The organism is Bradyrhizobium sp. CSA207, assembly GCF_029051685.1.
Taxonomy (GTDB): Bacteria; Pseudomonadota; Alphaproteobacteria; order Rhizobiales; family Xanthobacteraceae; genus Bradyrhizobium.
The window spans coordinates 1-57,671 of record NZ_JAACFT010000017.1; the positions used below are offsets into that span (position 1 = coordinate 1).

At 61.8% G+C, this 57,671-nt stretch carries 50 protein-coding genes (1 of these 50 running past the window's edge); 23 read left to right on the top strand and 27 right to left on the bottom strand.

The annotated features are described in order from the left end of the window. A partial coding sequence (gene gmd, locus GWG65_RS19995) for a GDP-mannose 4,6-dehydratase (RefSeq protein ID WP_275197249.1) occupies window positions 1–773 on the bottom strand: 773 nt, incomplete at its 3' end. A gap of 274 nt (window positions 774–1,047) precedes the next feature. Here gmd and GWG65_RS20000 point away from each other — a divergent pair. Together GWG65_RS20000 and GWG65_RS20005 are read left to right on the top strand one after the other, a co-directional pair. Beyond that, entirely contained in the window at window positions 1,048–1,593 is a 546-nt protein-coding gene (locus GWG65_RS20000) for an HAD family hydrolase (protein WP_275197250.1), read from the top strand. A gap of 5 nt (window positions 1,594–1,598) precedes the next feature. Next, window positions 1,599–2,816, top strand: coding sequence for a glycosyltransferase family 4 protein (locus GWG65_RS20005; RefSeq protein WP_275197251.1), 1,218 nt, complete (start codon window positions 1,599–1,601; stop codon window positions 2,814–2,816). Here GWG65_RS20005 and GWG65_RS20010 read toward each other — a convergent pair. The 3 genes from GWG65_RS20010 to GWG65_RS20020 are packed head-to-tail and all read right to left on the bottom strand — an operon-like array spanning window position 2,813 to window position 5,450. Next, window positions 2,813–3,910: a DegT/DnrJ/EryC1/StrS family aminotransferase gene (locus GWG65_RS20010; RefSeq protein ID WP_275197252.1), complete on the bottom strand. Its 1,098-nt coding sequence runs from the start codon at window positions 3,908–3,910 to the stop codon at window positions 2,813–2,815. The genes GWG65_RS20005 and GWG65_RS20010 overlap by 4 nt on opposite strands. A gap of 11 nt (window positions 3,911–3,921) precedes the next feature. After that, complete coding sequence (locus GWG65_RS20015) at window positions 3,922–4,392, bottom strand: acyltransferase (protein ID WP_275197253.1); 471 nt, start codon at window positions 4,390–4,392, stop codon at window positions 3,922–3,924. Continuing rightward, window positions 4,389–5,450 carry a Gfo/Idh/MocA family oxidoreductase gene (locus tag GWG65_RS20020; protein WP_275197254.1) on the bottom strand — a complete coding sequence of 354 codons (1,062 nt, stop codon included), beginning with the start codon at window positions 5,448–5,450 and terminating at the stop codon, window positions 4,389–4,391. The genes GWG65_RS20015 and GWG65_RS20020 overlap by 4 nt, the downstream gene beginning before the upstream one ends. 218 nt (window positions 5,451–5,668) lie before the next feature. On the opposite strand from GWG65_RS20020, the gene GWG65_RS20025 reads away from it, so the two are divergent. From GWG65_RS20025 to GWG65_RS20050, 6 genes are all read left to right on the top strand, one after another. Continuing rightward, window positions 5,669–6,997 carry a hypothetical protein gene (locus GWG65_RS20025; RefSeq protein WP_275197255.1) on the top strand — a complete coding sequence of 443 codons (1,329 nt, stop codon included), beginning with the start codon at window positions 5,669–5,671 and terminating at the stop codon, window positions 6,995–6,997. A 219-nt stretch (window positions 6,998–7,216) separates the two neighbouring features. Beyond that, window positions 7,217–8,428 carry a glycosyltransferase gene (locus GWG65_RS20030; protein WP_275197256.1) on the top strand — a complete coding sequence of 404 codons (1,212 nt, stop codon included), beginning with the start codon at window positions 7,217–7,219 and terminating at the stop codon, window positions 8,426–8,428. A gap of 108 nt (window positions 8,429–8,536) precedes the next feature. Further along, window positions 8,537–8,983, top strand: coding sequence for a hypothetical protein (locus GWG65_RS20035; protein WP_275197257.1), 447 nt, complete (start codon window positions 8,537–8,539; stop codon window positions 8,981–8,983). Then, complete coding sequence (locus GWG65_RS20040) at window positions 8,980–10,101, top strand: DegT/DnrJ/EryC1/StrS family aminotransferase (RefSeq protein WP_275197258.1); 1,122 nt, start codon at window positions 8,980–8,982, stop codon at window positions 10,099–10,101. The genes GWG65_RS20035 and GWG65_RS20040 overlap by 4 nt, the downstream gene beginning before the upstream one ends. Then, window positions 10,098–10,865, top strand: coding sequence for a class I SAM-dependent methyltransferase (locus tag GWG65_RS20045; RefSeq protein ID WP_275197259.1), 768 nt, complete (start codon window positions 10,098–10,100; stop codon window positions 10,863–10,865). The genes GWG65_RS20040 and GWG65_RS20045 overlap by 4 nt, the downstream gene beginning before the upstream one ends. Beyond that, window positions 10,862–12,070: a glycosyltransferase gene (locus GWG65_RS20050; protein ID WP_275197260.1), complete on the top strand. Its 1,209-nt coding sequence runs from the start codon at window positions 10,862–10,864 to the stop codon at window positions 12,068–12,070. The genes GWG65_RS20045 and GWG65_RS20050 overlap by 4 nt, the downstream gene beginning before the upstream one ends. A gap of 17 nt (window positions 12,071–12,087) precedes the next feature. On the opposite strand, the gene GWG65_RS20055 is transcribed toward GWG65_RS20050, so the two are convergent. Then, entirely contained in the window at window positions 12,088–13,587 is a 1,500-nt protein-coding gene (locus tag GWG65_RS20055) for a hypothetical protein (RefSeq protein WP_275197261.1), read from the bottom strand. A 598-nt stretch (window positions 13,588–14,185) separates the two neighbouring features. Between GWG65_RS20055 and GWG65_RS20060 the strand changes: the two genes are divergently transcribed. Continuing rightward, window positions 14,186–16,006, top strand: a complete 1,821-nt coding sequence (locus GWG65_RS20060; RefSeq protein ID WP_275197262.1) for a hypothetical protein — start codon at window positions 14,186–14,188, stop codon at window positions 16,004–16,006. A gap of 49 nt (window positions 16,007–16,055) precedes the next feature. Continuing rightward, on the top strand, window positions 16,056–18,029 hold the full coding sequence (locus GWG65_RS20065) for a hypothetical protein (protein ID WP_275197263.1): 1,974 nt from the start codon (window positions 16,056–16,058) through the stop codon (window positions 18,027–18,029). 59 nt (window positions 18,030–18,088) lie between these two features. Here GWG65_RS20065 and GWG65_RS20070 read toward each other — a convergent pair whose 3' ends face one another. Further along, window positions 18,089–18,796 carry a class I SAM-dependent methyltransferase gene (locus tag GWG65_RS20070; RefSeq protein WP_275197264.1) on the bottom strand — a complete coding sequence of 236 codons (708 nt, stop codon included), beginning with the start codon at window positions 18,794–18,796 and terminating at the stop codon, window positions 18,089–18,091. 231 nt (window positions 18,797–19,027) lie between these two features. On the opposite strand from GWG65_RS20070, the gene GWG65_RS20075 reads away from it, so the two are divergent. The 3 genes from GWG65_RS20075 to GWG65_RS20085 are packed head-to-tail and all read left to right on the top strand — an operon-like array spanning window position 19,028 to window position 22,139. After that, a complete protein-coding gene (locus GWG65_RS20075) occupies window positions 19,028–20,041 on the top strand; it encodes a glycosyltransferase family 2 protein (protein ID WP_275197265.1) in 1,014 nt (337 codons plus the stop codon). A 29-nt stretch (window positions 20,042–20,070) separates the two neighbouring features. Continuing rightward, complete coding sequence (locus tag GWG65_RS20080; RefSeq protein ID WP_275197266.1) at window positions 20,071–21,180, top strand: glycosyltransferase family 1 protein; 1,110 nt, start codon at window positions 20,071–20,073, stop codon at window positions 21,178–21,180. Then, on the top strand, window positions 21,177–22,139 hold the full coding sequence (locus tag GWG65_RS20085) for a lysylphosphatidylglycerol synthase transmembrane domain-containing protein (protein ID WP_275197267.1): 963 nt from the start codon (window positions 21,177–21,179) through the stop codon (window positions 22,137–22,139). The genes GWG65_RS20080 and GWG65_RS20085 overlap by 4 nt, the downstream gene beginning before the upstream one ends. Before the next feature lie 111 nt (window positions 22,140–22,250). Here the strand turns inward: GWG65_RS20085 and GWG65_RS20090 are convergent, their stop codons facing one another. Then, on the bottom strand, window positions 22,251–24,707 hold the full coding sequence (locus GWG65_RS20090) for a CARDB domain-containing protein (protein ID WP_275197268.1): 2,457 nt from the start codon (window positions 24,705–24,707) through the stop codon (window positions 22,251–22,253). 202 nt (window positions 24,708–24,909) lie between these two features. On the opposite strand from GWG65_RS20090, the gene GWG65_RS20095 reads away from it, so the two are divergent. From GWG65_RS20095 to GWG65_RS20110, 4 genes are all read left to right on the top strand, one after another. After that, complete coding sequence (locus GWG65_RS20095; protein WP_275197269.1) at window positions 24,910–25,212, top strand: hypothetical protein; 303 nt, start codon at window positions 24,910–24,912, stop codon at window positions 25,210–25,212. 253 nt (window positions 25,213–25,465) lie between these two features. Further along, window positions 25,466–26,074 carry a hypothetical protein gene (locus GWG65_RS20100; RefSeq protein ID WP_275197270.1) on the top strand — a complete coding sequence of 203 codons (609 nt, stop codon included), beginning with the start codon at window positions 25,466–25,468 and terminating at the stop codon, window positions 26,072–26,074. 50 nt (window positions 26,075–26,124) lie between these two features. Continuing rightward, window positions 26,125–27,723 (top strand): hypothetical protein, encoded by a 1,599-nt coding sequence (locus GWG65_RS20105; protein ID WP_275197271.1) that lies wholly within the window; start codon window positions 26,125–26,127, stop codon window positions 27,721–27,723. A gap of 126 nt (window positions 27,724–27,849) precedes the next feature. Next, complete coding sequence (locus tag GWG65_RS20110) at window positions 27,850–28,806, top strand: glycosyltransferase family 2 protein (RefSeq protein WP_275197272.1); 957 nt, start codon at window positions 27,850–27,852, stop codon at window positions 28,804–28,806. Between the two features lie 3 nt (window positions 28,807–28,809). On the opposite strand, the gene GWG65_RS20115 is transcribed toward GWG65_RS20110, so the two are convergent. From GWG65_RS20115 to GWG65_RS20140, 6 genes are all read right to left on the bottom strand, one after another. Continuing rightward, window positions 28,810–29,730 carry an NAD(P)-dependent oxidoreductase gene (locus GWG65_RS20115; protein WP_275197273.1) on the bottom strand — a complete coding sequence of 307 codons (921 nt, stop codon included), beginning with the start codon at window positions 29,728–29,730 and terminating at the stop codon, window positions 28,810–28,812. A 45-nt stretch (window positions 29,731–29,775) separates the two neighbouring features. Next, window positions 29,776–31,533: a thiamine pyrophosphate-binding protein gene (locus GWG65_RS20120; RefSeq protein ID WP_275197274.1), complete on the bottom strand. Its 1,758-nt coding sequence runs from the start codon at window positions 31,531–31,533 to the stop codon at window positions 29,776–29,778. 15 nt (window positions 31,534–31,548) lie between these two features. Further along, a complete protein-coding gene (gene rfbH / locus GWG65_RS20125) occupies window positions 31,549–32,841 on the bottom strand; it encodes a lipopolysaccharide biosynthesis protein RfbH (RefSeq protein ID WP_275197275.1) in 1,293 nt (430 codons plus the stop codon). 71 nt (window positions 32,842–32,912) lie between these two features. Then, window positions 32,913–34,040, bottom strand: coding sequence for a CDP-glucose 4,6-dehydratase (gene rfbG, locus GWG65_RS20130; protein ID WP_275197276.1), 1,128 nt, complete (start codon window positions 34,038–34,040; stop codon window positions 32,913–32,915). Further along, window positions 34,037–34,807, bottom strand: coding sequence for a glucose-1-phosphate cytidylyltransferase (gene rfbF, locus GWG65_RS20135; protein WP_275197277.1), 771 nt, complete (start codon window positions 34,805–34,807; stop codon window positions 34,037–34,039). Before rfbF ends, rfbG begins: the two co-directional genes overlap by 4 nt. Window positions 34,808–34,948: 141 nt before the next feature. Further along, window positions 34,949–35,563 (bottom strand): class I SAM-dependent methyltransferase, encoded by a 615-nt coding sequence (locus GWG65_RS20140; RefSeq protein ID WP_275197278.1) that lies wholly within the window; start codon window positions 35,561–35,563, stop codon window positions 34,949–34,951. Window positions 35,564–35,869: 306 nt separating this feature from the next. Between GWG65_RS20140 and GWG65_RS20145 the strand changes: the two genes are divergently transcribed. Continuing rightward, complete coding sequence (locus GWG65_RS20145) at window positions 35,870–37,063, top strand: CoA transferase (RefSeq protein ID WP_275197279.1); 1,194 nt, start codon at window positions 35,870–35,872, stop codon at window positions 37,061–37,063. A gap of 141 nt (window positions 37,064–37,204) precedes the next feature. On the opposite strand, the gene GWG65_RS20150 is transcribed toward GWG65_RS20145, so the two are convergent. From GWG65_RS20150 to GWG65_RS20180, 7 genes are all read right to left on the bottom strand, one after another. After that, window positions 37,205–38,722: a tripartite tricarboxylate transporter permease gene (locus GWG65_RS20150; protein ID WP_275197280.1), complete on the bottom strand. Its 1,518-nt coding sequence runs from the start codon at window positions 38,720–38,722 to the stop codon at window positions 37,205–37,207. 10 nt (window positions 38,723–38,732) lie between these two features. Next, a complete protein-coding gene (locus tag GWG65_RS20155) occupies window positions 38,733–39,275 on the bottom strand; it encodes a tripartite tricarboxylate transporter TctB family protein (protein ID WP_275197281.1) in 543 nt (180 codons plus the stop codon). A 163-nt stretch (window positions 39,276–39,438) separates the two neighbouring features. Next, window positions 39,439–40,413: a tripartite tricarboxylate transporter substrate-binding protein gene (locus GWG65_RS20160; RefSeq protein WP_275197417.1), complete on the bottom strand. Its 975-nt coding sequence runs from the start codon at window positions 40,411–40,413 to the stop codon at window positions 39,439–39,441. Between the two features lie 154 nt (window positions 40,414–40,567). Continuing rightward, entirely contained in the window at window positions 40,568–41,365 is a 798-nt protein-coding gene (locus GWG65_RS20165; protein ID WP_275197282.1) for an enoyl-CoA hydratase/isomerase family protein, read from the bottom strand. Window positions 41,366–41,414: 49 nt separating this feature from the next. Beyond that, window positions 41,415–42,614, bottom strand: a complete 1,200-nt coding sequence (locus GWG65_RS20170; protein WP_275197283.1) for an aminotransferase class V-fold PLP-dependent enzyme — start codon at window positions 42,612–42,614, stop codon at window positions 41,415–41,417. A gap of 116 nt (window positions 42,615–42,730) precedes the next feature. Continuing rightward, window positions 42,731–44,014, bottom strand: coding sequence for an MFS transporter (locus GWG65_RS20175; RefSeq protein WP_275197284.1), 1,284 nt, complete (start codon window positions 44,012–44,014; stop codon window positions 42,731–42,733). Window positions 44,015–44,066: 52 nt separating this feature from the next. Then, window positions 44,067–45,320, bottom strand: coding sequence for an alanine--glyoxylate aminotransferase family protein (locus GWG65_RS20180; protein WP_275197286.1), 1,254 nt, complete (start codon window positions 45,318–45,320; stop codon window positions 44,067–44,069). Window positions 45,321–45,402: 82 nt separating this feature from the next. Here GWG65_RS20180 and GWG65_RS20185 point away from each other — a divergent pair, with 82 nt between their 5' ends. From GWG65_RS20185 to GWG65_RS20195, 3 genes are all read left to right on the top strand, one after another. Continuing rightward, complete coding sequence (locus tag GWG65_RS20185; protein ID WP_275197287.1) at window positions 45,403–46,140, top strand: GntR family transcriptional regulator; 738 nt, start codon at window positions 45,403–45,405, stop codon at window positions 46,138–46,140. A 106-nt stretch (window positions 46,141–46,246) separates the two neighbouring features. Beyond that, window positions 46,247–49,225, top strand: coding sequence for an FAD-binding and (Fe-S)-binding domain-containing protein (locus tag GWG65_RS20190; RefSeq protein ID WP_275197289.1), 2,979 nt, complete (start codon window positions 46,247–46,249; stop codon window positions 49,223–49,225). Continuing rightward, window positions 49,218–49,646, top strand: a complete 429-nt coding sequence (locus GWG65_RS20195; RefSeq protein ID WP_275197291.1) for a heme-binding protein — start codon at window positions 49,218–49,220, stop codon at window positions 49,644–49,646. Before GWG65_RS20190 ends, GWG65_RS20195 begins: the two co-directional genes overlap by 8 nt. A 129-nt stretch (window positions 49,647–49,775) precedes the next feature. Here GWG65_RS20195 and GWG65_RS20200 read toward each other — a convergent pair whose 3' ends face one another. Together GWG65_RS20200 and GWG65_RS20205 are read right to left on the bottom strand one after the other, a co-directional pair. Further along, window positions 49,776–50,558, bottom strand: a complete 783-nt coding sequence (locus GWG65_RS20200; protein ID WP_275197292.1) for an enoyl-CoA hydratase/isomerase family protein — start codon at window positions 50,556–50,558, stop codon at window positions 49,776–49,778. Between the two features lie 129 nt (window positions 50,559–50,687). Further along, complete coding sequence (locus tag GWG65_RS20205; RefSeq protein ID WP_275197294.1) at window positions 50,688–52,778, bottom strand: molybdopterin oxidoreductase family protein; 2,091 nt, start codon at window positions 52,776–52,778, stop codon at window positions 50,688–50,690. Window positions 52,779–52,885: 107 nt separating this feature from the next. Here GWG65_RS20205 and GWG65_RS20210 point away from each other — a divergent pair, with 107 nt between their 5' ends. Further along, entirely contained in the window at window positions 52,886–53,035 is a 150-nt protein-coding gene (locus GWG65_RS20210; protein WP_275197295.1) for a hypothetical protein, read from the top strand. Between the two features lie 15 nt (window positions 53,036–53,050). On the opposite strand, the gene GWG65_RS20215 is transcribed toward GWG65_RS20210, so the two are convergent. The 5 genes from GWG65_RS20215 to GWG65_RS20235 all read right to left on the bottom strand — a co-directional run bounded on the left by GWG65_RS20215 (window position 53,051) and on the right by GWG65_RS20235 (window position 57,142). Next, window positions 53,051–53,857, bottom strand: a complete 807-nt coding sequence (locus GWG65_RS20215) for an SDR family oxidoreductase (RefSeq protein WP_275197296.1) — start codon at window positions 53,855–53,857, stop codon at window positions 53,051–53,053. A 94-nt stretch (window positions 53,858–53,951) separates the two neighbouring features. Then, window positions 53,952–55,244 carry a TRAP transporter large permease gene (locus GWG65_RS20220; protein WP_148741462.1) on the bottom strand — a complete coding sequence of 431 codons (1,293 nt, stop codon included), beginning with the start codon at window positions 55,242–55,244 and terminating at the stop codon, window positions 53,952–53,954. Further along, on the bottom strand, window positions 55,235–55,783 hold the full coding sequence (locus GWG65_RS20225) for a TRAP transporter small permease (protein ID WP_275197297.1): 549 nt from the start codon (window positions 55,781–55,783) through the stop codon (window positions 55,235–55,237). Before GWG65_RS20225 ends, GWG65_RS20220 begins: the two co-directional genes overlap by 10 nt. A 77-nt stretch (window positions 55,784–55,860) precedes the next feature. Further along, on the bottom strand, window positions 55,861–56,832 hold the full coding sequence (locus GWG65_RS20230) for a TRAP transporter substrate-binding protein (protein ID WP_275197298.1): 972 nt from the start codon (window positions 56,830–56,832) through the stop codon (window positions 55,861–55,863). A 22-nt stretch (window positions 56,833–56,854) separates the two neighbouring features. Then, window positions 56,855–57,142, bottom strand: a complete 288-nt coding sequence (locus GWG65_RS20235) for a hypothetical protein (RefSeq protein WP_275197299.1) — start codon at window positions 57,140–57,142, stop codon at window positions 56,855–56,857. Window positions 57,143–57,542: 400 nt separating this feature from the next. Between GWG65_RS20235 and GWG65_RS20240 the strand changes: the two genes are divergently transcribed. Continuing rightward, window positions 57,543–57,671, top strand: the beginning of a protein-coding gene (locus GWG65_RS20240) for a cyclase family protein (RefSeq protein ID WP_275197300.1). It continues 648 nt past the right edge of the window; only the first 129 of its 777 coding nucleotides appear in the window; the start codon lies at window positions 57,543–57,545; its stop codon lies beyond the right edge, outside the window.

The window sequence follows — 57,671 nt, forward strand, 5'->3', positions numbered from 1 at the left end:
CGCATCTCGCCGGTGGCGAGCACGAAGTCGTCCGCCTTGTCGGCCTGCAGGATCTTGTGCATGCCTTCGACATAATCCTTGGCATGACCCCAGTCGCGCTTGGCGTCGAGATTGCCGAGATAGAGCACCTTCTCCAGACCGACCGCGATACGGGCGACGCCGCGCGTGATCTTGCGGGTCACAAAAGTCTCGCCGCGGATCGGGCTCTCATGGTTGAACAGGATGCCGTTGCTGGCGAACATGCCGTAGGCTTCGCGGTAGTTCACCGTGATCCAGTAGCCGTAGAGTTTTGCCACGCCATAAGGCGAGCGCGGATAGAACGGCGTGGTCTCCTTCTGCGGGACCTCCTGGACGAGACCGTAGAGCTCGGAGGTCGAGGCCTGGTAGAACCGCGTCTCCTTCTCCATGCCGAGGATGCGGATCGCCTCGAGCAGCCGCAGCACGCCGATGGCGTCGGCATTGGCGGTGTATTCGGGGCTTTCGAAACTGACGGCGACGTGACTTTGGGCGGCGAGATTGTAGATTTCGGTCGGCCGGATCTGCTGCACCAGGCGGATCAGATTGGTCGAGTCCGTCATGTCGCCGTAATGCATCAGGAACGGCACGTCGCCGACATGCGGGTCCTGGTAGAGGTGATCGACACGCGCGGTGTTGAACGACGACGAGCGCCGCTTGATGCCGTGCACGACATAGCCCAGCGACAACAGATATTCGGCGAGATAGGCGCCGTCCTGTCCGGTGACGCCGGTGATCAGAGCGACCTGTTTACTCATTCTCTGTCTCGTTCCCACAATGTGTGAAAATCGACCGCAACGCCGACGAAGCGCCACGTAAACGCCGCCTTGCGAACCTTCTTGGACATATCGAGAGTCTCTGGTCAACCCCTGGCGCAGGATGGACGCCCGGGGGCAGGAAACACGTCGCCACAGGGTCGGCCCGAGGCACCGACCGCGATACGGTCCAATCGAGATAGCTGGCCGTTCTGGAACATGTTAGTGGTGAACTCGGAACTCGCAACCTTCAAAAGACCACGACGAACCGGCCGGAATGACCAGAGACCAGGAAAGTTCAGCGATCGGCCAGGTGCTACGCCCAGCAGTCTTTTTCGACCGTGACGGCGTTCTGAATGTTGACAGCGAATATGCGTACGAGATCGACAAATTCGCCTGGATCGACGGCGCGATCGAAGCCGTGAAGGCGGTCAACGATGCCGGATATTTCGCCTTTGTCATAACCAACCAGTCAGGCGTCGCCAGGGGCTTCTTCGAGGAGACCGACCTGCATATTCTGCACGATTGGATGGCCGGCCAGTTGGCCGGCCACGGCGCACGGATTGATGCCTTCGAATACTGCCCGTTTCATCCGGACGGAGTGGTCGAACGCTATCGGCGCACAAGCGACCGCCGGAAGCCACAGCCCGGTATGATCGTCGATCTTCTGAGCAGATTTCCCGTCGACGTCGCCAAGAGCTTCGTCGTAGGCGACAAGCCGTCCGATATCGACGCAGCGCGCGCCGCGGGACTGCCCGGCTATCTTTTTCAGGGTGGAAATCTTCTGCAGTTCATCACGCCGCTGCTCGGGCGGAATGGGTAAGCGCCGTGCAGAAGGCTCCTACGTTCATCCTTGCCACCGAGTTCTATCCGCCGGACGAAAGCACGACGGCAACCTATCTTAGTGCGATTGCGCAGGCGATCGCCTCGGATATGAAGGTGGTCGTTCTGTCCGGAACGGCGGGCTCGGCCGGGCAGCGAGCGGCTGAAGAAACCGCGCCCGATGTCGTCGAGATCGCGAACTGGAAGCCGCCCAAGCGCGCGCTTGGCAGGCGCCTCATCGCGAGTTCGGCACTGGCGATCCGGATGTTCTGGGCAGTCTACCGGCGTGCACGCGCGGGCGATGTCGTCATGTCGGTCACGAGCCCTTTCACCCTGCCCTATACGATCACGCTTGCCGCGAGGCTGCGACGTGCCAAAACCGCGCTCTTGATCTACGACCTCTACCCGGAGGCGCTGGTGGCAGCTGGCGTTGTGCGGCGAACATCGCTCGTCGCAGGCGCCTTGCGTTTCGCCAATGCATGGCTCTTCAGAACCCTGAGCGCGATTTTCGTCATCGGCCGCGATGTGCCCCCTCTTCTGCTGCGCTACCGGGGCGTGAGCGCGAACAACATCCATTTCGTGCCGAACTGGACATTGCTGCCGATCGGCTTCCGCGAGCCGGGTCAGGCGAATCGCTTCAGAGAAGCCGATTCCTCGCAATTCGTTGTCGGGCTCTGCGGCAATCTCGGCTTCACACACGCGCCTCGTGCCGTGTTCGAAGCCGCACGGCTGTTGCGGCACGAGAAGAATATCCGTTTCGTTCTCTCCGGATGGGGAATCGGGTGGGCGGAGTTGAAGGATCTTCAGGCCTCCGAGCAGCTCGAGAACGTCACCCTGCGGGAGCCGGTGCCGGAGGACCAGCTCGCCGAATTCCTGTCAGGAGCCGATGCCTGGATCATTCCCTACCGGCGCAACGTCGCCGGCGTTTCGATTCCAAGCCGGCTCTACAATTTTCTCGCTGTCGGGCGGGCCGTCATCGTCGGCACGGAAGCGAATTCCGAGGCCGCTCTTGCGGTCACAGAGGAAGCCGTCGGCTGGATCGTGCCCCCGGAGGACCCTGCCGCTCTTGCGCAGGCAGTATCTGAAGCGGCGTCAGAGCGCAGCGCAACTCTCCAACGAGGCCGTCTGGCGGCGATCGCTGCCCTGAAGTACAGTGAACAAGCCTCGACCCTTCGCTACCGGGACATCGTGCGCCGCCTGCGCGAAGGGAACGGCGGAAGCTAGAAGTTCCCGATCAGCCGAATGACCTCATCCTGCTGCTCGCGGGTGATCTCCGCGAACATCGGCAGCGACAGGATCTTGTTCTGATCGTCGGACGCCCTCGGGAATTGCTCCGGGCGATGCGCAAGTCGCGCATAGGCGGGCAGCAGCGGCAACGCCGTCGGGTAATTGATCGCCGTCTGCACCCCATTGGCACCCAGATACGATGCGAGCGCATCGCGCTTCTTATGCTTGATCGTGTAGAGATGGTAGACGTGAGTGCGGTCAGGCGCGACGTAGGGCACCTCCACGCCATCGAGCTGATTGAGACCCGCATCATAGACCGCCGCCGCATCCTGACGCGCCTTGGTCCAGGCCTGCAGATGCCTCAACTTGGCCGACAGGATCGCCGCCTGCATTCCGTCGAGGCGGCTGTTGATGCCCTCGATCAGGTGCTTGTGCTTCACAAGGCCGCCGTGACGGGCCAGCATGGTCATGTGCTCGGCAAGCGCCGCGTCCCCGGTCACAACCGCGCCGGCATCACCGAACGCACCCAGATTTTTGCCCGGATAGAATGAATAGGTCGCGGCCGCCCCAAAGGTGCCGACCGGCTGATCCTTGTACCGCGCCAGATGAGCCTGGGCGCAGTCCTCGATGACCCAGAGGCCGTGCTTGCGCGCGATCGCCATGATCGCGTCCATATTCGCCGGCTGACCGTAGAGGTGCACCGGGATGATCCCGACGGTCCGCGACGTGATCGCCGCTTCGACCGCCGCCGGGTCGATTGTGAAGGTCTCGCCGTCGGTGTCGCAGAATACGACCTGCGCGCCCGCATGCGTGATCATCGCGGACGTCGATATCCAGGAATGTGCGGTCGTGATGACCTCGTCTCCCGGCTTGACCTTGAGCGCCGCCATCGCGAGGTAGAGCGCGTCCGTGCCGTTCGCACAGGACACGCAGCGCTTGACGCCTGCCGCGGCCGCGAACTCCTGCTCGAAGGCATCGACATACGGCCCACGGATGAACGCGCTGTCGCGAATGACTGCAGCGATCGCACCGTCGATCTCATCCTTGATCGACTGATATTGCAGCCCGAGATCCGCGTAAGGTACCGGCATAAGGCTATTCCCTAAGTCTTGCCCTTGAGGCGGCGGGCGGGATTTCCGGCATAGCTGCCGGGCTCGGTAATATCTTTCGTGACCACCGAGCCGGCGCCAATCACGACGTCGTCGGCGATGGATACCGGCATGATGGTCGCGTTTGAACCGATCGAAACCCGATTGCCGATCCTGGTCGCACGCCACAATTCCCGGCGGCCGCGTGCCGGCCCGCCGGTGGAAAACGTATCGTTGATGAACATCACACCGTGCCCGACGAAGCAATCCTCGCCGATCGACACCAATTCGCAGATGAAGGCATGCGACTGCACGCGGGTCCGCGCGCCGACGACCGCGCCTGTCTGTATCTCGGTGAACGGGCCGACAAAGCAGTCATCCGCGATCTCGCAGCCGTAAAGATTGCAAGGCTCGACCAATTTGACGCGCTGACCGAATTTGACGTCGCGCACGCCGACCTGATGCACCTGCGGCTTGCCGCTCACGAGATCACACCGAGCTTGCTTCGCCGGGGCTCGAAGCGAAGCGCAACTTCCTGCCCCGTCTCGATCGACTCGTAGAGGGCCGAGATCAGTTCGAGGCTCTTGCGCCCCTGCAAGCCGTCGACCAGCGCGGCGCGCTGATGCAACAGGCAGTCGACGACGTGCTGATAATAGGCCTGATGACCGAAGCCGTAGACGTTGGGCGGATTGACCGAGAACTTCTCGACGACGACCTTGTCGCTCGGCAGCGGGTCGACGAAATTCCAGTGCCTGATCTGATTGACTGCGAAACCCGCGATCTCCACGGTTCCCTTCTCGCCGAGGATCGAAAGGGAGCCTTCGAGATCCTTTGGCCGAACTGCCGTGGTCGCTTCGATGATCCCCAACGCTCCGTTGCGGAATTTCACCGTCGCCACGGCAGTGTCTTCGGTCTCGACCTTCACGAGGGCTGTCGTGGCCCGGGCGTGAACGCTCACCACGTCCCCGAAGAACCACTCCAGCATATCGATGTGGTGGCTGGCCTGGTTCGTCAGCACGCCGCCGTCATAGGCCCAGGTGCCGCGCCAGGCGTCCTGATCGTAGTAGGCTTGGTCCCGGCACCAGCGGACCCGCACGGTGCCGAGGATGAGCCGGCCAAACCTGCCGGCGTCCAGCGCCTCGCGTGCCTTGACGACCGGGACGTTGAAGCGGTTCTGCTTGACGACGAACAGCTTCACGCCGGCTTCGTCGCAGGCACGGATCATGTCGTCTGCGTCCTGCAGCCGGAGCGCCATCGGCTTCTCAACGACAACGTGCTTTCCTGCGCGCGCACACGCGATGACGTGCTGCGGATGCATGCCGCTGGGCGTCAGAACGGCAACGGCGTCGATATCCTTGCGCGCCAGCAGATCGTCCAGATCATCGTAGGCGGGAATCCCGAACTTCGCGGCCAGCGCGTCGGCGCGAGGTTTGACGTTGTCACAAACAGCGACGAGGCTCGCCCTCTCGATGTGATTGCCACCCAGGAGTTCCGCATGGCGTTTCGCAATGCGCCCGCAGCCCAGCAAGCCGAATCTGATCATTCAACCTTCCCCTCGGCAGGCCTTGCCAAACCGATAGATTGCGCTCCCCATCACGCCAATATCTCAGCGTATATTCGAAATATTCATTGCCGATCAAGACAATATTGCCGTTTGGCTCGCTTGCAGGATGCCGCAAGAGGCAGGCTAAGTTTTTGGTCTCCAATCCGTTTTTCATGATACTAGAGGCCAAACGCAAACCTTCCCGACCCAGCCAGCCGATGAATGCCGCCTTCGATGCCGCCGCCGTGAACCTGTCGGCGCGCGACCGATATAGATTGGGTCTCGCAACCCTTTGTCACGTCGTGACAAGTTGCGTATCCCTGATATTCATCACCGAGTATTACCGGCATCTACTGCCCCTGGCGGAGAACAGCCGCGATCGCATCCTGGCCGCCGCTATCGGCGTCGTGCCGTTTGCCCTGTGCTCGATTGTCTTCACGATGAGACGATTCAGCTTTGGCTATGCCCTCGGATTCTATTTCTTCACTCTCATTCTCGGTTACATCTGGCTCGTCGAGTTCTCGACGTTTCCCTACGATCACCGCGCGGCGGCAATTTCCGCATTCGCCTCGGGGATCGCCTTCCTGATTCCGACGCTGCTCGTCGGCTCGCCCTTCCCGCGGCGGTTCACGCTGACAGCCGGGCAGCTTCGCGGCCTTCTGGCCGTCATCGTTCCGCTTTCCATCGTCGTTCTCGCGATCGGTACCATGTTCGAGTTTCAGCTCGCCAGTCCCGAGGACATGTACAAGTTCCGCAGCGAGATCTCACTTCCGAGATGGCTTCAATATGCGATCGGCATTGTCTCCGGTGCGCTGCTACCCTTCGCCTATGCCTGCTTCGTCCAGTTCAAGCGATACGCCCTGGCGGCACTCTGCCTGCTGCTCCTGGTGCTGTTTTACCCGGTCACCCTGACGAAGGTCTCCCTCCTGGCTCCGGGCTGGATGCTATTCCTCACGGTTCTTTGCGCCTATTTCGAAACCCGGATGGCGGTCGTTCTCTCTCTCCTCCTGCCGATCCTGGCAGGCGTGCTGATGGTCGTGCTCTACCGATACGGCCTGCGAGGGCACAACGCCTTCCTCTATTTTGGAACGGTCAATTTCCGGATGATCGCGATGCCGTCGAGCGCGCTGGATTTCTACAATGACTTCTTTACAACCCATCAGTTGACGCATTTCTGCCAGATAACACCCCTCAAGCTGATCATGGCGTGCCCGTACGACAAGCCGCTCTCGCTCTACATGGCCGACAGCTATCATCTCGGCTATTTCAATGCTTCGCTCTTTGCCACCGAAGGCATTGCTTCGGTGGGCATGGCGCTGGCTCCCGCCTCGGCCTTGGTCTGCGGACTGATCATCAGCCTCGGCAATCGCGCCGCCGCCGGCCTGCCCCCACGTTTCGTTCTCCTGTCAAGCGGACTGCTGCTTCAGATATTCATCAACGTGCCGCTCACGATCGCGCTCGTGACTCACGGCGCGGCGGTCCTATTCTTGCTTTGGTACGTTGCGCCGCGGGATGTGCTAGGAGATCGACCAGCCGAAGTACCTTAGGTCGAAGCGAATGCCAATCTTGTGTTACTGGGGCAAACCGAATAGCGGGCTTCCTGCGTTCCTCCTCACGAACGCGGTCGTTTGCTGTATCTTGCTGACCTTCGTCATCCAGCTGTACGACTTCTTTGGAATTTTCGAATTGGATCCGTCGCGGATCATCCGGGTCGCTCTCATCGTGGTGTCGCCCATTACCCAGCTGTGGCCACGCCATGGCGAAGCTTGACCGGCAAGGATTTGGGCTTCATGCGCGTGCTCGTACTGAACGGAGACTATCCCCGTTTTCTGAAGTGGCTGTATGGCCATCAGGCCGGTCTGACCGATGCCTCCTATGCGGAACAAATGGCCGCGCGAAACGCAAGCCTGTTTGGCGTCGCGGATTTCTATTCAAACAACTTCAGGGCCCATGGACATGCGGCGGCGGAAATCCACGTCAACAATGTCTGGCTTCAATCTGCCTGGGCTCGCGAACGTGGCATGGCTTTCGACGTGCCGGCGCAGTTCGCGGAGAGCAGGAAGGATCGCCTACCGGGGTGGCTGCAACGCGCCACGGCTCCGCTCAAGCCGATCCTCAGACCTCTTGCGCGAACCGTCGGGCTTAGCCCGCGTCTGAGCGAACCGCTCGAACGCGTTCTTCTCGCTCAGATCGAGGAATTCAAGCCCGACCTTATCCTCAATCAGGACGTGTTCTACGTCGGCACCAGACTGATAGAGCGCATTAGAAGCATGGGCGTGCCGACAATCGTCGGACAAGTCGGCATCGAGCCCTCCCGCGGCGAAAACTGGCTTGCATACGATCTCATGCTGTCACAATTGCCGCGCGTGGTGCGCGCTTTTCGAGCGGCCGGCGTCGCGGCAGAGGTTAGCCATCTGGCCTTTGAACCGATCATCCTGGACAAGCTGCCGCCCGCTGCGGCGCCGGATATTGATGTCTCATTCGTGGGCTCAGTATCGGAAGACCATCGCGAGCGGATCGCGCTCCTCGAGTTCATCGCCCGTCGCTTCAATCTGAGGCTCTGGGGAAACATCCCGACTTCCCTTCCGGCCTCATCGCCGCTTTGGCGCTGCTTCCAAGGAGAGGTCTGGGGCACAGAAATGTATCAGGTACTGAGGCGATCCCGCATCACCCTGAATTCCCATATCGATATCGCGGGCGAGGAGGCCGGCAACATGCGCCTCTTTGAGGCGACCGGCGTCGGGACGTTCCTGCTCACGGACTACAAGCGCAATCTGGATACCTTGTTCGAGCCGTCCCGGGACGTCGCCGTCTGGCGGTCGCCCGAGGATTGCGCAGCGTCAATTGACCGGTATCTCAACGATGAAAGCTCCCGCTTGGCGCTTGCGACGGCAGGCCAAGAGGCGACCCTTTCGCGACACAACTTCAACCAGCGCGTTCGCGAGATTCTGGATTTCATCGCACACATCAAGCGCTAGGCTTTTGCAGCTGGCCGGCGGCCTTGACGACACCGCCGAAAATAGCCAAAGTCAGCTCAACTCACAGCTAACACCTTGTAAGATCTGTACTTTTTTTGGGAGTCCCACGTGGACAGCATCGAGCACTGCCGATTCGACGGTCAGTTGTACGCAATCATTGTGCGGGCTTCCTTTCGTGAGCCGGGGATCACGTTCTTTTCGCCTCCGGAGCTCTCGCAGCAGCTCGCCTTCATGAGTCATCCGGAAGGCAAGAGTATTGCACCACATCGACACAACAAGGTGACGCGCGAGGTGCACTACACGCAGGAGGTCCTCCTTATCCAGAAGGGCAGGCTTCAGGTCGACTTTTACACTGAAGCCGAAGGCTATCTTGAAAGCCGCGTCCTCAATGCGGGCGACATCATCCTGCTCTGCAGTGGCGCGCACGGCTTTCACGTTCTCGAACCCGTGGAGATGTTCGAGATCAAGCAAGGCCCATATGCCGGGGAGAATGATAAGACGCGCTTTGCAGAGGTCGCGAACTCCGCTCTTCGGATCAAGGGTCCGGGCCTGTGACCAAGACGTTCATTCCCGTGAACACGCCGCTGCTCGATGGGAACGAGGCCGAGTATCTCGCGGAGTGTATCCGCACTGGGTGGATCTCTTCCGAAGGTCCGTTCATCAAGCGGTTCGAGCAGGGGATGGCTGCTCTGGTCGGACGGCGCCACGGGGTTGCCGTGACCAACGGTTCAGTGGCGCTCGACATAGCGGTTCATGCCCTAGGACTTGAACCCGGTTCGGAGGTCATCCTACCGACTTTCACTATCATCAGCTGCGCCAGCGCGATTGTGAGGGCCGGCCTCGTCCCCGTCGGTGTCGATTGCGACCCGGCAACCTGGAACATGACGGTCGAAGGCGTGGAGGCAGCGATCACACCGCGCACGCGTGCCATCATGCTGGTTCACATCTATGGTCTACCGGTCGACCTTGCATCGATTCTCGAGCTTGCGCGCAGGCACGACTTGAAGGTGATCGAGGATGCAGCCGAAATGCATGGCCAGACCTATCGTGGCGCGCCCTGCGGCAGCTTCGGCGACATCTCGACGTTCAGCTTCTATCCGAACAAGCACGTCACGACCGGCGAAGGCGGCATGATCCTCACGGACGATGACGCGCTGGCGGAGCGCCTGGCGAGCCTGCGCAACCTCTGCTTCCAGCCGCAGCAGCGCTTCATTCACGAGGAACTCGGCTGGAACGCGCGCATGACCAATCTCCAGGCCGCGCTTGGTGTCGCACAGATCGAGCACCTACCCCGTACCGTCGAGTTGAAACGTCGGATCGGCCGGCTCTACGACGAACATCTCGAGGACGTGGCCGGCATCCGCCGTCCCGTTCCTCGCACCAACTATGCCGACAACATCTATTGGGTCTACGGGATCGTTCTCGACGACAACGTTCCGTTCGATGCCAAGGAGGCGATGGGGCGTCTGGCGCAGAAGGGCATCGGAACGCGACCGTTCTTCTGGTGCATGCACGAACAGCCGGTGCTCCGCCGGATGGGCTTCATGCTGAATGAGTCCCATCCCAACGCCGAACATATCGCTCGCCGCGGCTTCTATCTCCCAAGCGGTCTCGCATTAACCGAAGACGAGATCGCGCGTTCCGCTTGGGCGCTGAAAGAGATTCTGCCGTGAGTGTCTTTGCCGGATACGCCCCTTGGTACGACCTTCTGTACGAAGACAAAAACTATTCGTCGGAGGTGGAGTTTGTCGAAGAACGTCTTCGCCACCACGGCACGGCTCCGGGCAAGCTGCTCGACCTGGGCTGCGGAACGGGCGTGCACGCCATCGAATTCGCTCGCCGCGGCTGGAGTCCCGCCGGTATCGACCTGAGCCAAGAAATGATCGCCCAGGCGAGCAGCCGTGCCGAACAGGCGGGACTTTCCATTCCCTTCCGCCAGGGCGACGCCTGCCAAAGTGGAACGGAGCGCGACTTCGATGCAGTCGTGTCGCTGTTTCACGTAGCAAGCTACCAAAACAATCCCAAGAGCCTTGAAGGCCTGTTCAGAACCGCGCATGCCGCTTTGAAGCCCGGCGGCATTTTCCTCTTCGATTACTGGTACGGCGGCGCCGTTCTTACGCAGGGCGTCGAGACGAGGGTCAAGGTCAAGGAAAGAAGGCCGCTGCGCCTCACGCGGATCGCGCAATCGAACCATGACGAGCTGAATGCCACAGTTTTCGTCAACTATACGCTCTTCTGCGAAGACATGGACCAAGGCTTGATCCGACGTGTCGAGGAGACGCACCGGATGCGCTACTGGTTTCCGTTCGAAATCGAGAGCTCTCTTCGCTCCTGTTGTTTCGAGCCAGTGGGTAGCTACGCCTGGCTTTCTGACGCGCCGCCAAACTCGAAGACGTGGGCCGCGTACTCGATCGCCAGGAAGATCGCCGAGAGGTGAGACCGTTGCGCCTGGCCGTGATGCTGGAGCAAGCGATTGAAGTCGGCGGAGGCTTCCAGCAGCCCCTGAACGATACGCTATGGCTTCGTGATTGGGCGAAGGAATCCGGCAATGAAATTGTGGTCTATTCGCCCTATTCCCGGACGATGGAGGTCCTGAAGGAATTCGGGATCGAGAGCCGCCTATGCAAGTTCGGTGTTCTGGACCATGCGTTTCTCTTCCTCAAGTATTGTCGCCCCTTCGATCTCGTCCAGATCGCTCTGAAGGCCAAGTCGCCGTTCGAGAGAGCCCTAATCAAGGATGGGATCGACCTCGTTCATTTCACCTCGACGTCAAAGCGGCACCTCCTGCTTTACAAGCTGCCGTTTCTCATCACGATATTCGACACCTGTCATCGCGACGCTCCGGAGTTCCCAGAGGTGCGGGCATTCGGCGAATTTGAACGGCGGGAGATCTTGTTTGGCCTCGGCTGTACGAAAGCAGCGATAGTAATCGTCAACGCACCGAAACTAATCGACGACCTCAGCCAGCGATACGCGATGGAGCGGGACCGGGCCATTTGCATACCCTTCTCGCCGTCGACCTATGTCGCACGGTCACCCGAAGGCGACGCTACCGATTCGGCGGTCTTGCAGAAGTATGGGCTCCAGCCCGGCTATTTGTTCTATCCGGCGCAATTCTGGCCGCACAAGAACCATGCGATGCTGCTGATGGCCCTCGCACTGCTCCGCGAAAGGGGCATCACGGAGCGCTTGGTGCTGTGCGGTTCGGACAGGGGCGGCCGCGAAAAAATCGACGCTGCCATCGCGACCTATGGCCTCGCCGCGCAAGTCTCTATCGTCGGCTTTGTCGAATCCTCCGAGCTTGGCGCCCTCTACCGCGGAGCCTCTGCGCTGGTGATGCCCAGCTATTTCGGTCCGACCAACATGCCTCCATTAGAAGCCTGGGCCGTCGGAACGCCCGTCATTTATCCCGAGGCCTTCGAGGAACAAGTCGGCGACGCTGCGATCCTGTTCGACTATGACGATCCGCAGTCGCTGGCAGATGCCATTCTCGGGCTTCGCGCGAACGGCACACGTGAACGCTTGTGCGAGGCCGGATACCAGCGGCTCAAACTATTCGCAGCCGAGACCAAGCGCGGGCGCGAGCAATTCGCACGGCAGATGCAGCGGCTGAAGCACCGGCTGGGACTGGCCCTGCACTGAGCCGTCCAGGCGCCCGGTCAGGAGGGAATCAGCTCGATCAGACGCGCGCGCAAATTGGGTTTAAGGAGCGGACTCGCGATCACGCCGACGATCGCCAGCCATATCGCGCACTCATACAGAAAATGCGCCCCCCCACTTCCGGGCGCAATCGCCGCGATCATCGTCCCCAAGGCCCAGCCGGGCACCACGATGATCACAGCCACGAGGAGCAGGAAGGCGACGTGGCGGAACGTATCATGTAGCGTCTGCTTCATGACAAGGATGGCGAGCAGGCCGAACTGGATGGCGAGGTCGCTCGCGACTATGGCAAGAGCCGCGCCGAGCGGACCCAACGAACGGATCAGCACGACGGACAGGCCGAGAAACACAATGAGATGCAGCCCCTTGGTTCGAACCAGCAGATCGGCGCGGTTGCTGTGATTGGCGAAACCAAGGGCCAGCAGGGAGGGAGCAACGGCCGCGGCTCCAAGCAGCAACGTGACTGCGAGGGAGGTGTCCAGGGGAATGCCCCCCCGTGTCCAAAGCGCAAAAAAATCAGCCCAGAATGACAGCAGGCCGGCCACGACGGCGCTGGCAAGCGCCGTCACGAGCACCGACCCATAGGCATAGTGGCGGCGCAGCCGCTCGTGGTCGCCAACCGCATAGTCGTGACCGAGTTCTGCCGCCATTGGTGTGACCATTTGGCTGCAGAGCCCTCTCACCAGGCTAGCCACGACGCGCGTGAGCCCCCACTGGGCGACGGCGACCCGATCGACGACAAAAGCGCTCACCAAGAGTACCGGCAGATTCATCAAGGCCAGTTCAGCCGCGTTGGCGACACCAAAAGGGATAGCACGCCTGAGTTGTCCAATACCCCAGCGCCACGACCACACACAACGTCGGCGCCGCAGGAATGGAAACAGTCGCGGCGCATCTATCGCAATCAAGAAGACCCCAAATAGGAGCTGTATCGCGCTGTAGGCGATTGCGACAGCGAATAGGCTGCCGAACAGCGCGAGCGCAACGAGCTGCGCAATCTGAATCAGCAGGAGATCGCCGCACAATAACCAGGTGATCCGCCCGAACTTGCCGCGCACTCTATAAAGGGCTGAAACCAGATTGGTCGGCAAAGTGAAAAGCATACCGACGAGCATGACTAGCATGGCGGAATCGAATGAAGCCGTCGTCTTGAACCCCAGCATCGTGGATGGCGGCAAAAGCTCGACGACCGCGACCACCACTGCACTCAGGAGAAGGACGAGGTTGAGATAGGCGCGCATCACCCCGTGGTAGAAGTTTCCTGTTCGCCCGTCACAGTCGGCGCATGACCTAAACGCAAGGAATCGGTTGATGGCTCGGGACTGGAGACCACAATCGGCGATGACTATAAGGCTTCCGGCCGCGTAGATCGCAAGCCAGGCCGCGAGCGTATCGCTCGACCAGAAGTGCAGGAACACCGGAACCAGCACCAGCTGCTGTGCTACTCCCAGGATGATGAGAACGAAATTCGCCGACCAGCCGTGCAGAAGCCGGCGCAAGCGGCCCTCCCCGCCGAGCCCAGGGCTGGGCCCTGCCTTGCTTCGCGCATCAGCTTGCGTACCGGTCAAGCGCCCCCCTTATAGCGCAGGCTTGCGCATAGCCGCTCGAAAATTCCTGGAAAACCTAAGCAGGCTGTTACCCTACCCTGGCGAGCGCGAGTTGTCTGCCGGAAGAAAGCGGCAATTTTCGCACAGTTTCATCCGGCCGCCGAGCGTGTCTTTTAGAGCGTCGCGGAAATCGGGGCAATGCAGGAAAGTCCCGAGGAGGATGCCCGCGAACGCCAGCGGCGAGCCGTCAGTTAAGCCGGCCGATCTCGATGTCCACACCATGTCGGACGCATGATTATCGTGTGCACAGCGCTTTTGGCCCCGGCCCTCGCTTGGGACGATCAGATGCTCTAAGAGAGTACAATATGAGGACAGACCGAAAACCAGCTTCCGTGCCGGTAAGCCGTTGAAATAGGATGTGCGTGCATTGAACTCAGTCTGTCTACCATGGCGTGGTTACATCCCCGGACGTCTCCTGCGTTGGCGTCACTCCTTTCCCAATTACAGATTTGTTCCTGCGCTCTCGATTGTGCTGGCCACGATAATCGTCTTGCTGCTCGTTATCGATCGCGGCTTCGATCTGACTGACGAGGGGATGTATCTATACGATATGGAGCACCCCGGGCTGAACTCAGGGACGCACATCAACCTCATCGCCGGAAAATTTGGCCACCTCTTCCACAACAACATTGTGGTGTGGCGGGCGATTTCGCTCGCCTTGAACATTGCCGGGTCGCTGATCTTCGCCGCCGGATTTTGGCGGCTGGGAGCATGCCTTGGTCTGCTTGGAGATCGCACAAGATCGGCGCAGGCGGGATTCTCCATCGCCGTTCTGATTGGGTCGCTCGGATATTATGGTGCCGGTCCGCCCTCTCTCTCGTCGAACAGCGTGGCTGCATTCGGCTTGCTCGCTGGCACGGGGATGCTTGCACTTGCCGTTACGGTCGCGCCGGGCATTTGGCGATACTTCGCGGTCGCGTTGTCCTCGCTGGCGATCGTTCTGCTCGAAGCAGCCCGGATCAGCGCAGGGCTCGGCTATGTGCTGGCCGCGCCGGCGATGTTGTGGCTGGCTTCCTCATTGATTGGCTGGCGGGCGACTGTACGGCTCGCCTTGGCGCATATCCTTTTTGGAGTGCTCTGGACCATCGTGCTCGCGACGAGCCTCGACGCTTGGCAGCAGATTTTGCCCGTCGTGCAATTCCTGCTCAGCACCGGCGCTTCAGGAGAGTCGTCCTATAACTACAGCTTGCTCGCGGAGCAGCACCTGCAGGATATCCTTGCCTTCGCATGGCAATCGCTACGGTATGCCGCCGCCGCGGCCGGAGCCGGGCTCGTCTCGAGTCTGCTGCTGCTAGGCTGGCGATCCTTTTTCGCCTCGCCATCATTCCTGCTGCTCCGCCGCGTCCGCGCAAGCGTGCTGTTCTTCGCGGCTCTTTTGCCGATGATTCCGCTGTCGGGCTACATTTCCTTGATCGACGTCTTCGCGAACTGGCCGACCGGCGCCTGCGCCGGCGCCGGCATGATCGTTTGCGACCAGCCAACCGGGTTGACTGGACGGCCCTTCATGTACGCCGTCGGCGGACAGATCGTCGTTGCGGCCCTGTTCATCGCCTTGGATCGGCTCAGTCCGAGAAGCGCACCACGTGACGAGGTCGTCGCTCGCTGGAGCATCTCGACCTTCTTCCTCCTGCTCACGCTGCTGCTGGTCCTCACAATCGTCACTTCGATCGGCACCAATACAGGCTTGCTTGCGCATAGCATCTTTTGCCTCGGGCCCGTGATGGCGGCCGGATACTTTGCCCTGACACATGCGGGCTCTCGCCTGGGCCGAATACCTGACCATATCGCGCCGGTCTCCCTTGTCTGCTTCTCCCTGCTGATGGCAATCGCCGTCGGCCATAATCGATTGTTCTTTCCCTATCGGCTGGATAGCACGATCTTCAAACAGACGACGCGGCTCAATCACCCGCCGGAGCTCAAGCGGCTCAAAGTCAGCGCGAACCTGTCGAGCGTGCTGACGAGCATCGATCATACACTGCAAGGCGCCGGCTTCGACCCGCAGCGCGATCTGGTTCTGCCGATTTACAACATGCCGGGCCTTCTCGTCGGCACCAATACGCGCGCATTCGGATTTGCCTGGCTCGACACAGGGCCAGGCTGGGACGAGATCAATTGCCATCGCGTCAAAACCGATCCGGCCGACCTTCGCGCCATCGGGCGGCTCTTTGTACTGTCCAACAGCGCAGCCAGCCCAGCCTTTGCGAATTGTCTGAAAGAGCGCGGCGTCGATATGGCAGCCGAGCGGCGGATCGCGACTATCCCAATTGAAGCCGATCGTGCAGTAACGGTTGGCATAATTCCTATTCCCTGAGGCGATCGCCGCCGGCCGTTTGGCTCTAGAATAAGCAGACCAGCCCACAATGTCGTACAGCAATCCCCCAGATCCGCGGCTCACGCGCATCCTCTACGTCGCCTTCGGCGTCACCATTGCAGCCTCACTTCTCACATATTTCGACGCACTGTCTCAGTACGCCACGTCCGACCAGGAGGTGACCGCGCTCCGGCTGACCAACTTCCTCAATGACCCACGATCTGCGTCGCCGTCGCAGGGATCGATGATTTCCAACATTTTTGTCGCCGGCCCCGCTAAGCTTCTCGCAGGCCTGCTCGGCTGGATCTGGCACATCGACGATCTCATCGTCTGGAACATCCACTATACGAAGATACTGCCCTTCGCGGTCTTCCAGGTCACGGCCTCGCTCGCATTCATCGTGTATCTGGCACACTCCGCGACGATACTGGCCCGCCCTCACACCGCGAACAGAACCATCGCGCTGCTCTTTGCAGTGATGGTTATCATGAACTACCCGATGCTGAAGGGGCTGGTGAAAGTCCTGAAATACGACGCGCTGTCGACGCTGTTTTCAGCAATCACGGTTCTTTGCTATTTGCGATATCGCACGACTAGGTCGTCCTCCTCAGAGACCTTTCCTGTTGCGTCGATCGGCTTCTTCGCAGCTCTCGCCTATCTCGAAAAGGATTCCACCTTCTCGAACTCGGTGCTGATCCTCCTGATAGAAGCAACACTGCTTCCCTTCTCGTCGGCTGACGGCCGAACAGCCTTGCTCCGGCTGGCACGCTTTCTCGGCATAGTCATTGCGACTTTCCTCGTAACCAGCTTTGTCGGCTCGCCCATCTTCTGGCGGCATCCCCTTCAAGTTTTGACGCTATTCTCAAGCGTTGACCAATATCTCGTAAATCTGCCGACGGGCCTCACTGTACTGAGTGCGGTGATCTTGGGCTCCTTCTACATTTTCATCCCAACGATACGACCTCTGTGGCCGGCACGGGTCAGCCTGCCGGTTTTCCAGAGAACCCTCCTGCTATTTTCCGCTGCGGCGATCGTCGTCTTCGTCGTCGCTACTGTGATGTTTCAGGAAAACATCCTTTACGATCCGACCATCGCCGGCAACGATCTGCGCCCAGAGGATCTTCAGGCCCGCTCGATCTATGTCTCGAAGCCGATCGCCCTCAGCTCGATCACGACGCTGGACCAGAGCGCCTGGATCACCCACGCCAAGGTCCTGTTCAGCATGATCAGGGTGCTGTTCTACACGCTCCCGGAGATAACCATCTTCATGATCGTGACCGCTGTTCCCCTGTTCCTGCTGCTGTCCCGCAACAACGAGAACCTCTTCAAGTCACATGCAGCAACCCTGCTTCTGCTGCTTGCCATTCCGGCCGCGACGCTGCTGGCCTACGGCGTCGGCGACGTCCCCTTCGACCCGAAATATCTCGTTCTGATCGGCCTGCTCCTGACGATCTACGGGATGTTTCCAGCACTGCTCGCCCTGACGAGGAGTCCAGGCCCTCTCGCCACGACAGCCTATCTCGCGGTGACCTGCGCTGTCCTGTGGACCGCGCTCGGCGCGGCTCCCACCTACCTGCGATACAAAAACATCCTGCGCGACCGGGTCCTCGAAAATGCGTCACCCCTCGACATGAACCATTACATCTGGTGGACATGGGCAGGCTGGGGCGAGACGACCTATGCGATCTCCCGGCACATCGAGGCGACCGCCAAACGGCCGATGACTATCGCCTTCGACTACAGACGGCCTTTCTATACGACTGCGGGCCTCGCCTGGATTCGAATTGATTTTGAAACTTGTCAGTCCCTGGCCGAACTGAAAACGATCTTGAACGGCCCCGAGGTTCGGGATGCCGATGTCCTCGTGGTCAGCAAGAACATGAGCAATCGGCGATGGTGCCTAAATCAGATCCTGCGACGAATGCGCGACCAGGCGGTCTATGTCGATCGTCAACAAGGCTTCGAATATGGCTGGTTGTTCAACTATAGCGACGTGAAACGGACATTTGGCGAAGAAGAATAAGGCACCAACGTTGCCTTCGGCATCCGCGACGAAGATAGTACCAGAATCTGCGTCCCCGGTTACTTCCTCGCCACAAGCAGGAACATAACGGCAAGTGGATTGAGCAATTCAATCGTTTCAAGCCTCTCGTGCGGCCACAGGACGTTCGCCATTCTGTTCGGACCGCGCCAATGCAGGACCCGGCTTTCCCTGACGTTGAAGCCAGTCTCCTGGAGCAGTTTTCCGATATTATTTCGTGTTACCCGAAACTGCCCCCATTCGAGCCTGTCGATGGCCGCTTTGACGAAGTTGACCGGATTCCAGACGATGGGCTCGCAAATGACGACGACACCATCCGGTCGAAGTCTCTCTCTCATGCTTTCGATGGATTTACGCGGGTCGGAGAAATGATGCATCGCGCCGCTAACATAGATCGCATCGAACATTTCGCTCGTGCTGATGAATTCGGCGGGCGACACGAGATAGTTGACCGGATATTCGCCCAACTTCTTGCGGGCCTGTTCAAGCATCTCCGACGATAGGTCGGAGAGCGTAAAACTGCGGAGGCCTGGCAGACCGCGCTGCAGGAAACGCTGCGCATGGATGCCGGTGCCGCCCCCCAGTTCCAGGACATCAAACCCGCCCGGCGATACCTTGAGATTTCGCGCAACCGCATCCGCGATCTGATCGATCTTGTAAAAATGGTTGGAATTTTGGCGATTGTAGCGATCGTCATAGTCGCGAGCGATCTTCTGGTAGTGGTCACGCTGCGCCTGAATTACGTCCATGCCTACGGTCCTCGATGATCTGTTCCTGCGCGGCGCCGCGCCCAGGCTCGCCCCGCTCGTTCGGTCTCGCCGCGTCCTCGGGATATCGCGAGCCCCCGGAGCCGTTGAAAAGCCCACCAGATCGGCTATAAAGCCGCCCAACAAGCGTCATTAAGCGTTGGGAACTGCCCCGAAAGCTCGGCGCTGACCGCCCTACTCTGTCGTCAAAAATACGATTTCAAAGGAGCCCTTTTGGAGCGCACCCAGATAAGTATCGTCGTCCCCGTATACAATGAAAGCGGGGCCCTGGCCAATCTAATTAGCGAGATCGGGGCGGTCTGTGATGCTCGCAACTACGAGTTCGAGATCATAGTTGTCGATGATGGTTCGACTGATGGTAGCGCTGAGGTCGCTGCTGGCTTGCCCGGGGTAACGGTGGTTTGTTTCCGCCGGAATTTTGGCCAGACCGCCGCCTTCGACAGCGGCTTTCACATGGCGAGATTCCCATATGTCGTTACCATGGACGGCGATGGACAAAACGACCCGAACGACATTCCGCGGATGATTGCGTATCTGGAAGAGAACGATCTCGACGTAGTGGCCGGGTGGCGGCAATCGCGGAAGGACACCTTCGGCAAGCGCATCATTTCGCGCGGCGCGAATTTGCTGCGTAAGTTGCTCCTGCGCGACAACATCCATGACAGCGGATGTTCGCTGAAGATCTTCCGTCGCGAGTGCTTCGAGAACCTCCGGCTCTACGGCGAGATGCACCGGTTCATTCCCGCCCTGCTGCAAATGCAGGGCTTTTCCGTCGGCGAGATTGCGGTCAATCATCGGCCGCGAACCAGCGGACGTTCGAAATACAACGTATTCCGAACGTTCAAGGGTCTTGCCGACATGATGCTGCTGTGGTTCTGGCGCAGCTACTCAGTGCGGCCGATCCACCTCCTGGGCAGCGTCGGTGTCTTTCTGCTTGTGATATCGGGCCTATTCGGACTGCGGACCGTGTACCTGTTCCTCCACGAGCAGAAACTTTCGAGCACGCTCGAGCCGCTCTTGACCGTGTTCACCTTCATCGCCGGGCTGCTGTTCGTATCGCTCGGAATCCTGACGGACCTTCTCATCAAGATCTACTACGCCAGAGAGAACGTTCCGTATTACTCGATCCGCAAGGTCATCCGCCCCGACTCGGTCGGCGAGAAGCCGGTCCGGATCTCAACCAGCAACGCCAGACAAGCCGACAGCGATCGTCCGCTGGTTTCCTGATGCCAAGCCGAGCAGCTTCAGAAGATCTCATGTCACCGACCAAGATCTCCGACCTGGCCGTCTCAGCCTTTCCACTCTCGAAGGGTCACAGCACCGGTCGGGGTCTCGAGCGTGTGATCGCCGAACTTGTCACCGGCCTGGAAGCCAAGGGGCAACCTTACGCTTTCTACGATCGAGGTATCATTCGAAACGAACTGTTGGCCATGACGCAGGCCGCAAGCTTCACGTTCGAACTCCGCCGCAAGAGTCACGATCTCTGGTTCGCGGTCTATCCGGTCGCTGGTATCTTTCCCATCCTGGCCGGACGCCATCCGGTCGTCACGGGACTGTACGATCTCATCCCGTTCCTTGCGACGGGCTACGACAATGCTGCCAAGTACTTCATCAAACGCCGCTGCATCGAATTTTCATGTCGCCGCAGTGACGGCATCATCGTTCCTTTTCCGTCCACGGCCAAACAGATCCGCGAGATGTTCGGGGTCCCCGCGGAGCGTATCGAAGTCATCCCGCTCGGCGTTGACCACAAAACCTTTTTCCCCGAACCTGAAGTGGAGCGACGTCCGTTCCACTTCGGCTTCCTCGGTGAGGCAAAACGCGCCAAGGGCCTGGACACGGCGATCATCGCCTTTTCGAAGATCTTGCCGCAGTTGCCCAGCGCTCATCTCTGGATCGCGAGCGACGGCAATGAGATCGAGGAGATGAAGGAACTGGCCCAACGCCTGATACCGGAATCAAACTACAAATTTCTGGGATTCATTCCCGAAGCCGAAATTCGTCGCTTCTATTGTGGCCTCGATCTCTTCCTATTCCCGTCCCGCTACGGCTTTGGAATGAGCCCTGTCGAGGCCATGGCGTGCGGAACGCCTGCGATCGCGGGACGGACTCTGGATTCGGAGGACTTCTTCACTCAGGAGCTTTCGCTGGCAGACCCGAACTCTCCCGACGAACTCGCCCAGCGTATGCTCGCCCTGTGCACCGAGCGTGACCGCTACAACGAACTCCGCGATTGGGGACTTGCGCGCGTCCAGACGTTGTCCTGGGAAAGCATGGTGCGCCGCTATCTGGCTTTCTTCGAGAGGGTCAAGGTGGACTATGCCGTTCGTCGGGGCCGAGTTGAAAGAGTTGCATCCCAGCCATGAAACGCGCGCTCGAACTGACCAGAATTCTCGGAACGTTCGTTTTCGTCGGATTGACCATTTGGCTGCTTGATGCACGCGCGATGCTCGCCGTCCTGCAGAGGATCGAGATTGAACACTTCGCGGTGGCGTGCGTGATCTCCGGCATCGTGATGATCCTTACAGGAGTCAAGTGGCGGATCATGTTGCCGAATGTCGGGCTTGGCGACATTATTCGCCTTGTCTTTATCGGGCAATTCTACAGTTTCTTCTTCTTTGGTCAGGCCAGCGGGGAAGCCGCCAAGATCTATCTCCTCTCGAAAAATGTGGGAAGCGTGTCGGGTGCCGCCGCATCGAACGTGGCTGACCGGCTAACCTCGCTGGTGGCGTTGCTCACGGTTTCGCTTGTTGGGTTTGCCAGCTCTTCAACCGATTCTCCGCGCAGTCTTCAATGGACGGTGGTCGCGGTGCTGTCGGTTTGCGTCGTCCTGCTGTTGTCTCTTCGCCTCGAAGCAGCCGCCAAGATTGCGCTGTGGATCGCGACCTGGATGGAAGGTTCGGGACGATCCCTACGATACGCAGCTCAGGCCTTGCGGAACGCGATCATGCAGTGGCATGCTTCAGTACACGACATCAGGCGCATCTCTGCCTCGCTCTTGCTTGGCGTTCTGATCCACCTTGGAAATGCCGCCGCGCTCACTATTCTCGCGGAGGGCGTACGTGTCAGTTTGTCCTTCGCCGATTGGTGCTGGATCGTCGGCATCATGAGCGTGGCCGGCTTGATCCCCCTGTCGATCGGCCAGGTCACCGCGAACGGAACGCTCGTTGGCTTGCTTCACATCGTCGGGACGCCTCTGAACGATGCGATGACCGTCTCGATCCTGAGCTTGTTCATTAACTTCCTGATTGCGGTCGCGGGCGCCTTGCTGGAATGGCTGAGAGCGAGAAAGCTCGAGGCGCTCAAGGCCGCTGCCAACGCCTGATGAATTGCGTTTGGCATTGGTAGATGCCCGGACAGACCTTCAACGCCTTCAGCATCCCAGGTACCCGAGCGTGGTCCGGAAAAATCTGCAGCGGTCTTGCGATATCACACTCTAGATAAGAAGATCGTGACCGATATGGAACAGCGCATCTGCCTGGGGCGATGACGGTGCAACCACGGTGATCTGGGTGACGTTGTGGTTGTTGTTAGTCTCGTTGCTCTCGGCGATCGCGCTGGTGTAGTCCGCAATCCCACCGATGTAATAGGTTCCTGGCGCCACGTTGGGCAGCGTCAGCGTGATCGCCTGGTGGTCGTAGTAGCCAGGCGTGCCGTTGGCCGTCAGGCCCGCAGAGGTGACGCTGGTCAGCAATGTGTCCCCTGTCGTGATCGTCGGGTCCGTGGAGAAATAGAAGCCTGAGGTCGATGGAGCAGCCGCGGCCTTGCCGAAATTCACCAACCAAAAATCGACGGTCGTGGTTCCACCCGCTGCGACGCTCGTGCGGCTGACGCTGTCGAAGGAAGCCGTCAGGTCGGGCTGCGCCGGTCCGGCCACCGTAATCTGCGTGACACTGTGATTGTTGTTGGTCTCGTTGCTCTCGGCGATCGCGTTGGTGTAGTCCGCGATCCCTCCGATGTAATAGGTTCCTGGAGCCAGATTGCCGGGCAATGCGAGCGAGATGGTCTGATGATCGAAATAGCCGGGCGCCCCATTAACCGTCAGGCCCGGTGAGGCCACGGTGGTCAGCAGGGTGTCACCGGTCGTAATCGTCGAATCCGTCGACAGGTAGAGCCCCGACGTCGATGCGGCGGCCACGGCTTTGCCGAAGTTCACCATCCAGAAATCGACGGTCGCGCTGCCCCCGGCGGCAATCGTTGTGCTGCTCACACTGTCGAAGGACGCCGTCAGGTCCGGCTTTGCCGGAGCTGTCACCGTGATCTGCGTGGCGTTGTGATTGTTATTCACCTCGTTGCTCTCGGCGATCGAATTGGTGTAGTCCGCGATCCCACCGATGTAATAGGTTCCCGGAGCCAGATTGCCAGGCAGCGTGAGCGCGACGGTCTGATGATCGAAATAGCCGGACGTCCCATTGGCGGTCAGGCCCGGTGAGGTCACCGTTGTCAGCAGGGTGTCACCGGTCGTTATCGTCGAATCCGTCGACAGATAGAACCCTGAGGTCGATGCGGCGGCCACGGCTTTGCCGAAGTTCACCATCCAGAAATCGACGGTCGCGCTGCCACCTGCCGCAATCGTCGTGCTGCTCACACTGTCGAAGGATGCCGTCAGGTCGGGCAGCAAGGGCTGAACAGCAATTGCGCTGTCAACCGGCCCGTCGGCAAACCGGAAATACTCCACACCGGAAACCGTATCGGTGCCATCCGGCGCCCCGGCGCGCTGGTCGGCCACGGTCCAGGTCAGCGAATACGCGCTGTAAGAGATGAGATAATTCGCCCTGTTGCCCGAATACACCGCAGTATCGGTCCCGGCACCGCCGATGACGGTGTCGTTGCCGCCGCCGCCGGTGATGGTGTCGTTGCCGCCCGCGCCGTTCAGCGCGTTGGCGATGGCATTGCCCAGGATCGTGTCGTTGCCGGAGCCGCCGGTCGCGTTGTCGATGTAGGAGCGCGCATCGTTGTTGTAGAGATAGGCGTTGTAGACGTTGCCGGATGCGTAATGGCCATCGCCGAGATAGGCCAGTTGCACCGAGGAGAACACCGACGACGCACCGGGCTTGAGGTTGATGCTCAGGTTCGTCGTGTAGTTCGACAGGTCGTAGGTGTCGACGCCGCCGCCGTCCCAGACTGTCTCGTAGATGCGGTTGGCCGAGCCGCCGACGCCGCCGCCCGGCGCGAGCTGCCCGACGCCGTTAATGAACTCCTGCCCCGTGATCGGATTCCAGGTGTAGACAGTGTTGCTGCTTTGGGTCGTGAAGTCCGCGCCGTACATCGTTTGGAGCGCGAGGATATCGTTGGCCATATAGGTCTGCGGATAACCATAGGCCTCGTTGGTGTAGCCCGTCAGCGGCGCGCCGACATAGCTGCGATAGCTCATGACGGTGTATTCGCTGTCGTCATGCGCGCTCGGCACCGCGACGTTGGCGACACCGCCGGTTTCCTGGCTATGCTTGAGGCCAAAGGCGTGGCCGAGTTCGTGCAACGCAGTCGTGAAATAGTAATTGCCGAGCTTTGCCTGGGTGTAGTCGTACTCAGTCCCGAACCAGACATCGCCGCCGGGCGCGTAGTTGCCGGGGTAGTAGGCGTAGGAGGTCGGATTGGCCGCCGGCGACTGCGCGATCATGAGGTCGGCGCTGCCGGTCCCGTTGTACTGGATCGAGGCGTTGGTGTAGCCGAGAATCAGTCCGATCGCGTAATTGATCGCTGCCTGCATCTGGGTCGGCGCCGAGGCAAAACCCGCTGTGGTCGGCTCGCTGTCGCCGCCGCTGTAGGGGCTGGCGTAGTCGCTCGGCGCGTCGGGAAAGCTGTAGCTGATCGTGCCGGACCATTTGTAGCCCGACAGCATGCCGTCGATGTCTGCGTTGTTGGTCTGACTGACAGTAACAGCGGTGGCCAACGGAATCTCCGAAGTAGCAAGCCCCGTTCGATTCGGGGCGCTGACAGATGATTCTAGCTTGAGAGCTAAAGGTTTGGTTTAAATTTGGCGCCTTCGCCCGGACCTCTTCAATAATGTTGAGTTAGCTATCAAATCCCGTAATCATACGGACGAGAACAAGGGTTGCTGGCTCCGAATACCTGCGCGATTTGCTAAGGAAATCATGAAGCTACGTCCACTCTCGGCCGGCCTGTTCGGCGCCCTGGTGGCGCTTTCCGGGCCGGGCCATCCACTCTCCAGAGGACTGCCTGTCATGGTCGAGAAGGCCAATGCGGACCAAGGCGGCAAAGGGGCGCACACCCCCTCGGTTCCGCCCGCCCGCGACCCTTCGGCGGCGGTCGCCGAGGAATACGAATTCGCCCGCCAAAAGGGCACGCGGGAGGCATTCGAGCTCTTCATCGCACGTCACGGCGATGATCCGCTGGCCGCCCAGGCGCGTGCCGAACTGAAGCGCCTGTCGCGCTGAGCCTTCGCGCATCGCAGCAAACGACCCAGGCAGACCCGTCAGGCGCTGCATTCGACAGGCGGACCTCTGCACCGGCACAGACTTGCCTTGCCGCATGATGTTTCAACTTCATAGCCCTCCCGCATCCGGCAGTTCGCCGAGTGGGGCGCCAGCGTGATCAAGATCGGTGCACCGGCCGAGGATGCCAGCGGCGAGCAGCCGGACGGACCGCGGGAGGGCGACTTTCAGAACTTGCACCGCGACAACTTGGGTCATGACGCTGTATCCAGTTGATTCTCGCGAAGGAAAAAGTCAGTTTGGTAAAAATTGCATTTCTGCATCAGACGACCTTTTAGAGAGTTTCGAAAACTGGGCAATGCTACAAAGTCAGGAGGATGTTGACGCTGGAATTCCGACAGCGACCATGCGAACCACAGGTCGTCCCCGCAAACTGATCGCTGGCGCTCTGATGGTGGGCGTAAGTGCAGCGCTGCTCTTCGGGCCCTATCGGAAGTTCGTCGTCAACGAATGGCGGGAGCGCGCCTTGAGCGGCCAACCATTCCTGTTCATTCCGGACTGCCCAAACGTCTCTCCCGACTTCAAATGCGGCGACAGGTACACGATCGAATATCGAAGGGCCGACGACAAAGGCTGGTGCCTGCGGGTCCTGCGCAACGACGAACAAACTCCGAGCGAGACCTGCGGCGTCGATCCCGACGCCAGCGACTTCTCCAGGTCGTGGCGCCATTTCGCCATCGGCAAGGTCCAACTCGACTATTCCTGGAGAGGACGACCACTGCTCCGTGGCACCGGATATGTTGGCTGGCTCACGACGCCCGAAGACTATGCGGATCGTCTATCCCGAAAACTATCGGTACGATGATCTGACAGCCCGTCTGGAAATCGCTTCTCCCAGCATCGAAAGTACTTCTCATGCTCAACGCGATCAACAGGATCGTCCTAGGCTGCGCCTTCGCCCTGGTTGCGGTCCTCTTCGCGGCGAACACGATCGGCGCGATCTATGGCCTCGACAGCATCGGCATGGTACAGGCGTTTGGGCTCGATGAAGCACGGTATGTGGCGAAGCTGAAGGTGAGTCTCGAGCAGACAACGCTCGATCCCGATATGTTCTTCAGCTACGGCAATCTCTACGACACCATCGGCTACTACTGTATCGCGTTCTTCGAGCGGTTCGGTTGGACCATCAATACCCAACTTGTCGGCTTCGCTCTCCGCTTCATTTCCATAGTTGCAGGCACTCTTTCTGCTCTTGCGCTGTGGAGACTAGGCGAGCATCTCGGATTGCCGAGGATCGTCGCGGCGGCCGTGGGTCTTGGTCTGGCCTCCATGCCGGATTTCGTGCTCTTTTCCCGTACGATGCACCCCGATACATTGCAGACCCTCTTCGTCATCCTTGGTCTCGGCACGTCTCTCGTCCGGCCCTCCTTCGGATTTGCGCTGCTATCGGCGTTCTGGGCCGGACTTGCCTTCAGCACAAAGTATGTCGGCGCTGCAGTCCTGCCGTTCAGCTTTCTTCCTCTCGCTCTGACCACTCTTGCAAGCCACCCATTCTCGGTTCAGATCCTGGGGAGACTGTTCCGTCAAGGCCTGTTGATGATCGCCGTCTTCGTGATTGTCTTCGCCATCACCAACCCCTACGCGGTTAGGGATTTCAACACGTTCGTCGTCACTTTCCTCTGGCAGATCAAATACAGCAGCACGGGGCATGGCATCGCGGAGGCCGCCGATCCGACGCTCTGGCTCATTCCCCTCAAACAGGAATTCGGTGTCGGGCTGATCTACCTGTTCAGCGGATGGTTCCTGGCCTGTCTGTTCCTGCTGGTCCGTGTCCGCGACCTCGGTTGGCGAGCAGTCTGTCTTTCCGGCCAGATGCGGACCAGTTTCGTGCTCGCTCTCTACGTCTTCGTTGCCTCCGCACATCTTGCGATTTCCATTCACGAGCGCGAGCCTCGCTTCACCTATCATATCGTTCCGTTCCTCCTGCTGCTGAGCACGTCAACATGGCTCGAGGCGCTACTGGTCCTGACAAGGAGATTTGTTCGGCCAGCGTTGATCACCGCAGCATTTGCAATCCTGCTGATGGCTTTCGTCTCCACTCAGGTCGGATTCGATCTGCGCGCGATGGCGGGGGCCTCCAGGAAGCCGGAAGCGGAATCGATCGCGTTCGGCAATTCCATCTCACTCAAGTACCCCGGGGGGACCAAGGTTCTGGCCGATGCCTACACCTACTTGCCGCCGGTCATGACGAACGTGACCTACACGAACCTCCAGACGGCGGAGCAACTCAGGACTGAAGCTCCCGATATCATCGTCCTCACTCGCGGAGCTACCGGCAACTACATCTGGAAGCAACCCGGGACTTCGTTTAAGGAGGGGAAATTCGTGACGGACTTACGCTATGCTGCGACCCCTCGGGCCGAAGCATATGTGAAGGACCTGCTTTCACCCGGATCAGGCTGGTCACTGGTTGCCGAGAACAGCTCTGAGGTTCTGTTTGCGCGAAACCGATGAAGCGGCGGCCTGCGAGGCGGAACAGGTGCTTCTTTGACGACGCCCACCGCTCCGACCGGGCTTGCGACGGGTGACATTTCGATTCGCAGAGCGACACCAGGGGATCATTTTAGTGAGAAGTCAGCCATGAAAACCATTAGTGTCGTGACCCCTTGTTTCAACGAAGAGCTCAACGTCAGGGACTGCTACGAAGCGGTTCGGCGAGTCTTTGACGAAAAGCTCCAGGGCTACCAGCGTGAGCACGTCTTCTGCGACAACGCCTCCGAAGACCGTACTGTGGAAATCCTGCGGGAGATCGCGGCCTCGGACAAGTCGGTGCGGATCATCGTGAACGCGCGCAATTTCGGGCCGCTCCGCAACACCTTCAACGGTGTGATGGCCTCGAGCGGCGACGCGGTACTTCTGTTCCTGCCGGCCGACCTCCAGGATCCGCCGGAACTGTTGCCCGACTTCGTCAAGCTGTGGGAAGCGGGCAGCGAGATCGTCTACGGCATTCGAGCGGTGCGAGAGGAAGGGCGAATGATGCGCGGAATCCGCAATTCCTATTACCGCGTGCTCACTCGCTTCTCCGAGATCAAGGTGCCGCCGGGCGTCGGCGACTTCCAGCTCGTCGACCGCAATGTGGTCGAGCGGATGCGACAGGTGCGTGACGGATATCCGTTCATGCGGATGATGACCTTCGAATGCGGCGGCCGCGCTGTCGGTGTGCCCTACACCTGGCGCGCGCGCAAGAAAGGGTTGTCGAAAAATCGCGCGGCGGCGCTCATCGACCAGGGGATCAATGGCCTGGTCTCCTTCACGTCGGCGCCGCTGCGGTTCGGCCTGTATGCCGGTTTCGTGCTCTCCTTCGCTAGCATCGCCTATGCCCTCGTCAACCTGCTGCTCGGCCTGCTCCTCTACCAGAGCCTTGCCGAGCCCGGCATATTGACCCTCATCGTCGCGATGTTCTTCTTCGGCGGCGTCCAGCTCTTCTTCATGGGCATGCTCGGGGAATACATCCTAGCGATCTACGGCCAGGTCCGCGAAAAGCCCGTCGTGTTCGAGCGCGAGCGCGTCAATTTCGACGGGCAGCCCAAACTTTAAGGCTCAGTTCCCGCCCTGTTCCGCGGCTTCGTGCCAGGCTAGCGTTTCACGCAGTCCCTGATCGAGCCCGACCATCGGACGCCAGCCCAAAGCTTCCAGCCGCGCCATGTTCGCGGCCAGCACCATGACCTGGTCCGGCCGATATGGCACTTCGCCAAAGCCAAGTTCGCCAGCGCCGATCAGCTCGCGCAGCCGCCTCACGGTATCGCGAAGCTGCGGGGCATCGGGACTGCCGAGATTATAGGTGCCTTGTGCCGCCGGGCTTGCGAGCACGAGGCCGACGGCGGCCGCAGCATCGCGGGCGTGCAGGAAGCCCCAGCGCTGCTCGCAGGCGGTCAGCGCCATGTGTCCATTGGCACGCAGGGTGCGGATCAGGCTCGGAATCAGCCACGCCTCGCCATCTTTCGGACCGTAGGTCGAGAATATGCGCAGCCAGACGAAGCGTAGCGTGCGCTCGGCACAGCGCCGCTCGATCATCAGGCCACTCGCGAGCTTGGCAATGCCGTATAGTGTCGTCGGGCGCGGAGCGTCGCTCTCGGCGATCGCGCGATCGTAGGGACCGTATTCGGCCTGCGATCCCGCGCCCACGAAAATCGTTGCACCTGCGTCTGCGGCGAGGCCCGCGAGCTCCACGGCATCGACGATGTTGCGCGCCTGATCCCCGCTGTTGCGTTCGCTGTTGCCCACCCCGCGCCAGGCCATGTGCACGACGGCATCCGGCGCGAAGGAACGAAGTCCATTCCCGAGCGCTGCCGGGTCATCCAGCGCGCCCTCGATGACGGTGAGGCGGTCCAGGATGGTCGCCAGCCGCCAGGGCCTGGTGCCCGGTCGCAGCAGCACAGCGACGTCATGTCCCTGCCCGACCAGGTCTTCTGCGACGTAGGACCCCAAGAAGCCAGTCGCCCCCGTCACGAATATGCGCATCGCGATTCCGCCAATGCTATGGGGTGAGCTGCTGCCGCGCGCATCCTACACGGTTCGCAGCGATGCCGGCCTCGGATAGTCAACGAAGCGGTTGCCTGCCGCGTATTCGCTTTCGCTCAGATAGGGAAACTGATCGTTGATGGGCCGTCCCATCTCGAGCTTGGGTTCGATCAGCGTGTGCTCACTCAGCATCACGTCGATCACGATTGGCCCGCCCGTGAACAAGGCCGGATCAATCTGGTCGATGCGCTCGATGCGGGCATAGCGCAGGCCGTAGGCCGCTGCGAGAGCTCCGAAATCCGGAAAACTCAGACCGTCGCGCGAGGCGCTGTAGCGGCCATGCATGTAGCTGTCCTGGAACTGCTTGATGATCCCGTACGATCCGTTGTTCATCACGATGATCGCGATATCGAGATTGTTGTGCCGGACGGTATGGAGCTCCTGGATGTTGAGATGAAATCCGCCATCGCCATTGTAGGAAATGACCTGTCGGTCCGGGCGGTCGATCTTGGCGCCAATCGCGGCCGGCAACGCGTATCCCATCGGCGAATTGCCTCCCGGATTGAACAGGGTGTGGCGCTTCACCTTGAATGCCTGGTAGAGCCAGCAAACCGCAGCACCGGTGTCGCCGATGACGATCGCGTCCTCCGCGATGATCTCGTTGACCCGGCGAATCACGTCGTAGGGCGACAGTGAGTTCAACCGCGCCGCGGAAGTGCTGACCTCCTTGTGGTAGTAGCGCTGCTTCATGTCGGCAACGTAGTCGCGCCACTCCCGGCTCATCGGCCGGGTATCGAGCCCGCGCAACACATCGGGCAGCTCGGCAAAATCCAGGTGACTGACGCGATAACCGTCGTTGCGATATTTGGCCAGTTCCTCCTCGTCGATGTCGATGACGTGGACGGTGGCGCCGGCCGCAAACTGCTTGGTGTTGCCGGAGCGTTGGCGGTTATCGAGCCGGCTGCCGAGCACGATCACGGCATCAGCGTTCTGCAAAGCGAAATTCGCGCCGCGATTTCCGTAAACGCCGATCTGCCCGAGGAAGCCGGGATGATCATGATCGAAGAAGCTCAGGCCGGCCCAGCTCGAGACGAACGGCAGACCGCTCTGCCGCAGCCAGTCCGCGACGTCGCGCTCGATACCGGCGAGCCCCACGCCTGCTCCCCAGAGAACGACCGGGCGCGTTGCATCGGCCAACGTCCGCTTCAGATCCGTCAGCACCTTCGCCGGCGCCTCGGCCGCCGGCACCAGTCTCGACGGAAGCAGGATGTCGTCGCCGACCTCGGCCTGCTGGATGTCCATGGGGACGTCAATCAACACCGGCCCCATGCGGCCCGAGGTTGCGATCGAATAGGCCTTAGCCAGTTCGTCGCGCAATTCGGCCGCGCTAGTAACCATCACGGCGTATTTCGTGACAGGCCGCACCATTTCCACGATCTTGGTTTCCTGGAACCCGGCCTGGCGCACATTCGCCCCATGGAATGCGCTGCTCTCGCGCTGGTTCACCTGACCGGTGATGTGCAGGGAGGGGATGGAATCGAAATGGGAGGTGGCAATGCCGGTGATGAGGTTGGTCGCGCCCGGGCCGGAAGTTGCCAGCGTGACGCCAACCTTGCGATTGACGCGCCAAAGCGCGTCCGCGGCCATCGCCGCGCCCTGCTCGTGCTGGAAGCAGGTGTAGCGGAGCTTCGGATGCTGCGCGATAGCATCGATCATGAAGGCGCAGGCGCCGCCTGTCAGGAGAAAGACCCGATCGCTTCCGACTCGCGCCAGGAATTCCGCAATGTACTGTGCTCCGGTCATCGCGTCATTCCCACACTAGACGCCGCTTGTCTGGGCGGCGCAGAAATCCTGGATCACCTGAAGCACGTAGTCGATATGCTCGTCGCCAAGCCCCGGATAGACGCCGATCCAGAAAGTCTGGTTCATGATCGTATCGCTGTTTGCGAGCGAGCCGTGCACGCGGAAATTCCGTCCGGTCATATAGGGTTGGCGCACCAGATTGCCGCCGAACAACAGCCGGGTGCCGATCCCGCCTTCGTTCAAATGGCGCACGATGGCGTCACGCTTGAACGGTGCGCTCTCGCGGACCGTCAGCACGAAGCCGAACCAGGACGGCTCGCTGTTCGGCGTCGGCTCGGGCAGGATGAAGAATTCCTCGAGCGGCTTGAGCCCACGCTTCAACAGATCGAAATTCCGTCGCCTGGCAGCGATGAAGCCCTCTAGATGATCGAGCTGGGATACGCCGACCGCCGCCTGCATGTCGGTGATCTTCAGATTGAAGCCGAGATGGCTATAGATGTACTTGTGGTCATAGCCATAGGGCAGTTCGCCGAGCTGCCAATCGAAGCGGCGCTGACAGGTGTTGTCCTTGCCAGGATCGCAATAGCAGTCGCGTCCCCAGTCGCGGAACGTCTCCATCGCCCTGCGCAGCACCGGATGGCTGGTGAATACGGCGCCGCCCTCGCCCATCGTGATGTGATGAGCCGGGTAGAAGCTGAGCGTGCCGATGTCGCCGAACGTACCGACGTGCCGCCCCGAGAAGGTCGCACCGAGCGCGTCGCAACAATCCTCGATCAGCCAGAGCTTGTGTCGCTTGGCGATATCGGCAATCTTGCCGACATCGAAGGGATTGCCGAGCGTGTGCGCCACCATGATCGCGCGCGTGTTCGGCGTGATCGCCTCTTCAATACGTTCCGGAATGATGTTGTAGGTGGGAATGTCCACGTCGACGAACACGGGCACCATGCCCTGTGTCATCGCGGGATTGACGGTCGTCGGAAATCCGGTCGCAGCCGTGATCACCTCGCTGCCGTGCGGAACCTGCCGGTCGCGCAGCAAGGGCGAGGTCAGGGCCGAGAAGGCCACGAGATTGGCCGAGGAGCCGGAGTTGACGGTCATGGCATAACGGGCGCCGACACGTTTGGCGAGCTTCTGCTGGAACTCCTCATTGAAACGCCCGGTGGTCAGCCAGAAGTCCAGTGCGGAATCGACCAGCGATTTGACGTCGCTCGCATCGAACACGCGCCCCGATACCGGCACGGACGACTGGCCGGCGATAAACGGTTTCGGCGCATGCGCGAGGGCGGAGTATTCCTCCACGAGTTCCATGATCGATGCCCTGATCTCTTCAGGGCTTCGTTGACCCGCCCGCGCGGGCGCTGACACCGACTTCATGTGAATCACTTCGCGTTGACCGCGGCGACCTGACCGCGCGTTTGTTCCGATACCGACTGCGATGCGCCGTTCGCGACGACGTCACCCAGGACGAATTCGAGCTGTTCGAGCGAGATTTGTCGCAAATCCTGACCGCGTTGAAACGCCTTGTACCAGTCGACGGTGAGACCCAGCCCCTGGACGAGGTCGAGACGCGGCGTCCAGTTGAGCTGCGAGCGGGCCCGCTCGCAGTCAAGCCTCAGAAAAGCCGCTTCATGCGGATGCGGGCCGTCATCGCTGATCCAGTCCGCGCCATCGCCCCACATCGTCTGCAGATGCTCCACGACGTTCCGCACCGGCTGCTCGCTGTCGGCATTCGGACCAAAGTTCCAACCGTCGGCAAAGCTGGCGTCAGCCATCAACCTCTCGACGAGGGTGAGATAGCCCAGGATGGGATCGAGCGCATGCTGCCAGGGACGCACCGAATTGGGATTGCGAATGCGTAGCGGCTGATGGTCCAGGAACGCTTGCATTGCATCCGGCACCAGGCGATCACGCGCCCAGTCGCCGCCGCCAAATACGTTTCCTGCCCGCGCGCTCGCGATGCGCGCCGCGCCGTTCTCGGCAAAGAAGCTTCGCCGATAGGAATAGGTCACGAGTTCCGCACAGGCCTTGCTGTTGCTGTAGGGATCGTTGCCGCCGAGCCGATCGCTCTCGCGGAAGGCGGCCTGGCCGCCATCGTTCTCGTAGCATTTGTCGCTGGTGACAATCAGCACGGCCTTCACGCACGGCAGATGCCTCGCGGCCTCGAGCACATGAACCGTCCCCATTACATTGGTCGCGAAGGTTCCGACCGGTTCGGCGTAGGACGGCCGCACCAGCGCCTGCGCTGCCATGTGAATGATCACGTCGGGCTGAGCTTCCGACATGGCCGCACTCAACCTGCCAAGATCTCGGATGTCGGCAAGGCATTGCTTGATGTCGGCGGCGATTCCCGCCGCCACGAACAGCGACGATGGATCGGTCGGCGGCAAGGCGTAGCCATAGACACTGGCGCCGAAGCGCCGCAGCAGCAGCGATGCCCACGCACCCTTGAAACCGGTGTGCCCGGTCAGAAAAACCTTCTTGCCGCGCCAGAACGCCGGATCCGTCACCAAACCCTCCACCGGGCGCGGTTGTTGGCCCACTCGTCCTCGAGGTAGTTGCGGTCGCGCAAGGTATCCATCGGGTGCCAGAAACCGGGATGCACAAAGGCGCGGAGCTGGTCGTTGCGTGCGAGTTGCTCCATCGGCTCGCGTTCCCACACGGTTTGATCGCCTGCAATCAGACCACCGACGGAAGGCGACAGCAGGAAGAACCCACCATTGATCCAGCCGCCATCGTTGAGCGGCTTCTCTTCGAAATTGACCACCTTGTCGCCTTCGATCGCCACAGCGCCGAATCGCCGGGCCGGCCGCACCACCGACACGGTTGCCTCGCGGCCATGTTCCCGGTGGAACGCGATCTGGGCCGCGAGATCGATGTCGGCAACGCCGTCGCCATAGGTGAGCGCGAAGAAGGGCTCGTTCGCGACGTAGGGCAGCGCCCGCTTCAGCCGGCCTCCGGTCTGGGTATCCTCGCCGGTGTCGACCAGCGTGACCCGCCAGGGTTCGGCGGTCTCGCGATGCACCTCCATCCGATTCTCTGCGAGATGGAAGGTCACGTCGGACATGTGCAGGAAGTAATTCGCAAAGTATTCCTTGATCATGTAGCCCCTATAGCCGAGGCAAATCACGAAATCATTGAAGCCATAGCGGCTGTAGATCTTCATGATGTGCCACAGGATCGGCTTACCGCCGATTTCGACCATGGGCTTCGGGCGCGTCGTCGTCTCTTCGGCAATGCGCGTGCCCAAACCGCCCGCAAGGATAACCACTTTCATCCACTATCTCCGACGGCAACTGCAAGTGGCCGCATAGTCGCTTCTATACGACGCTTTCTGGCCGGCAAACCAATACGAACTTACAGTATTATACTACCGCAATTGGGCCTGATTGGCTATTTTCCCTGCTCGTCGGGAGGATCAACGGTTCGCCAAGTGGCAGACCGTGACGCAATAAGTGTGCGGCACCCACGAAAGATCTTCGCGAATGTGCATGGTCACGCGAGGGAATACCTGCTCAAGGATGCGCCGATAGCCTTCCTCAGTACGCACGAACTCGCCGCGGTCATGAGTATGCATCCATCGCGCAAACGGGTGCTGGCCTTCACGGAGGCAGCCGTCGAGCGTAAAGACGAAGCCCTCGTCTTCCAGGCTGTCGCGCACTGTCCTGAACAACGAGACGGCCTGCTCGTCGGATAGATGATGAATGAGCGCGTTCATCATCACAGCTCTTGCCTTGCCGAACTCGACCACTGCCGTCGCGTCGAACTGGCGCAGATGGAAAGTGCCGAGGTGGCCAAACGTACGTTGCGCAAACTCTATGTAGTCCGGCGCTACGTCGAAGCCGTGATAGTTCACCTTACCAAGGTGCTCGACGATATGTCCCGGTCCGCACCCAATGTCGAACACGGTCGAGCCGTCGGGCAGAGGCGGCATGTAAGCCATCATCGCCTTGAGCCGGGCACCGAAAAAACCGCCCAGCTCCTGGAACTTCTGATAGACAGCTGGCGACTCCAAGATCCGCCGCAGATCCATGCCCTACCCCATTCTTGGAAGAGGCTTATCAGGTCGTCTTAGCGTTGTGTCAACCGTTCTGGCTGCCGCCGCTTTCTCGGCCAGCTGGCTGTTGATGACGGCCGGATGGGCGCCCAGCTCGCCCGTGGGTTGCCTACACCAGCGTACGATACGGCAGGGTTACGGCACCCGGTTACTGGATTGAAACACCCGGGAACAGACAGGCAAGGCCTTGCATTTCGACAGGCAACGTCCGCGCCTGCGCAGCTTGCCGCTTGATGTTTCGGCTCTATGGTGGGTCCGTAATCTGTCCCGGAGCCTTTCAAGATGCCGTTTCCGCATGCCTCCGAAGCCCTGTCGCGCTTCACCGTGCTCGATCTGACCCGTGTCCGGTCCGGGCCCACCTGCGTGCGACAGCTCGCGGACTGGGGCGCCAACGTGATCAAGATCGATGCGCTGACCGAGGACGTCGGCGGCGAGCAGCCGGGCGGCCCTCGGCACGGGGCCGACTTCCAGAATTTGCACCGCAACAAGCGGGCGATGACGCTGAACCTGAAGGACCGGCGCGGGCTAGCGGTGTTCAAGCGCTTGGCCGCCAAGGCGGACGTCGTGGTCGAGAATTTCCGGCCCGACGTGAAGAAGAAGCTCGGCATCGACTATGAGAGCCTGCGCGAGATCAACCCGCGGATCGTCTATGGCAGCATCTCCGGCTTCGGCCAGGACGGGCCCTATCACAAGCGGCCGGGGTTCGATCAGATCGCGCAGGGCATGGGCGGGCTGATGTCGATCACCGGCGCGCCGGGCGAAGGCCCGATGCGGGTCGGCATTCCCGTTGCCGACCTCACCGCCGGCCTGTTCTGCGCCATGGGCATCCTCACCGCGCTGCTGGAGCGCGAGGTCTCGGGCAAGGGCCAGTGGGTGCAGACCTCGCTGTTGCAGGCGCAGATCTTCATGCTCGACTTCCAGGCCGCGCGCTGGCTGATGGAGAAGGAGGTCGCCAAACAGGCCGGCAACAACCACCCCACCAGCATCCCGACCGGGGTGTTCAAGACCTCCAACGGCTACATCAACATCGCAACGACCGGCGGGCGGATCTGGGAGCGCTGCGCGCAGGCAGTCGGCGCGCCGGAGCTCTACAGCCATCCCGATTATGCGACTGCACCCGCACGCTCCAAGAACCGCGACGCGCTCAATGCCGAAATCGAGAAGCGCACGGTTACGAAGTCGACCGAGACCTGGGTCAGGGAGCTCAACGAGGCCGGCGTGCCTTGCGGGCCGATCTACGCCATAGATCAGATGTTCGAGGACGCGCAGGTCAAGCATCTCGGCATCGCGCAGGACGTGCCGAACGTGGAGAATCGCGACATCCGCCTGGTTGGCCAGCCCGTCACGCTGTCGCGCACGCCAAGCAAGATGGTGGCGCGGCCGCCGGAATTCGGCGAGCAGACGGATGAGGTGCTGAAGGAATTCGGCTTCGCCGCGGACGAGATCGCAGAACTCAGAGAGGCGAAGGTGGTTTGAGGCCGTCGGGCCCCGGCACGATGGAAGCCAGCCCAGCTCCAGACCGATCGACCATGACAGGTGCCTTGACATAGGGCCTCGCGCAGCCCAGAGAGCACTGCTACCCCCCACTATCCATTTGGCGTAAGCAGAAAATACCCCTTAGGGGGAGGCCGGTTTCGCGCCCTGCGTCGATCCCGCGCGGCTCAGTAAACCGTCGATCAACGGCCAGAAAAGCAGCACGATCGCCAGCGTCGTGATCGAGCCGACCAGGCCATTTGACCAGAACACCTTGAGGTCGCCGCCGGAGCCGATCATCGAGAGGCGGAAGGCATCCTCGGCGCGGTTGCCGAGCACGAGCGCCAGCGTGAACGGCGCAAGGGGAATGCCGATCTTCTTGAAGACATAGCCGACAACGCCGAAACCCAGCATCAGCCAGATGTCGAACATCGCGTTCTGGATCGCATAGGCGCCGATCGCGCAGGACACCACGATCATCGGCGCCACCGCCGCAAACGGCACGCGCAAAATGGACGCGAAGATCGGCACCGTCGTCAGCACCAGCATGAGGCCGACGACGTTGCCGAGATACATCGAGGCAATCAGGCCCCAGACGAAGTCCTTGTGCTCGACGAACAGCAGCGGCCCCGGATTGAGCCCCCACACCATCAAGCCGCCGAGCAGGATCGCGGCAGTGCCGGAGCCGGGAATGCCGAGCGCCAGCATCGGCAACAGCGCCGCGGTGCCGGAGGCGTGCGCCGCAGTTTCGGGCGCGAACACGCCCTCGATGCGGCCTTTGCCAAAACTCTCGGGATCATTGGCGAAACGCTTGGCGAGATTGTACCCCATGAAGGACGCCGCGATCGCGCCACCCGGGGTAATGCCGAGCCAGCAGCCGATGAAGGAGGAGCGCAGCAGCGTCACCCAGTATTTCGGCAGGTCCTTCCACACGCTCAGCACGACGCGAAGCGAAATGCTGGCCGCGTGGCCGCGCAGCGCCAGGCGCTCCTCCATGGTCAGCAGGATCTCGCTGATGCCGAACAGGCCGATGACGGCAACGAGGAAGTTGATGCCCCGCAACAACTCCGCGGTGCCGAAGGTCATGCGCAACTGGCCCGACACGGTATCCATGCCGACGCCGGCGAGCAGGAGGCCGAGCGACATCGAGATCACCGTCTTGTGCTTGGCCTCGCGCCCGAGGCCGACGAAGGAGCAGAAGGTCAGCAGATAGACCGCGAAGAACTCGGGCGGGCCGAACTTCAGCGCAAAGGACGAGATCATCGGCGCAAGGAAGGTGATCAGCAGAACCGCGACAAGCGAGCCGACGAAGGAGGACGTGAACGCCGCCGTCAGCGCCTCCGCCGCCCTGCCCTGCTGCGCCATCGGATAGCCGTCGAAGGTGGTCGCGACCGACCAGGCTTCGCCGGGGATGTTGAACAGGATCGATGTAATGGCGCCGCCGAACAGCGCGCCCCAGTAGATGCAGGACAACATCACGATCGCCGAGGTCGGATCCATCGTGAAGGTCAGCGGCAAGAGGATCGCCACGCCGTTGGGGCCGCCGAGGCCGGGGAGCACGCCGACGAAGATGCCGAGCACCAGCCCGACCATCATCAACACCAGTGTCTTCCACGTGAGCAGGACGGCGAAGCCGTGGACCAAAAGACCGAACGCTTCCATCGCTACCCGCCTAGTAGCCGAAGGCCGCTTCGAGCGGTCCCTTCGGCATGATGACGTCGAAGGCGATGTCGAAGGTGACGAACATGATCGCCGTGAACAGGAAAGCGGTGAGCAGCGACTTCCACAGCGCGATCTTGCCGACCAGTCGCATGAAACTTGCGATCAAGAGGAAACTCGCGACATAGAGGCCGAGGAACTGCGTCACCAGACAGAACAACAACGTCGGCACGAACACCGCCAGAACGCGGCGGGCCTGCGCGCGCGTGACGAAGGTTTCGGACGCCGCGCGGCGGGCAAGCAGAGCGACAATCAAGCCGTAAAGGCTGCCGCCGCCGAGGATGGTCGAGAGATAGAACGGGAAATAGCCAGGCTCTGGCCCGGTCGAATCCCAGGAGATGCCGGTGCGCCAATTGTCGTAGCCAAGCGTTGCAGCCAGCGCAAGAAGGAGCAGGGAGACCACAATTTCAACCGTGCCCGAGCTGACGACAGAAGGCGAGTCGTGTTCGGGCGCGGTTGGATCCTCGACAACGATTTCAAGATCGGTTTGGGACATGAGCTGTGAGGGACGGAGTAAGTTCAATTTCCCCTCTCCCCCGCTTGCGGGGAGAGGGTCAGGGTGAGGGGAGTCTCCGCGGCGACGGTGAGGGTTGGACTCGCGGAGAGGCCCCTAACCCCGACCCTCTCCCCGTAAGAACGGGGAGAGGGAGAAGACAAAGCTACTTCGCGACGAATCCGGCTTCCGTCATCAGCGATTTGTTGACTGCATCGTCCTCCTCGAGGAATTGCACCATGTCCTTTCCGGTGAGGAAGATCGGCTTCAACGCCTGCTTTTCCATGTAGTCCTTGTACTCCGCGGTCTGCGTCACCTTTTGGAACAGCTCGACATAGAACGCCTGCTGCTCAGCCGTGACCTTGCCGGGCAGGAACATTGCGCGCAGCATCAGATACTGGACGTCGACTCCCTCCTCCTTGCAGGTCGGGATGTCGGCCCAGGACTGCGTGTCCGTCACCTTGGTGGTGTAGGAGATGCGCTCCTTGTCGAACACGCAGAGCGGACGCACCTGGCCCGCGCGCCAGACTTCGAGATTTTCGCTCGGGTTGTTGACATTGGATTCGGTGTGGTTGCCGACGAGCTGGGTCGCAGCCTCGCCGCCGGACTTGTAGGGCAGATAGGAGAATTTCGCGCCGGTCTTCTGCTCAAGGAACACGGTCAGAACGTGATCCTCGCGCTTGGAGCCGGTACCGCCCATCTTAAACGGGGCGCTCGCGGCCTTCGCGGCCGCGACGAATTCCTTCACCGTCTTGGGCCCCGCGCTATTGTCCCACAGCACGAACTGGTCGAGCGCAACCACCGAGACCGGAGTCAGCTCACGCCAGTTGAATGGGATCTTCGCCGACAGCGGCAGCATGTAGATCAGCGAATAGGCGATCAGCACCTTGTTCGGATCGCCCTCGCTGGATTTCATGTACATCAGCGCTTCCGCGCCTGAAGCGCCGCCCTTGAGCGAGACCACGATCGGCTGCTTCATCAGGCTGTTCTTCTGGATCGCGGCCTGCATCATCCGCGCCATCTGGTCGGAGGCGCCGCCTGCGCCAGCCGCCACCACGATCTCGACGGGTTTTGTCGGCTCCCAGCCGGCAAGGGCTGGTGCGCTCAACAATAGCGCCACCGCGACGCCGACGGCTTTCACTGGAATTCGCACGAGTTTCGTCCCCTGGTTATTATTGGCTTTTTAATGCCGGGAATTTATCGGCGCATTGTGCGGAGTAATGTTGGTGAGTTCAAGCAAGCTGGCATCCCGCTGCATATGACTTTCGGCTGACGAAATCGAACCCGGACAGACCTTATTTGCCCTTCCAGTTCGGCGTACGCTTGTTGAGGAAGGCGTCCATGCCCTCGCGGAAATCTTCGCTCATATAGGCCTTGAGGATCAGATCCTCGCCCTCTTCGCGCGACAGCGTGCGGCGGATGCGGCGCACCGCCTCCTTGGTGGCTTCGAGCGTGAGCGGCGCGTGGCTGGCGACGAGCTTTGCGGTCTCGTCGGCGCGGCGCTGCAGCGTCTCGACGTCGGGCACGACCTCGTTGAGCAGGCCGAGCGCCAGGGCTTCCGGCGCCTCGACCAGTCGTGCCTTGAAGATCAGGTCCTTGGTGCGGGCCGGACCGACCAGCGAGACGACGCGGCTGATGTTCGACATCGACAGGCAGTTGCCGAGCGTGCGCGCGATCGGAAAGCCGATGCGGGTGGTTTGGGTGCCGATGCGGAGGTCGCAGCAGGCCGCAATCCCGGCGCCGCCGCCGGTGCAGGCGCCGGCGATCGCCGCGATCACGGGCACGCGGCACTGCTCCAGCGTGCCGAGCACGCGGTCGATCCGCGCCTCATAGTCGAGCGCATCCTGTGCGGTCTTGAAGGCGCGGAACTGCGAGATGTCGGTACCGGAGGCGAATGCCTTGTCGCCGGCGCCGGTCAGGATCAGCGCCTTGATCGAACGGTCGGCGTTGATGTCCCGGCAGATCTGCGCCATGCGCTCGTACATGGCGAAGGTGAGCGCATTGCGCGCCTGGGGGCGGTTGAAGGTGATCCGCGCGATGCCGTCCTGGACGGAGTAGAGCAGGTCCTCGTTGGTCGTCGTCGGTGCGTTCATCGCGCGCTCACTTCTTCACTTTTCTACAGTTGGTTCAGGCTTTGAGCCTTCAAGCCACCTGCGCCTTGGCCATCGGCACCACGTCGCGTCCCTTCAGGACGTCCATGGCCGCCAGCACGCCGCCGCTCCGGTGCGGGATCTTTGCAAGATCGAGGCCCATCTCGACGCCGGCGAGCGTACCCATCAGCATCAGGTCGTTGAAATGGCCGATATGGCCGATGCGGAACACCTTGCCCTTGACCTTGTTCAGGCCGGTGCCGAGCGACATGTCGAAATTCTCCAGCACGACCTTGCGGAAGGCGTCGGCGTCGTGTCCATCCGGCACGCGCACGCCGGTGAGAGCCGGCGAGTGCGCGGCAGGATCGGCGCACTGCGTCTCCAGACCCCAGACCTTGACCGCCGCGCGCGTTGCCGCGCTATGACGCTTGTGACGGGTCCACACGTTCTCGAGCCCCTCCTCCTCAAGCATCTTCACCGCTTCGCGCAGGCCGAACAGCAGGTTGGTCGCCGGCGTATAGGGGAAGGTGCCGAGCTTGTTGAAGGTGATGACTTCTTGCCAGTCCCAGTAGGAGCGCATGCCCGGATTGGCCTTCGCAACGGCGAGCGCCTTGTCCGAGACGGCGTTGAAGCCGAGGCCCGGCGGCAGCATCAGGCCCTTCTGCGAGCCGGCGACCGAGACGTCGATGCCCCAAGCGTCATGCTCGTATTCCATCGAGCCGAGGCCGGAGATGGTGTCGACCATCAAGAGCGCCGGATGCTTGACCCGGTCGAGCAGCTTGCGCACGTCGAGCGGCGGCGTTACGCAGCCGGTCGAGGTCTCGTTGTGCACGACGCAGACCGCCTTTATCTTGTGCTGCTTGTCGGCGACGAGGCGCTGCTCGATCTCGGCAAGATCGGCGCCATGGCGCCAATCGCTCGGGATGAAGTCGACGTCGAGTTTGAACTTGTCGGCAATGCCGCGCCACAGGATGGCGAACTGCCCGGTCTCGCACATCAGCACCTTGTCGCCGGGCGCAAGCACGTTGACCATGGCCGCTTCCCAGGCGCCGGTGCCGGACGAGGGGAAGATGATCACGGGCTGCCTGGTGCGGAACACGCGCTGCATCGAGGCCAGGACAGCAAAACCGAGCTCGGCGAACTCCGGACCGCGATGGTCCAGCGTCGGCATGTCCATCGCCCGGAGCACCCGGTCGGGCACGTTGGTCGGCCCTGGAATCTGAAGAAAATGCCTTCCAGTGTGCACGGTCATCGGCGTCCTTCCCGGTCTTGCCTTGATTTTGATGGCGCCGAATAGCACCATTTGACCGGCTTGTCCCCTCTCCTTAAGGCGCCTCCCATGCATAACCGGCGGACCTTCGCCGCCCCCTACTCCGCGGCCACCAGCTTCCCTGACGGCAGGTGCCCTTCGGCCTCCGTGAACGGACGCTCCGGATGCATCAGGAAGGCTGAGAAGCCGCCGAGCAGCAACAGCCCCATCGACATCAGGAATGGCAGGTACCAATTGCCGGTCGCATCGATCACGAAGCCCGCGACCAGAGGGGAGACGATGGCGGCGAAGGCCGACCCCGTGTTCATCAGTCCCGATGCTGTTCCGGAATATTTCGGGGCGATGTCCATCGGGATCGACCACATCGGGCCGATCACCAGCTCGGCGCAGAAGAAGCCTGCCGACAGACATAGCGCAACGACGGTGATGTCGTGGACGAACAGGATCGGCAGCAGCGACAGCAAGGCGCCGGCAAATCCCGCAACGGTGACGCTGAGCCGCGCCAGGCGGACATTGCCGGTGCGGTCGAGGATCTTGTCCGACAGCACGCCGCCGACACTGTCGCCGACCACGCCAGCGAAGAAGACGCCCGAGGCGAACAGCGCCGAGTTCTTGATGTCGAGACTGTAGTTGTTCTTGAAGAACAGCGGCAGCCAGTTGAGGTAGAGCCACAGGCACCAGCCGTAGCAGAAATAGGTCAGCGTCACCGGCCACATGCGGCCGAGCAGCGGGCCCCACGGTACGCGCGGCCGCTCGCCGGTCGGGCGCGGCGGCAGCGCCGCGAGCTCGGCTTCGGTGATCGAGGCATGCTCCTTCGGCTCGTTGCGGAAGTACCAGACCCAGATGACGCCCCAGACCAGGCTCACGAAGCCGAGCACGACGAACGCCCCGCGCCACGTCAGCCAGAGGATCAGCAGCGCGACGGCCGGCGGCGTCACCGCATTGCCGAGCCGGGCGAAGGAATGGGTCAGCCCCTGCGCGAAGCCGCGGCGGTTCGCGGGCGTCCAGTATTGCATCGCACGCGTCGCGGTCGGAAAGGTCGCGCCCTCGCCGAAGCCGAGCGCAAAGCGCGCGATGAACAGCGCGGTAAGACCATGCACGAGGCCGGTCATGATGGTCGCCACCGCCCAGATCATGCCGCACCAGAACAGCGTCTTGCGCGGCCCGAAATGATCGCCGACCCAGCCGCCGATCACCTGAAACAACAAATAGGGATAGGCGAATGCTGAGAAAACGAGGCCGAGCTGGGTGTTCGAGAGACCAAGCTCCTTCTGGATTTCGCTCGCCGCGGTGCCGATGTTCACCCGGTCGACATAGGTGATGAAATACATCGCGCAGAGCATCGCCAGCACGACATGCGTGGCCTTGAACCGAACTCCCATCTCCACCCCTCCCTATTGCTGTTTTTATGATTGTCGGTGCGCGCCTCGCGCTCTAAGTGCCAACCACCTTCAGATGAGGCGAGGAATTGCCCTGCGTGCGCTGCTCCAGCAGCTTCATCGCCGCCTCGACGCCGCCGGAGCGGTGCGGCACGCCTGCGACCGACATTCCCATCTCCACGCCGGTGAGCGCACCGAGCAGCGTCAGCGCGTTGCATTCGCCGAGATGGCCGATGCGGAAGACTTTTCCGGCGACCTTCGACAGGCCGGAGCCGAGCGACATGTTGTAATTGTCGAGCACGACTTTGCGGAACTGGTCGGCGTCATGACCGGGCGGCATCAGCACTGCGGTGAGCACCGGCGAGAACTCGGCGGGCTCCTGGCAGAGCACCTCGAGACCCCAATGGTTGACTGCGGCGCGGGTTGCGGCAGCTAACCGCTCGTGGCGCGCGAAGACGTTGTCGAGCCCCTCTTCGAGCAGCATCGCGATCGCTTCGCGCAGGCCATAGAGCAAATTGGTCGCCGGCGTGTAGGGGAAGAAGCCCTTTGCATTCGGCTTGAGCATCTCCTCCCAGTCGAAATAGGAGCGCGGCATCCTGTTGGTCTTCGACGCGGCGCGGGCCTTTTCCGAGATCGCGTTGAAGCCGAGGCCGGGCGGCAGCATGAAACCCTTCTGCGAGCAGCTGACACTGACATCGACCTTCCATTCGTCATGTCGATAGTCGACCGAACCGAGCGAGGAGATGGTGTCGACCATCAGCAGCGCCGGGTGCGAGGTGCGGTCGATCGCGGCCCGGATATCGGCGATGCGACTGGTCGCGCCGGTCGAGGTCTCGTTGTGCACGACCATCACCGCCTTGATCGCCCGCACGGTGTCGTCGGTGAGCTTCGCCTCGATCAGGGCCGGATCGGCGCCACGGCGCCAATCGCCGGGAACGAAATCGACCTCGATGCCGAAACGTGCCGCCATCTGGCGCCAGAGGGTGGCGAAGTGGCCGGTCTCGACCATCAGGACCTTGTCACCCGGCGACAGCGTGTTGACGATCGCAGCTTCCCAGGCACCGGTCCCCGAGGAGGGGAAGATCACAACCGGACACGCGGTCTGGAAGATTTTCTGGCTGCCTTCGAGCACGGCCCGCCCGAGCTCCCCAAATTCCGCACTCCGGTGGTCGATGACCGGCATGTCCATGGCGCGAAGAACGCGGTCGGGGACCGGGCTCGGGCCCGGAATCTGGAGGAAATGGCGTCCCTGATGCATGAAAACCTCCCTGGCGACGGATTCTGGCCGGCTTATTTGACTATTTTGCATTCATTTTTTGTCATTTCAATCGAAATTTGGTATTCGATTGTGGCCGTCGACGCGACGAACTGGGCAAACTATTGTGCTGCAAATGAAATCCACGATTCCCGATACCGGGGTTCCTATCGCCCCGCCGGCCGGCAATGGCGGCGACCGCCAGGAAGCCTCGCTTCATGACGAGATCCTGCTTCGGCTGCGCGACTACGTGGTCGAGGGCAACATCCCGAACGGCGCCCGCGTTCCCGAGCGTCAGCTTTGCGAGATGCTCGGCATCTCCCGCACGCCGTTGCGCGAGGCGCTGAAGGTGCTCGCCGCGGAAGGCCTGATCGAGCTCCTGCCCAACCGCGGCGCGCGGGTGCGCCAGCTCAGCCAGCGCGACCTCGAGGAGCTGTTCGACGTGATGGCGGGACTGGAAAGCCTTGCCGGACGGCTCGCCTGCGAAGCCATCACCGACGAGGAAATCACCGCGATCGAGCAGCTGCATTACGAGATGTACGGTCATTACCTGCATCGCGACATGCATGGCTATTTCCAGATCAACCAGCGCATCCACGAGAGCATCGTCGCCGCCGCGCGCAACGAGACGCTGAAGACGGCCTATGGCAACTTCGCGGGGCGGATCCGCCGCGTCCGCTACTCCGCCAATTTCGCCCGCAAGCGGCAGCGCTGGGCGGAAGCGATGCGCGAGCATGAGGCCATCCTCGACGCACTCCGCCGCCGCGCCGGCGGCGAGTTGAGCGACATCCTGTTCCAGCACCTGCGCAACAAGCGGACGGCCGCGATTGAGCACCTGACCGAGTCCCCAGGGGACGCAGCGACATCGCCTTGAGTGGCGCTCGCCTTGCTCATTTTGAATTCATAATATAATCGGTCGGGAACAACAATGAATACTCCAACGGGGTGGGTCGCCTCGTTGGATCAGTCCGGGATCAGGGATGACAAACGCCTCCTCGCTCGAACGGCGCCTGCGGTCGGAATTGACCGGCGACGTCCTGTTCGACCGCTTCAGCCGCGGCCGCTACGCCACCGATGCCTCGTTCTACCAGATCGTGCCAGCCGGCGTGGTGGTGCCCAGGACCATGGACGAGGCCTTGCGGGCGCTGGCGATTGCCCGCGACGACGGGCGCAAGGTTACCCCGCGCGGCGGCGGCACCTCGCAATGCGGCCAAGCCGTCAATGACGGCCTCGTGGTCGACCTCTCGAAACACCTGAACCGCATCCTGTCGCTGGACGTCGAGAACCGGACCTGCGTGGTCGAGCCCGGCATCGTGCTCGACGATCTCAACCGGCAGCTCAAAAAGCACGGCCTGTGGTTCCCAGTCGACGTCTCCACCGCATCGCGCGCCACCATCGGCGGCATGGCCGGCAACAATTCCTGCGGCGGCCGTAGCTTGCGCTACGGCACCATGCGCGACAACACGCTGTCGATGGAGGCCGCGCTCGCCGACGGCACGCTGAGCCGCTTCGGCGAGGTGCCGCGCGATCTCTCCGGTATCGATGCGAGCGACGGCACACGGGCACTGTTCCGCGACATGCTCGATCTCGGCGCGCGCGAGGCCGAGGAGATCGCCGCGCGCTTTCCAAAAGTGCAACGCCGCGTCGGCGGCTACAATCTCGATGCGCTGACGCCGCGCAACGCGCCCAATAACATGGCGCACCTTCTGGTCGGCTCCGAAGGCACGCTCGCCTTCACCACCAAGGTCGAGCTGAAGCTGTGGCCGGTGATCCGCAACAAGGCACTCGGCGTCTGCCATTTCGGCAGCTTTTACGAGGCAATGGATGCAGCCCAGCATCTGGTCAAGCTCAAGCCGATCGCGGTCGAACTGGTCGACCGCACCATGCTCGCGCTCGGCCGCGACATCGCGATGTTCGCCCCCGTCATCTCTGCCGCGATCAAGGGCGATCCGGATGCCGTGCTGGTGGTCGAGTTCGCCGAGGAAGACCAGACCGACAATCTCTTGCGCCTCAAACAGCTCGGCGAGCTGATGGGCGATCTCGGTTTCGGCTGGAACAACGACAAGCGCAAATGGGGCGGCGTGGTCGGGATCACCGAGCCGGCGCTCCAGGGCGGCATCGCCGATTTCCGCGCCGCCGGCCTCAACGTCATGATGTCGATGAAGCAGGAGGGCAAGCCGGTCTCCTTCGTCGAGGACTGCGCCGTGCCGCTGCCGCATCTCGCCGACTACACCGCGCGGCTGAACGAGATTTTCGCCAGGCACGGCACCAGCGGCACGATGTATGCACATGCCTCCGAGGGCTGCCTGCATGTGCGGCCGGTGCTGAACCTGAAGCTGGAGAAAGACGTCAAGGCCATGCGCGCCATTGCCGAAGAGGCCTTCGCGCTGGTGCGCGAGTACAAGGGCTCGCATTCCGGCGAGCACGGCGATGGCTTGGTGCGCTCCGAATTCCACGAGACCATGTTCGGGAAGCGCCTCGTCGCCGACTTCAGGCAAGTGAAGCAGCGCTTCGATCCCGATGGCGTCCTCAACCCCGGCAAGATCGTCGATGCGCCGAAGATGGACAACCGTTCGCTGTTCCGCTTCCCGCCGGATTATCGCGTCGGCGAGCTCAAGACCAAGCTCGACTGGTCCGCCTATCCCGGTGCCGGCGGCGGTTTCCAGGGCGCGGTCGAGATGTGCAACAACAACGGCGCCTGCCGCAAGCTGGAGGGCGGCGTGATGTGCCCGTCCTATCGCGCGACGCGCAACGAGAAGGACGTCACCCGCGGCCGTGCCAATACGCTGCGGCTTGCGATCTCTGGCCAGCTCGGCCCCGATGCGTTGTCGTCGGATGAGATGATGGAGACGCTCAAGCTTTGCGTCTCCTGCAAGGCCTGCCGGCACGAATGCCCGACCGGCGTCGACATGGCCAAGATGAAGATCGAGGTACTCGCCGCGCGCGTTGCGGCCCGCGGCCTGACGCTGCGCGACCGCTTGGTCGGCTACCTCCCGCGCTACGCCGGCCTTGCCGCGCGCTTCGCGCCGCTCGCCAACTGGCGCAACCGCAGCCCGCTGCTGCGACGACTGTTCGAACGCTTCGCCGGCATCAGCGCGCGACGGGCGCTGCCGGCTTTCCGCCGCGACGTCTTCGTGCCACCTGCTGACAGCATCGGTCCTGAGACCGGCCGCGAGGTCGTGCTGTTCGCCGATACTTTCAACCGCATTTATGAGCGCGAAACTCTCGACGCCGCGCTACGCGTGCTCACAGCCGGGGGCTATCGCGTGCATCTGCCGAAGCCGGCGAGCGGGAATCGGCCGCTGTGTTGCGGGCGCACCTTCCTCTCGGCCGGTCTTGTGGATCAGGCCAAAGTCGAGCTCGACCGGCTGGTGTCCACCTTCGCGCCCTTTGCTGCGCGCGGCGTACCGATCGTCGGCCTCGAGCCGAGCTGCCTCTTGACGCTGCGCGACGAACTCGCGTCTCTGCGCAAGGACAATGACGCCAAAGCCGTCGGCGCGCATGCGCTGACCTTCGAGGAATTTCTGGTGCGCGAGGCCGAGGCCGGCCGACTGCAGCTGCCGCTCGGTGCCGTCGCCGACAAGGCGATGGTGCACGGCCATTGCCACCAAAAATCCTTCGGCGCCTTCAAGCCGGTCGAGCAGGTGCTGCGCCTTGTCCCGGGCCTGAAGGTCGAGACCATCGAGTCGAGCTGCTGCGGCATGGCGGGCGCGTTCGGCTACGGCACCGAGACTTACGACGCCTCGATCGAGATGGCCGAGCTGTCGCTGCTGCCGGCCGTCAGGCGCGCCGACCAGGCGACGCTCGTCGTCGCCGACGGCACATCCTGCCGGCATCAGATCCACGATGGCACGCAGCGCGAAGCCCTTCACGTCGCCCGTGTCCTGGCGATGAGCCTTGATCGCGCGAAAACTCGTTCCACCCCTTCTCTAGTTGCAAAGGAAACCGTCCATGGCTGAACTGACGCTCGATACCGCCCGCAAGATCCTCGATGCCGCCCTCGCAAAGGCAACCGAGCTGAAACTGAAGCCGCTGGTCGTCACCATCCTGGACCCGCGCGGCGTCATCAAGCTCGCCGCGGCGCAAGACGGCACCAGCCTGATGCGCGCGGAAATCGCGCACGGCAAGGCTTATGGCGCGCTCGCGCTGGGCATGGGATCGCGGGCGCTGTACCAGCGGGCGCAGGAGCAGGCTTATTTCATCGACGCTGTGAACACGATGGCCAGGGGCGCGCTGGTCCCGGTCCCCGGCGGCGTGCTGATCATGGACGGCACGACGCTTCTCGGCGCCGTCGGCGTCTCCGGCGACACCTCCGACAATGACGAAGCCTGCGCGATCGCCGGCATCGAGGCCGCTGGACTGAAGGCCAACGCGGGGTAGCTCGTCACTACGGTCCGGCCCCTTGCTCCGTCATCGCGAGCGCAGCGAAGCAATCCAGACTGCTGCCGCGGAGGGATTCTGGATTGCTTCGCTGCGCTCGCGATGACGATGAGGAGAGAGCTAGCCCCCTCACCGCCCCGTCCATGTCGGCTTGCGCTTTTCGCTGAACGCCTTTAGCCCTTCCTTGGCGTCTTCGGTCATCGCCAGCAGCGCGATCTGGCTTTCAGTGTAGGCGATGCTCTCGTCGAACGACATCGAGGCGATGGCGCGCATGGCGTATTTGCCGCGGCGGATCGCGGTCGGCGACTTGTCGATGACACGGCCGATCAGCCAGTCGATCTTGGCGTCGAGCTCGGCGGCAGGCACGACGTAATTGAGGAGACCCGCCGCCTGCGCAGCCTTCGCGTCGAACGGCTCGCCGGTCAGTGCCCATTCGTTGACGAGCCGCCGCGGCGCGATGGTCTGCAACAGGCTCAGCACCTGCATCGGAAACACGCCAACCTTCACCTCCGGCAGGCCGAAGACGACGTGATCGGCCGCGACTGCCATGTCGGTCATGCACAACAGGCCCATGCCGCCGGCCATGCAGACGCCGCCGACGCGCGCGATTGCCGGCTTCGTGGCGTTCTGTGACAAACGTAACAGATCGGCATAGTCGACATTTGGTTTGGAATGATCCATCGCGAAAGCCGCGCCGGAGTTCTGCAAATCGGCGCCAGCGCAGAACGCCTTGTCGCCCGCGCCCGTCAGCACGATGACGCGGACGTCCTTGTCGTCATGCGCATCGCGATAGCCTTTTGCGATGCCGTCGATCACATCGCCGTTCAGCGCGTTGCGTTTCTCGGGCCGGTTGATGGTGATCCAGAACGCCTGCCCACACTTCTCGGTGATGACGCTTGCGGTGTCGGTCATGGTACGCTCGTGTCCTTGCTCCCGTTTGCAGCCATTTGCGGCAGCTCCCGCAACAGGCGCAAGGGCAATCTGCGGCGAAGCGACGCTTTAGCGCCTCGACACAAATTTGCAGACGGTCGAAGCGCGCGTTCAGGCCGCAGCCGCTTTCCTGATCCAGACCTTGTTGTCGTGGAACGCGGCTCCGCCGATCGGCGCCACCGCCTCGGCACCCGTCAGCATATTGATGCCGCGGCCACCAATATGGTTCTTGTTCGGATGAACGGATTCCGCGATCAGCACGCCGCGCCGCACGCCCTCGAACAGGACTGCGACCAGCGTGGTCTCGCCGCGGGTATTGCCGAGCGTCACGGCATCACCGTCGCCGATGTCGAGAGCGGCCGCGTCCAAGGGGTGAATCATCACGCGCGCCTTGCCCTCGCGCGCCTGCGAGGATGGCGTCTCGTTGAAGGTGGTGTTGAGGAAGCTGCGCGATGGGCTGGTGGCAAGCCGGAACGGGTGGGCCTGGTCTGTGTGCTCGATCACGGCCCAGTGGTCCGGCAGCGCCGGCATCTTGTCGAACTCGCCCATCATCAGCCCAAACGGCGGATGCGCCCAGTCGGCCTTGAAGTGGAATTTCTTGTCGGCGTGGGCAAAGCCGTCGAGATAATGCGCCGCGCGAAAATTCGGTTGCAGATCGCGCCAGATGTCGGCCTCGAGGCCGGCAATATCGCCATGGTCGCTCAACTTCAGCGTCGCGTCGATCAGTTCGCGCGGCGTCATCTCAAAGCCCCGGTGTTTGGCGCCAAGGCGCGGCGCCAGCGCCTGCAGGACCTGATGGTTGGAGCGGCATTCGCCGGGCGGGTCGATCAGCTTGGGACCGACCGAGATGTGCTGGTGTCCGCCGCCGTAATAGAGATCGTCGTGCTCCATGAACATTGTCGCCGGCAGCACGATGTCGGCCATCTGCGCCGTCTCGGTCATGAACTGCTCGTGAACAGCCACAAACAGATCCTCGCGCGCAAAGCCCTGCCGCACCAGCGCCTGCTCCGGCGCCACCGTCATCGGGTTGGTGTTCTGGATCAGCATCGCCTTGATCGGCCCCTTGCCGTGCAGGGCCTGCGCGTCACCGGTGAGGATGCGGCCGATCTGCGACTGGTCGAGCACGCGAATGGTGTTGTCGATCGCATCGTGGCCCTCGATGATGGATTCGTCGAAGTGCCACAGCGCGTAATTGTTGAAGAAGGCGCCGCCGCCTTCATATTGCCAGGCGCCGGTCACCGCGGGAATGCACAGCGCCGCATGCATCTGCGTCGCACCGTTGCGGGAACGGGTGAAACCGTAGCCGAGGCGGACGAAGGTCCGCTTGGTCTCGCCGACCAGCTTGGCGAAGGCTTCGATCTCGGACACCGGCACGCCGCAGATGGCGGAGGCCCATTCCGGATCGCGCGTCTTCAGATGCGCTTCGAGCTCAGCCGGGCAATCGGTGTATTTGTCCATATAGGCGCGGTCGGCATAGCCGTCGCGGAACAGGACATGCATGACGCCGCAGGCGAACGCGCCGTCGGTGCCGGGGCGCAGGATGATCTTGATGTCAGCCTGCTTCATGGTCTCGTTGTCGTAGATGTCGACCGCCGCGATCTTCGCGCCGCGCTCCTTCCGCGCACGCGCGGCGTGCGTCATCACATTGACCTGGGTGTTGACGGGATTGGTGCCCCAGATCACGATGAGGTCGGAGAGTGCCATCTCGCGCGGATCGACGCCGGCGATCTTGCCGGTGCCGATCGCATAACCGACGCGCGCGACGTTGGCGCAGATCGTCGAATAGAAGCGCGAATATTTCTTCACATGCGTCAGCCGATTGAGGCCGTCGCGCATCACCAGCCCCATCGTGCCGGCGTAGTAATAGGGCCAGACCGATTCTGCGCCGAACTCGCGCTCAGCCTGGTTGAAGCGATGCCCGATCTCGTCCAGCGCCTCGTCCCAGGAGATCCGCGCGAACTGGCCAGACCCCTTCGGTCCGGTGCGGCGCATCGGATATATCAGCCGCTCGGCGTGATGGATGCGCTCGGCGTAGCGGGCGACCTTGGCGCAGACCACGCCGGCCGTGTAGGTCTGCTCCTTCGAACCACGAACGCGGCCGATGCTGCGGCCTTCGACCACCTCGATATCGAGGGCGCAGGCCGAGGGGCAATCATGCGGACAGGTCGAATGACGAATTTCGATTTTGGCATGCTGGTTCATGGCCAAATTGGTAACACCAAAATACCGGCCAGCCGAGCGCGTTTATCCGGCAAGACCCATGCGGTTCGCGCAAACCGCGCGCCGCCGGTTCCTGCCGCGGGCGCGAAATGCGGCAGAGCCAGACCGAAAGCCGGCCGATTTCCCTGCCCGGCATCACCACGCACGCCGCGCATCCCGAGGAGGTGCGCGCGCTGATTGCGCTCCTTGCCGGCGCAGAGCAGAGTGAGCTGCGCCGGCGCGTCGGCTTTGCCGGCTAGATGCGGTAGATCGTGCTATTTGCTCATCTGGGTGAGGCCGGTCGGCGGACCATCGACGGCCGTCCAGCCGCCATCGACGAACAGCGTGCTGCCGCTGACATAGCTGGCGGCATCCGAGGCGAGATAGGCGACGGCTGTTGCGACCTCGTCGGCACTGCTCCAGCGATTGAACACCGTGTGGCCGGCGTAGAGATTGTAGATGTCGGGGCGCTGCTTGAACGGACCGGTCAGCGCAGTCTCCGCGATGCTCGGCGCAATCGCGTTGACGCGGACGCCGGCGCGGCCGACCTCGGAGGCAAAGCCCTTCACAAGGAGGCCGATCGCCGCCTTGGTCGAGCCATACACGGCAAGACCGGGCTCGATCGTGATGGCACGCACCGACGAGCAGGCGATGATGCTGCCGCCCTTCTGCTCCACCATGATGCGGCCGAACGCCTGGAAGAACCAGACCGTGCCCTTGACGTTGAGGTTAAGGACGCGGTCGAGATCCTCCTCGGTGTAGTCGAGGATGGTCTTGCGGATGTTGAGCCCGGGCGTCGTCACGGCAATGTCGAGCCGCGAAAATATCTGCATCACACTCGCGGCCAGCGCGGTGACGTCAGCGGCGCTCGCGGCATCGCACGCGGCGGCTTCCGCCCAACCACCCTTGTCGCGAATGCCGGCGGCAGTCGCCTCAGCGGCGTCAAGTGCACGATCGGCACAGACGATTCGGGCACCGAGGCCCGCCAGCGCCTCCGCTGACGATTTGCCGATGCCGGATGCGGCGCCGAGCACGACGGCCGTCTTGCCGGTGAGATCGAAGAGCTTGCGATAGTCGGTCACAGACAGATTCTCCCTGTTGATGCGACGCACTGTTGATGTGACGCAAAGTATCGCAAGCGCGGTCCGCCGGCCAAGGCCGGCGCACGCACGACAGCTATCCCTTGTATCCCATCAGCAGGCGCGGCAGCCACAGCGAGAAGGCGGGAACGTAGGTCACGAACATGAGCGCAGCGATCAGGGCGGCGTAGAACGGCAGGATGGTGCGCATCACCGCGCCCACCGAGATGCCGCCGATGGCGCAGCCCACGAACTGCGTCGTTCCGACCGGCGGGGTGTTCAGCCCCAGAGCGCAGTTGATCAGCATCAGCATGCCGAACTGCACTGGGTCCATGCCCGCCTTCATCGCGATCGGCAGGAAGATCGGCGTGCAGATCAGGATGGTCGCCGCCATGTCCATGAACGTGCCGAGCACGAACAGGATGACGTTGATGAGCAGGAAGATAACCCAGGGCTGCGAGGACACCTTGCTCATCATCTCGCCGGCGAGATCGGCCACTTCGTAGAGTCCCATCAGATACTGGAACATGGTGGAGACGCCGATCAGCAGCAGCACCACGCCGGTCGTCTTAACCGCCTTGGACGCAGCTCGCAGGAAGTTGCTCCAGGTCATGGTGCGGTAGATGAAGAACGTCAGCAGGATCGTGTAGGTGACCGCGACGGCTGCGGATTCAGTTGCCGTGAAGACGCCGGACAGGATGCCGGCCAGGATGATGCCGACGATCAGAAGACCGGGGAGAGCGGCCGCGAACGAGCGCAAAACTTCGGCCCAGCCCGGGAACTTGCCGGCCGGATAGCCTCGCTTCACCGCCACTGCGTAGGCGGCGACCAGCATGCACACCATCAGCACGAGCGCCGGCAATAGGCCGGCGGCGATCAGCGCGCCGATCGACACCTTGCCGCCGGCGGCCAGGGCGTAGATGATCATGTTGTGACTGGTCGGCATCAGCGCTCCGACCAGCGAGGCATGGGTGGTGACGTTGACGGCGTAGTCGGTGTCGAAACCTTCCTTTTTCATCATGGGGATCATCACCGCCCCCATTGCCGACACGTCGGCCACAGGCGAGCCGGATACACCGCCGAACAACGTGCAGGCGACCACGTTCGACATGCCAAGCCCGCCACGGATGTGTCCGACGAGATTCTTGGCGAGCTGCACGATCTTGTCGGCAACGCCGCCATGCAGCATCAGCTCGCCGCTGAAGACGAAGAACGGGATGGCGAGGAAGGAGAAGATGTTCATCCCCGACATCATCTGCTGGAAGATGACGGCAACCGGCAGGCCTTCGTAGAGGATGGTGCAAATCGCCGAGAGGCCGATCGCGAAGGCAACCGGTACGCCGAGAACCAGGAAGCCGAAGAAGGAGGCGCCGAGAATGATCAGTTCCATGAGGGGACGACCTCTTCGCCGCGCAGGAGAGCAATGATGTGCTCGATTGAAAAGGAGACGATCAAAACGCCGGAGGCGATCAGCGGTACGTAGCGGACCACCTCGGGGAGGCCAAGATTGGGAATCTTCACGGTTCCGACCGACGCCCCGAGTATCCAGCCGTTGTACGCCATCGCAATGCCGAACACCGCCACCAGAACGTGAATCACAAGCTCGATCTTCTCTCGCGTGTGATCCGGAAGCATCACCAGCAGACTGTCCATTCCGATGTGTCCGGCATCGCGCACGCCCACTGCGGCGCCGATCAGCGTGACATAGAGGATGAGAACCAGTGCAAGGTTCTCCGTCCAGGTCGGGCTGGAATTGAGCACATAACGTCCGAACACCTGGTAGAAGACGATGGTGACGATGAGGAGCAGACCGCTCACGGACAGGTACATGCCCGCGCGGGCGACGGGGGCATTGATCCGCGACAGCAAGCCGGTGGACGGACGTCCGGCGACCTCCTGCTCGTGGCTTGCGACGTGTGGGTCTGTCATCCGCGTCTCCTTGCGCGTCTTCTTCCTAGCGTCCGGTGTCACCTCGCGGCGACACCGGACCCGACGCCGCTCTGGTCTTACTTCGTGTCCTGGATACGCTTGACGATGCCCTTCAGCTTCTCGTCGCCGGCGAACTTGTCATAGACCGGCTTCATCGCGTCGACGAATTCCGCCTTGTTGGCGATCGTAACGACCTGAACGCCGGCCGCCTCGACGGTCTTGCGGGACGCCTGCTCACGGTCGTCCCAGAGCTTGCGCATGACGGGCACGGATTCCTTGGCCGCCTTGCGGATCATCGCCTGATCCTCCTTGCTCAGCGTGTCCCAAACCTTCTTGGACATCACGAGAACTTCGGGAGCCAGGGAGTGCTCGGTAATGTTGTAGAACTTGGCTGCCTCGAAGTGGCGCGACGACTCGTAGGAGGGCCAGTTGTTCTCGGCCGCGTCCACCAGACCGGTCTTGAGAGCGGTATAGACCTCTCCATACGGCATCGGCGTCGGGTTTGCCCCGAGACTCTGGATCATGCCGACCCACAGGTCGGATTGCTGGACGCGAATCTTCAACCCCTTGACGTCCGCGAGCGACTTGATTGGTGCCTTGACGGTGTAAATGGACCGGGCGCCGCTGTCGTAATAGGCAAGGCCGACCAATCCTGCGGGTTCCATCGCCGCGAGGATTTCATCGCCGATCGGCCCGTCGAGGACCGTGCGCATATGCTGCGTGTCCCGGAAGATGAAGGGCAGGCACAACGCGACGGTTTCCGGCACGAAGTTGTTCAACGGGGATGCGTTGATCCGCATCATGTCGAGTGCGCCGATCTTGAGTTGCTCGATGGTGTCCTTCTCGGAGCCCAGGGCTCCATTGGGAAACACCTTCACGCCGAGTTTGCCGCCGCTCGCGGTCGCGAGCTGCTTGCCCATGAACTTGACGGCCTCGACGGTCGGATAATCGGCGGGGTGGACGTCGGCGGAGCGGAAATCGCGTGCGATCGCCAGGGGCGCTGAGATCGCCAGCACGGCGGCTGCGATGATACCGGTTAGTGTCTTCATCTGGACGTTCCTCCTGAGTTGATTATGTCGTCGTTGGGCAGTTGCTGCGGGCCGCCTTGGGTCGCTCCCCTTCAGGTGTGAAGTCAAGCGTCACAAACGCACCACCTTGGTAGGATTGCACGGCCAAGTCGAGCGGATTCGGCTGCTTCATGATCCCCTCGCGCTGCGGCGCGATCGAAGGCTTCCAGTCGGAGGAATGCAGGTCGATGCCGTGCCTCCGCGGCTGATTGCGCAGCAGGCTGCCAGTATTCTGCTTGCCCTGGAAAGTGCGACCTTCGTCGCGCCCTCCCGGCGGGGATCTGCGCCGCAAGTGCCGCCCCCTGCGATCGCGCCTCGCCGTCGGCCAATGCCGGATACGAGGTAACGATGCTCGTTGCATCCATGGACGTTCCTCTCGTTTATGCTCGACCGCCATTGGTTGCGGCTTGGAGGTTCGGGCGAGACGGTCGCCCCATCCCTGTGCGAACGCGCTGCATCAGCGCGGAGTCGCCAATGTCGTCCCTAGGGCGGGCGGCATTCCGAGTCCAACCCAATTCCGGTATCGATCAATGCAAGAGTTGCATCGATGGATGACACGGTGCCGCCGGGGAGACAAGACGGTCCTCGCGCTACACGTCCCGCGGGATGTCGCCGGCGCGTCACTTGACGCTGCCTGCGCCGACCCCTCAAGATGCTGCAAAACATAGCGGAATATGTCGAGGGGAACGCCCATGCCGCGAAGACTGATCGATATCTCGGTGCCGTTGCAGAACGACGTGCCGGCCGATCCGCCGGGCAATCATCCGACGATCCAGTATATCGACCATCAGCAGGGACTGCCGCGCATGCTGCAGTTCTTC

Coding starts and splice junctions, on each gene's coding strand:
- GWG65_RS20195 (WP_275197291.1), top strand. CDS start 49,218: ATGGCTGAACTGACGCTCGATACCGCCCGCAAGATCCTCGATGCCGCC.
- GWG65_RS20230 (WP_275197298.1), bottom strand. CDS start 56,832: ATGAAGACACTAACCGGTATCATCGCAGCCGCCGTGCTGGCGATCTCA.
- GWG65_RS20155 (WP_275197281.1), bottom strand. CDS start 39,275: ATGTCCCAAACCGATCTTGAAATCGTTGTCGAGGATCCAACCGCGCCC.
- GWG65_RS20025 (WP_275197255.1), top strand. CDS start 5,669: ATGAATGCCGCCTTCGATGCCGCCGCCGTGAACCTGTCGGCGCGCGAC.
- GWG65_RS20085 (WP_275197267.1), top strand. CDS start 21,177: ATGAAACGCGCGCTCGAACTGACCAGAATTCTCGGAACGTTCGTTTTC.
- GWG65_RS20095 (WP_275197269.1), top strand. CDS start 24,910: ATGAAGCTACGTCCACTCTCGGCCGGCCTGTTCGGCGCCCTGGTGGCG.
- rfbH (WP_275197275.1), bottom strand. CDS start 32,841: ATGGAACTCGTGGAGGAATACTCCGCCCTCGCGCATGCGCCGAAACCG.
- GWG65_RS20065 (WP_275197263.1), top strand. CDS start 16,056: ATGTCGTACAGCAATCCCCCAGATCCGCGGCTCACGCGCATCCTCTAC.
- GWG65_RS20020 (WP_275197254.1), bottom strand. CDS start 5,450: ATGATCAGATTCGGCTTGCTGGGCTGCGGGCGCATTGCGAAACGCCAT.
- GWG65_RS20080 (WP_275197266.1), top strand. CDS start 20,071: ATGTCACCGACCAAGATCTCCGACCTGGCCGTCTCAGCCTTTCCACTC.
- GWG65_RS20120 (WP_275197274.1), bottom strand. CDS start 31,533: ATGACCGGAGCACAGTACATTGCGGAATTCCTGGCGCGAGTCGGAAGC.
- GWG65_RS20190 (WP_275197289.1), top strand. CDS start 46,247: ATGACAAACGCCTCCTCGCTCGAACGGCGCCTGCGGTCGGAATTGACC.
- GWG65_RS20180 (WP_275197286.1), bottom strand. CDS start 45,320: ATGCAAAATAGTCAAATAAGCCGGCCAGAATCCGTCGCCAGGGAGGTT.
- GWG65_RS20150 (WP_275197280.1), bottom strand. CDS start 38,722: ATGGAAGCGTTCGGTCTTTTGGTCCACGGCTTCGCCGTCCTGCTCACG.
- GWG65_RS20010 (WP_275197252.1), bottom strand. CDS start 3,910: ATGCCGGTACCTTACGCGGATCTCGGGCTGCAATATCAGTCGATCAAG.
- GWG65_RS20170 (WP_275197283.1), bottom strand. CDS start 42,614: ATGACCGTGCACACTGGAAGGCATTTTCTTCAGATTCCAGGGCCGACC.
- GWG65_RS20110 (WP_275197272.1), top strand. CDS start 27,850: ATGAAAACCATTAGTGTCGTGACCCCTTGTTTCAACGAAGAGCTCAAC.
- GWG65_RS20220 (WP_148741462.1), bottom strand. CDS start 55,244: ATGGAACTGATCATTCTCGGCGCCTCCTTCTTCGGCTTCCTGGTTCTC.
- GWG65_RS20185 (WP_275197287.1), top strand. CDS start 45,403: ATGAAATCCACGATTCCCGATACCGGGGTTCCTATCGCCCCGCCGGCC.
- GWG65_RS20000 (WP_275197250.1), top strand. CDS start 1,048: ATGACCAGAGACCAGGAAAGTTCAGCGATCGGCCAGGTGCTACGCCCA.
- GWG65_RS20070 (WP_275197264.1), bottom strand. CDS start 18,796: ATGGACGTAATTCAGGCGCAGCGTGACCACTACCAGAAGATCGCTCGC.
- GWG65_RS20100 (WP_275197270.1), top strand. CDS start 25,466: ATGACGCTGTATCCAGTTGATTCTCGCGAAGGAAAAAGTCAGTTTGGT.
- GWG65_RS20165 (WP_275197282.1), bottom strand. CDS start 41,365: ATGAACGCACCGACGACGACCAACGAGGACCTGCTCTACTCCGTCCAG.
- GWG65_RS20200 (WP_275197292.1), bottom strand. CDS start 50,558: ATGACCGACACCGCAAGCGTCATCACCGAGAAGTGTGGGCAGGCGTTC.
- GWG65_RS20175 (WP_275197284.1), bottom strand. CDS start 44,014: ATGGGAGTTCGGTTCAAGGCCACGCATGTCGTGCTGGCGATGCTCTGC.
- GWG65_RS20225 (WP_275197297.1), bottom strand. CDS start 55,783: ATGACAGACCCACACGTCGCAAGCCACGAGCAGGAGGTCGCCGGACGT.
- GWG65_RS20105 (WP_275197271.1), top strand. CDS start 26,125: ATGCTCAACGCGATCAACAGGATCGTCCTAGGCTGCGCCTTCGCCCTG.
- GWG65_RS20145 (WP_275197279.1), top strand. CDS start 35,870: ATGCCGTTTCCGCATGCCTCCGAAGCCCTGTCGCGCTTCACCGTGCTC.
- GWG65_RS20210 (WP_275197295.1), top strand. CDS start 52,886: ATGCGGCAGAGCCAGACCGAAAGCCGGCCGATTTCCCTGCCCGGCATC.
- GWG65_RS20115 (WP_275197273.1), bottom strand. CDS start 29,730: ATGCGCATATTCGTGACGGGGGCGACTGGCTTCTTGGGGTCCTACGTC.
- GWG65_RS20205 (WP_275197294.1), bottom strand. CDS start 52,778: ATGAACCAGCATGCCAAAATCGAAATTCGTCATTCGACCTGTCCGCAT.
- rfbF (WP_275197277.1), bottom strand. CDS start 34,807: ATGAAAGTGGTTATCCTTGCGGGCGGTTTGGGCACGCGCATTGCCGAA.
- GWG65_RS20140 (WP_275197278.1), bottom strand. CDS start 35,563: ATGGATCTGCGGCGGATCTTGGAGTCGCCAGCTGTCTATCAGAAGTTC.